This is a genomic window from Streptomyces sp. NPDC046977, assembly GCF_040644455.1.
Taxonomy (GTDB): Bacteria; Actinomycetota; Actinomycetes; order Streptomycetales; family Streptomycetaceae; genus Actinacidiphila.
This window is the reverse complement of sequence record NZ_JBEYWO010000020.1, coordinates 1-55261: the sequence shown is the minus strand read 5'-3', so window position 1 is coordinate 55261 and position 55261 is coordinate 1. Positions and strand designations below refer to the sequence as shown.

Sequence of the window (55261 nt, the reverse complement as noted above, 5' to 3'; positions counted from 1 at the left end):
GGGCCTGTTCGAGGGTCAGGCTCTCGGTGTAGGCACCGTCGAAGCACGTGAAGCGGACGGCGCCGGCCCCGTCCCGCACACCCGCGAGGTCGAGCAGATGGGACAGGCGTACCCCTTCGAAGGCGGTGTCGTCCACCCGCCACCCGGTGACGCACTGCACATCGCGCACCATGTGCGTCTGCGGCATCGCCCGCAGGTCGGCGAGGGTGTAACCGGCCTGGCGCTCGACGAGTCCTGAGACGGTGAGCCGGTAGTTCGTGGCGTCGCGCCGCGGGATCGAACTGGTCACGTTGTAGAAGCGGAATCCCCCGCCGCCCGGCAGCAGCCCCGTCAGACCGGTGGGGTCCTTGGTCGTCACCTGCGACAGCGCCGAGTCCAGGCCGTCCTGGACCCGGCTGCCCACCGCCACACCGAGCGCGCCCAGCCCGACCATGCCGAGCACCACGCGCCGGCCCACCGGCGTGCCCTTGCTTTCCATGTACCTCACCGTAACCCCGTGAACGCCGCCTACAGAGTGCCCGGCCACCCCGTAAGGAAGGCGTAACAGGTCGGTCAGCCGATCTCCAGACCCGCATAGTTCTCCGCCAGCTCCGCCGCCGCGTGCCGGGAGACCGCGATGCGGTCGAGCTGGCTGGTCTGGAGCCGGGCGTCGAAGTCGCCGCGCGTGGGGTCGGTGTGGAGGGTCGTCGTCATGAACCAGGAGAAGTGCTCGGCCCGCCACACCCGGCGCAGGCAGGTGTCGGACCAGGCGTCCAGCAGTGCCTCCGACCCGGTCTCCCGCAGGTGCGCGAACGCCCTGGCCAGCACGACCACATCGGCGGCGGCCAGATTGAGCCCCTTGGCGCCGGTGGGCGGCACGATGTGCGCGGCGTCCCCGGCGAGCAGCACCCGGCCCCAGCGCATGGGTTCGGTGACGGAACTGCGCATCGGCAGGACCGCTTTGGAGGTGATCGGCCCCCGGTCCAGCTTCCAGTCGCCGTCGATCGCGAAGCGGGCGTCCAGTTCGTCCCAGATCCGCTCGTCGGGCCAGTCGTCGGTGTCGGTGCCATTGGGCACTTGGAGGTAGAGCCGGCTGACCTGGGGCGAGCGCATGCTGTGCAGGGCGAAGCCGCGCGGCGAGTGCGCGTAGATCAACTCGTCGCCGGACGGCGGGACGTCGGCGAGGACGCCGAACCACGAGTACGGGTAGACCCGCTCGTACGTCCGGGTCGCCCCGTGCGGGACCGCCCGGCGGGTCACCCCGTGGAAGCCGTCGCAACCCACGACGTAGTCGCAGGTCAGGGTCTTGTCGCGGTCCTCGTGGGTGTAGTGGATCACCGGACGGTCGGTGTCGGCGCCCTCGACGGCCTGCACCGGGGCGCCGAACACCAGCGGGGCGCCGTCCTCGAGCTGCAGGGCGATCAGATCCTTGACGACCTCCGTCTGCGCGTACACCCACACCCGGCGGCCGCCGGTGAGCTCGGGGAAGTCCAGGCGGTGGGTGCGCCGGTTCCAGCGCAGTTCGATGCCGTCGTGGACCAGGGCCTCGCGGTCCAGGCGGTCCGCCGCGCCGCAGGAGCGCAGGACGTCGACCGTGGACTGCTCGAGGATCCCGGCCCGCTGGCGGTGCTCGACGTAGGCGCGTTCCCGGCTCTCCAGGACCACGCAGTCGACGCCCGAGCGGTGCAGGAGCCGGGCCAGCAGCAGGCCGGCGGGTCCGCCGCCGACGATGCCGACGGTGGTGTGGGTCTGCATGAGTGGTCTACTCCCCCTCTTCCGGTACTTCGCCCGGTTCTTCCGGTCTTTCTGGTCCTTCTGGTTCTTCTGGTTCTTCCTCTTCGAGGACGCGGTTCGCCACGGCGAACGCCGCGTTCGCGGCGGGCACGCCGCAGTAGACGGCCGACTGGAGCAGGACCTCCCCGATCTCCTCCCGCGTCAGGCCGTTGCGCCGGGCGGCCCTGACGTGCAGCGCCAGTTCGTCGAGGTGACCGTGCGCCACGAGCGCGGTGAGCGTGATGCAGCTGCGGGTCCTGAGGTCCAGGCCGGGCCGGGTCCAGATCTCGCCCCACGCGTAGCGGGTGATGAAGTCCTGGAAGGGCGCGGTGAAGGCCGTGCTCCGCGCGACCGCCCGGTCCACGTAGGTGCCGCCGAGCACGGCGCGGCGGACCGCCGTGCCGGCGGCGTGGCGGGAGCCGTCGTCGGTGGCGGGGCCAGGCGTCAAGTGCCCGAGCAGCGCGGCCAGTACGGGTGCCGGGCGCTCGACGTTGGCCAGGTGCGCGGCGTGCGCGACCTCGGTGAGGCTCGCGCCGGGGATGCCGTCCGCGAGTTCGCGGGCGTCGGCGACCGTTGCCACGGGGTCCTCGCGGCCGGCGACGACGAGCGTCGGCGCGGTGATCGCCGCCAGGCCGGCCCGCGCGTCGTGGGTGGCGAGCACCTCGCACAGCCGCGCGTACGCCTCCGGGTCGGCGGCCCGCAGGTCGTCCACGAGGGCCTCGCCCGCCGGACCCGGGACGGTGCCGGAGGTGAACCAGCGGGCCGCCGTGGTGTCGGCGACCGGCCCGGTGCCCTTCGCGCGCACCAGCGCGGCCCGGTCCCGCCAGCCCTCCGGGGTCCCGAAGCGGGCCGCGGCGCACAGAATCGCGAGCGAACTCACCCGCTCCGGGTGGTGGATCGCCAGCCATGTCCCGACCGCGCCGCCCAGCGAGATGCCCGCGTACCCGAACCGCTCGATGCCGAGGGCGTCGGCGAGTGCCAGCACCATCCGCCCCAGGTCCGCGGTCGTGGCGTCCGGCGGCAGCAGCGCGGCCGGTGTGCCGCCGTGCCCCGGCAGGTCCCAGCGGATCACAAGGTGGTCGCGGGCGAGCGCGGGCACTTGCGCGTCCCACACCGCCAGTGACGTGCCCAGGCTCGGGCCCAGCAGCAGCGCGGGGCGCCCGGCCGCCCCGTCGACGCGATGATGCAGCAGCCGTGCCCCCTCGGCACCGGCCGGTGTCCTGCCGCTCATGCGTCCTCCTCGGGTAAGGGCGTGCGGGCGTTTCGGGTCAGTCGGACCCGCCGGACGGCGGGGGGTCGGGGCGGCGCAGGGCCCGGTCGACGAGGGCCGCCGCGGAGCCGGTGTAGTGGGTGGGGTCGGTGAGGTCGCGCAGCCGGTCCTTGGGGAGGAGAGCCGCGAGGGCGGGGTCCTCGGCGAGGACGTCGTCGAGGTCGATGCCCTCCTCGACGGCCCTGCGGGAGGCCCGCGCGAGCGCCGCCCTGGCCTCGTCGCGGCCGATCAGGGCCGCGAGAGCCGCGGCCAGGCGCTCGCTGACGACCAGGCCGCCGGTCGCGTCGAGGTTGTCGCGCATACGGTGCGGGTGGACGCGCAGTCCCCCGGCCAGTTCGGCGGCGGCGGACGCCGCGCCGCCGGCGAGGCGCAGTGCCTCGCGCAGCGGCTGCCATTCGGCGTGCCAGGCGCCCGCGGGCCGTTCGTCCTCGGCGGCGAGGGAGTGGTACAGGACCGAGGCGAGCGCGGGCACTTGGCGGGCGGCGGCGGAGATGAGCACGGCGCGCACGGGGTTGGCCTTGTGGGGCATGGCGGAGGAGTCCCCGCCGGTGCCCTCGGTGACCTCGCCGATCTCGGTGCGGGTCAGGACGAGGACGTCGGCCGCGAACTTCCCCAGCGCGCCCGCCGTGAAGGCGAGCGCCCCGCCGAGGTCGGCGACCGGGGCACGCAGGGTGTGCCAGGGCAGCCCGGGTTCGGCGAGCCCGGTCTCGGCGGCGTACGCGGCCGTCAGCCGCTCCCCCAGATCGGGCGGAACCTCCCCCGCGGAGGCCGCCTCGGCGAAGGCGTGGAACGCCGCGAGGGTGCCGGCCGCGCCGCCCAGTTGGGCGGGCAGCGCGCCCCGGACGGCCGTCAGGCGGTCGTGGGCGTCCAGGACGAGGGCGCGCCACCCGGCCGCCTTCAGCCCGAAGGTGGTGGGGACGGCGTGCTGGGTGAGGGTGCGCCCGGCCATGGGTGTGTCGCGGTGTTCGCGGGCCAGCCGTCCGAGCACTCCGGCGGTGCGGGCGAGGTCGCCGAGCACGGGTTCCAGCGCGCGGGAGGCCACCAGCATGGCGGCGGTGTCGACGATGTCCTGGCTGGTGGCGCCGCGGTGCACGTAGGGTGCGGCGGCCGCGTCCCGCTCCGCCACCGCCGCCGTCAGGTCGGCCACCAGCGGGACGACGGGGTTGCCGCCGGAGCCGGCGCGCAGGGCGAGGTCGCGCGGGTCGTACCGGCCGGTGTCGGCCGCCGCGGCCGTCACCACGTCGGCCGCAGGAGCGGGCGCGAGACCCAGCGCGGCCTGCGCGCGGGTCAGCGCGGCCTCGGCGTCGAGCATGCCGCGGACGAACGCGGCATCGCCCGTCGCCTCCTCCACGGGTGTGCCGGCCCGGCCCGGGGAGAGCAGGCCGGTGTCGGCGAAGGCGTCAGTCGAAGGCAAGGAAGACCGTCTCCTCATGCACTCCGTCGTACTGCAGGCGGATGTCGAAACGGTGGACGCCGTCGCCGTCCGGAGTGGCGAGCAGCGTGGCGCGCCGCTCCGGCTCCAGCGAGCCGAGCAGCGGGTCGCCGTCCGCGTCCTCCAGATAGGCGCGGGTGTGCAGGTGGTACAGCAGGCCGCGGGCGAAGACGATCATCGACAGGTACGGGACGCCGCCGGGCGGCAGCGTACGGAAGGCGTAGTGCCCGTCGGCGTCGGTGGGCAAGCGGCCGAAGCCGGTGAAGGCCGACCCGTCGCGGCCGAGGACCGTGCCGTCCACGGGGTCGCGGCGCAGGGAGCCGGGGGCGCCGTGCCGGGAGCCGTCGGGGGCGGGCTGCCAGAGCTCGACCATGGCGTCGGGGACGGGCTGCCCCGCGCCGTCGTACACGTACCCGTGGACCGTGATCGCGCCGGGGTGTCCGGGGGGTGCCAGGTCCCCGCCCTTGGTGAAGGGCAGCGCGTAGCCGTAGAAGGGGCCGACGGTCTGCGAGGGCGTTGGGGCGTGGGGCGGGTTCACCGGGTTCATCGGCCCTCCTCGGCCCAGGTGGCGGCGGGTCCGTCCAGGACGATGTCCCAGCGGTAGCCGAGCGACCACTCCGGCGTGGACAGGTCGTGGTCGTAGGCGGCGACCAGGCGCTGCCGCGCGCGGTCGTCGGTGACCGACTGGAGGATGGGGTCGCCCGCGAAGAGCGGGTCGCCGGGGAAGTACATCTGCGTGACGAGGCGCTGGGTGAACGCCGTGCCGAAGAGCGAGAAGTGGATGTGGGCCGGGCGCCAGGCGTTGAGGTGGTTGCGCCAGGGGTAGGCGCCGGGCTTGATCGTGACGAACTCGTACGTTCCGTCCTCCCCGGTCAGCGTGCGCCCGAGCCCGGTGAAGCCGGGGTCGAGCGGGGCCGGGTGGTCGTCGCGCTGGTGGGCGTAGCGGCCGGAGGCGTTGGCCTGCCAGATCTCGACGAGCTGGCCGCGCACGGGCCGGCCCCGGCGGTCCAGGACGCGTCCGGTGACCCGGATCCGCTCGCCGAGCGGCTCGCTCCGGTGCTGCCGGGTGAGGTCGTGGTCCAGGTCGGTGACGTCGGTGACGCCGAAGACGGGTCCCGACAGCTCCACGGCCTCGGGGTCGCCGCCGGCCGGACCGGCGGCGACCAGGGGGCGCTTGGGATGCCGCAGCGCACTGCTGCGGTAGGGGGCGTAGCCACGCCGGGGGTGGTGCTCGACGGCCGCGCCGTCCGCGAGGCGCGCGGCGTACGCCTCGCGGGCCGCCGCGATCTCGCGGGAGATCTCGTCCTGCGTGAGCGGGGTGGCCATGCGCGCGCTCCTTACCTCTCCAGGACGAGGGCGAGGCCCTGCCCGACGCCGATGCACAGGGCCGCCAGGCCGGTACCGGAGCCCCGGGCGGCGAGCTGGTGGGCGACGGCACCGGCGATGCGGGCGCCGGACGCGCCGAGCGGATGGCCGACGGCGATGGCGCCGCCGCGCGGGTTGACCAGCGCCGGGTCCAGTTCGGGCCAGCCGGCCAGGCAGCCCAGCACCTGGGCGGCGAAGGCCTCGTTGAGCTCGACGGTGCTGAGGTCGCCGAAGCCCTTGCCGGACTTCGCCAGCGCCTTGCGCACGGCCTCCACGGGGGCGAGGCCGAAGTAGTCGGGCTCGATACCGGTGACCGCGGAGGCGCGGATGCGCGCGAGCGGTTCGCGGCCGGTGGCCCGCAGCCCCTCCTCGTCGACGACCAGCAGGGCGGCCGCGCCGTCGTTCAGCGGCGAGGAGTTGCCCGCGGTGACCGTCCCGCCCTCCTTGCGGAAGGCGGGCTTGAGGCGGGCGAGCGCCTCCATGGAGGTGGTGTCGCGGATGGTCTCGTCGCGGACGAGGTCCACACCGTCGAGCGGCACGACCTCGGCGTCGTACAGGCCGTCCTTCCACGCGCGGGCGGCCTTCTCGTGGCTGGCCACGGCCCAGGCGTCCTGCTGCTCGCGGGTGATGCCGTGCCGGTCGGCGATCAGCTCGGCGCTCTCGCCGAGCGGGATGGTCCACCGCGGGTCCATCCGCGGGTTGACCATGCGCCAGCCCAGGGTGGTGGAGTACATCTCCTGGTGGCCGGCGGGGAAGGCGCGTTCGGGCTTGGGCAGCACCCAGGGGGCGCGGCTCATGGACTCCACGCCGCCGGCTATGGCGACGGAGACGTCGCCGACGGCGACCGCGCGGGCGGCCTGGATGACCGCTTCGAGGCCGGAGCCGCAGAGCCGGTTGACGGTGGTGCCGGGGACGGTGACGGGCAGTCCGGCCAGCAGGACGGCCATGCGTGCGACGTCGCGGTTGTCCTCGCCCGCGCCATTGGCGTCGCCGAAGAACACGTCGTCGACACGGGCCGGGTCGAGGTCGGGGGTCCGGGCCATGAGCGAGCCGACGACGTGCGCGGCGAGGTCGTCCGGGCGGACGCCCGAGAGGGCGCCGCCGTACTTGCCGACCGGGGTGCGGACGGCGTCGACGATGTAGACCTCGCGCAGGTGCTGGCTCATGACGGGGCTCCTTGGCCGGTGGCGGCGACGGCGGTGTCGCCGGTGTCTCGGGTGGTGCGGACCGGGGCGGCGGTCCTCTCCAGGATCTCCTCCACGGCGACGCCGGGGGCCGTCTCAACGAGGACGAGTCCGTCGCCGGTGACGTCGAGCACGCCGAGGTCGGTGATGATCCGGTCGACGCACGCCTTCCCGGTGAGCGGCAGGGCGCACTCCTGGAGGATCTTGGGGCTGCCGTCCTTGGCGGTGTGGGTCATGGTGACGATGACGCGCCGGGCGCCGTGCACGAGGTCCATGGCACCGCCGATGCCGGTGACCAGCTTGCCGGGGATCGCCCAGTTGGCCAGGTCACCGCGGGCGGAGACCTGCATGGCGCCGAGCACGGCGGTGTCGATGTGGCCGCCGCGGATCATGCCGAAGGACAGCGCGGAGTCGAAGAACGCGGCGCCGGGCAGGACGGTGACGGTCTCCTTGCCGGCGTTGATCAGGTCGGGGTCGACCTCGTCCTCGTACGGGAAGGGGCCGGTGCCCAGGATGCCGTTCTCCGACTCCAGGACGACCTCGACGCCCGGGGGGAGGTGGTTGGGGATCAGCGTCGGCAGTCCGATGCCGAGGTTGACGTACTCGCCGTCGCGCAGTTCCCGCGCCGCGCGGGCGGCCATCTCGTCGCGTGTCCAGGCCATCAGGCCGACGCCTCCCTCGGGGTGACCGTGCGGAACTCGATCTTCTTGTCGGCGGCCTGTCCGGGGGTGAGGGCCACGACCCGCTGCACGAAGATGCCCGGCAGGTGGACCTGGTCGGGGTCGAGCTCGCCGGGGTCGACCAGTTCCTCGACCTCGGCGACGGTGACGCGGCCGGCCATGGCGGCGAGCGGGTTGAAGTTGCGGGAGGACTTCGCGAAGACCAGGTTGCCGTGCCGATCGCCCTTGGCGGCGCGGACCAGCGCGAAGTCGGTGGTGATGCCGCGCTCCAGGACGTACTCGACGCCGTCGAACTCGCGGACCTCCTTGGGCGGGGAGGCCACGACCACGCCGCCGTCGCCGTCGTACCGCCAGGGCAGGCCGCCGTCGGCGACCTGCGTGCCGACGCCGGCGGGCGTGTAGAAGGCGGGGATGCCGCAGCCCCCGGCGCGCAGGCGCTCGGCCAGCGTGCCCTGCGGGATGAGTTCGAGCTCCAGCTCGCCGGCCAGGTACTGGCGGGCGAACTCCTTGTTGGCGCCGATGTAGCTGCCGGTCACCCTGGCGATGCGGCCGGCGGCGAGCAGGACGGCGAGGCCGGAGTCCAGGGCGCCGCAGTTGTTGGAGACGACGGCGAGGCCGCCGGTCCCGGCGTCGTGGACGGCCTGGATGAGCGTGTTGGGCACGCCGCTCAGGCCGAACCCGCCGACGGCCAGCGACGCCCCGTCATGGACGTCCGCCACGGCCTCGGCGGCCGAGGCGACCACCTTGTCCATCCCGTGCCACCTCTTGTTCGCCTGGTGAACTTAAGTTCACAATTATCGATGGCCGAGTGTGATCCTCCGGCGCCCGCTCTGTCAACGTGCCGGAGCGGTACGGTTTCGACGACATATCTCCGTGCTGGAGCGCCCATGACATCCCCCGCACCCGCCACCGCCCTCCCGCCGCGGGAGGCCGTGGGCCCCCTCGTCCGGGGACTCGCCGTGCTGCGCGGACTCGCCGCGGCCGACGGACGGCGCTCGGTGGGCGACCTCGTACGGGACACCGGACTCGCCCGCTCCACCGTGGACCGGGTGGTCAGCACCCTGACCCGCACCGGCTACCTGCGCCTGGAAGGCCGGGACGCCGTCCTCGCCCCCCGGCTGATGGAACTGGGCAACGCCTACCTCGCCGCCAGCCGGCTGCCCGACCTCCTGGGACCCCTCGCCGACGCGCTGGCGGACGGCCTGGACGAGTCGGTGTCCATCGCGGTGCCCGACGGGGACGGCGTGCGCTTCGTGCACCAGGTCACCCGGCGCCGCGCCATGTCGCTGACCTTTCGGCTGGGCGATCTGCTCCCCGCCGAACGGGGCGCCCCCGGCGCGCTGTTCGCCTGCGGGTGGGGCGCGGCCGCGTGGGACCGCTGGCGGCGGCGCCGGGCGGCCGACCCCCGCGGTGAGGGCTTCCCCGCCCTGCCGGAGGGCCACGACGAGGGCGCCGCCTCCTTCGAGGAGCGCGTCCGGGCCGCCCGGGAGCACGGCTGGTCGGCGGACGACCAGCTCATCGAGCCCGGCCTGATCGCCGTCGCCGTACCGGTGCGCGACCCGGCCGGCACCACGATCTGCGCGGTGAGCGTGGTGAGCCACACCAGCAGGCACAGCGCCGCATCGCTGCGGGCGGCGGTCCTGCCCCGGCTGCGCGCAACGGTCGCCGCGATGGAGCGGGCGCTCGCCGCCCCCGCCGGACCGCCCGCCGCCGCGTCCGGCCCGGTCCCGGCGGCCTGGACGCGTGCCTCCAAGCAGGAGCTCGGGCCCGAGTTCGTGGAGTCCCTGGCCCGCGGGCTCGCCGTGCTCACCGCGTTCGGCGAGGGCCGCTCCGCGCTGCCGCTGACCGCCGTCGCCGAGGCCACCGGCCTGGCCCGGGCCACCGCGCGCCGCTCGCTGATCACCCTGGAACACCTGGGCTACGTCGCCGCGGACGACCGGCTGTTCCGGCTCACCCCGCACGTGATGGAGCTCGGCTGCGCCCACCTGTCCCGCCTGACCCTGTCCCAGATCGCGGCACCGCACCTGGTCGGGCTCGTGGAGCATGTGCACGACTCCGCCTCGATGGCCGTGCTGTCGGGCACGGACATCCAGTACGTGGCCAGGGTCCCCACCGTCCGCATCATGAGCGTCAACATCACCGTCGGCACCCGCTTCCCCGCGTACGCCACCGCCATGGGCCGTGTCCTCCTCGCGGGCCTGCCCGCCGGTGACCGCGCCGCCCTGCTCGCCCGCGCCGACCGCACCGCCCTCACCCCGCACACCGTCACCGGCCTGCGGGCCCTGAACGAGGTCCTCGACGTCGCCGCCGCGGACGGCCACGCGCTGGTCAGCGAGGAACTGGAGGAGGGCCTGCGGTCCATCGCGGTCCCCGTCCGCGACGGCACCGGCCGGGTCGTGGCCGCCGTCAACGTCTCGATGCACGCCAGCCGCCGCACCGTGGAGCAGTCCCGCGCCGACCTCCTCCCCCCGCTCCGCGCGGCCGCCGCCCGCATCGAGGAGGACCTTCGCGTCGTGGGCCGCTACGCCCGCGTCGCCGTCTCCTGACCCGCCGCGTCACAGGAGCGGGGCGGACGGGTCCACGTTCCACTCGCGGGGCAGGACGCTCCCACAGAAGACGCACACGAAGTCGTCCTCCCGCACGATGCCGCGCTCCCCGCACCCGGTGCAGCGCCGGAAGACCACCGCGTACGTGAAGCCGGCCGGACGGCCGATCCCGGCACGGTCCAGGGCGCGGGCCACCGACAGCCAGGACCCCGTGTCCGGGCAGTACCCGGTCGAGAGGTTGCTGACCTCCACCGCCGCCCACTCCCCGGATGTCGCCCGGAAGGCGATCTCCCCCGCCCCCAGCACCTCGCCGCCGCCGGCGCACGCCACGTGCTCACTGCGGCGCGGCGCCAGGCGCAGCACACCGGCGACGTCCACGACGTAGGTGAAGGGCTCCGCCAGGTCCGCGGCCGTCTGCTCGGCGGCCCACGCGGCGAAGTCCCCCGCGCGGCGGATCGGCCGTCCCGCGGTTCCCGGCCGCACGGCCGCCCGCAGGGCCGCCGGTCCGACATAGCGATAGCGCCGTCCGAGGTCGTCCACGGCACCGAACGTAGAACATCCGTCGCACCGGCGGGAACCGCCCGCCGCGGGGCGTGCGTGATCACAGGGCATGATCTCGAAGCACACGACGGGGCCGGCGCTCGTCCACCTCACCATGGTGTGGTTCATGGGCTCCGCGCTCACCGCGGTCGGTTTTTATGTGGTGGGCGTCGGGTTGTTCGCCGGCGGGGCCACGGCGGGAGCGGTCGCCGCCCTCTGCTGGGCGCCGGTCGCGGTGGTGCTGCTCGCGGCGCCGGGGTTCGCGGCGCGCCATCTGATACCGGTGACACAGCGGCGTGGCGGGGTCTGGGCGTGGGCCGCCGCCATGTTCGGGGCGGGCACGGCCGGGGCGCTGATCGCCGTGGCGGTGCGCCTGCACGTCGACGGCCTGCGGAACGGGCTCGTGCTGTACGTCTCCGGAGGGGTCTGTTACGCCCTCGCCGCCGCGCTCTTCCTTCCCGGCGCCAGGACGCGGATCGCCGCTGTCGTCGCGGCGGCCCTGTTCGCCACCGGCGGCGCCTGGACCGCCTGGGACGCCGGACGGCCGCCCACCCTCGACACGTGGCTCCGTGCCAACGGTGTGGACCGGGCGCTGCTGCGCGTGGGCGACGCGCCGCCGGGCTACGCACTGAGCGTGCGGGGCGCGAGCGAGGACGGCTTCGGCGCCGACTACGAACGCCCCGGCACCACGGCCCTGCACCTCGCCGTCGAACGCACCGGCGAGGACACCCGGCGCGTGGACACGCGCGGCTGCCCTGTCCCCTTCGGCGAGACGATCCTCTGCACGGACGACGGCGGGGGCCGTCTGCTCGTCACGTACGAGAGCGGCTACGAACAGCGCGAACTGCGGCTGCGCCGCGGCGGCCTGGTCTGCGCCGTGACCCTCCACGAGACCGGCCCCGGGCCGGGTCTCGCGGCCGCCCGCCGCATCCTGTCCACCCTCCGGCCCGCGACCGACGCCGAACTCGCCCCGCTGACACGGCTGCCCATGCGCGACTGACCCGCCGTGACCGTGATGCGCTCAGAGCACCCCGAGCCGGTGCAGCACGCGGATCTGGGCCGGGGACGGCCACAGCGGCCAGGAGAGGTAGCAGACGCCGCCGGTGCCGCCGCGGACCTGGCCGTCGGCGGCGTAGCGCTTCGTCCTCAGCCAGTTGGTCTCGAACTGCGCCCGCGGGTAGACCCGGCGCACGGCCTCGTCGTCGCGGCTCGCGGGGTCATTGACGATCACATCACCCTCGGGGGTGAATCCGATAACGCACATCAGATGACCGGACGTGCCGTAGCCGGCCCCGTCCAGCTCGGTGGCCAGGAAGGACTGGGACGTCATCACCGGGATGCCGGCCCGGATCAGCCGCTCCACGTCGTGCAGGCCGTTCAGGCGCGTCACGGTGGCGACGAGGCCGGGGTAGGTGGCGGTGTAGGCGGTGTTGAACGGCCAGTTGCCGCAGCCCTCGTACTGGTAGTCGTAGGTGAAGCGGGCGGCGTGGTCGACCTGCGGGTCCTCGTAGGAGGGGTCGACCCAGGCGAGGTCGCCCTCGTCCGGTCCCCGGCCCCAGTACTCGACGACCATCTGCGAGGAGGTGGGGCTGCACCAGGCCTCGCCGCCGTTGTCGTACTCCGGGTACTGGCCCTTGTGGATCTCCTGGGAGTAGCGCGGCACGGGCAGTTCGATGCCGCGTGCCACGCCGGGCTCGGAGGCGGGCACGGTGAAGCGGTCGGGGATGTCGGAGGCCATCGCGCCGACCCGCCAGACGGTGGGGGTCGCGTGGCTGCCGGGGCGGCGCAGGAGGGTCAGGCGCAGCCGGTACCAGGCCAGGCGCACACCGGACGCGGGGTCGGTGACGGCGAGGGTGTCGGTCGAGACGCTGCTCCTGGCGTCGGTCTGGCCGTCCACCGAGGTGCGCCGGATGTCGGCGTCGCCGGAGGCCCAGCGGCCCATGACGTACCAGGGGGTCGTGCCGCCGTCGGTGTAGGTGGCGCGCAGCTCCACCTGGATCCAGGTGTCCGCGGGGGTGCGGGCGTTCCAGGAGGCGACGATCTCGGTGGCGGGGTTGCGCGGGGTGTGGACCGGCGAGGTCCAGGTGGCGGTCTCCCACGTCTCGGTGATCCCGGTGTGCGGGTCGGCGTACTCCAGGACGCCGGAGGGCCTGCCGATGGAGATGCCGGGGCGGGGACCGGGTTCGACGCAGGTTCCGCTGCCGTCGCCGCTGTGCCAGTCGGACCAGCGGGTCCATGCGTGGTGGTCCACGGGGGCCTCGTCGTCATCGCCGTACGGATACGGGCCGGGCCTGCCGCCCGCCGGGCCGGGGGCACAGGGGCGGTTCCCGCCGCCGGCGGCAAAGGCCCTGGGTGCGGCCGCGCTGCCCGCCACCGCGAGGGCGGCGGCGAGCACGGCGCGGCGTGGGGCGATTCGTGTCATGGGCGGTCCCCCCTGTCCTGAGCTCGGACGACAGTGGGTCAACTGTCGTCCCGCGCGGGCCTTTCGGCCATTGGTCCCGGCACATTGGAGCATGTTCGTCGGCCGGTGCCCTCGAATGCAGCCAAGGGACACGCCAAAAATGTGTCAAGGATATCGGCATCGTTTCGCACGCATTACTCATATTGACTTACCAGAAAAAATGCGAACGGAGTGTCATCCACGCACCCCGCATGGCGGATGAGAATCTTGCGCTTCTGGCCACGTCGACGCCGCTCCGGAGGAAGCCTGATGACACTCGGTGCCGTCAGAAGCAAGCGCACACTGGCCGGTCTGGCCGTCCTTTTCACCGGGGCGGCAGGCTGGCAGGCGCCGGCCGGAGAGGCGGCCGTGGCACCCACCGCGCAATGCGCCACGTCCGTGCCGTTCCGCTCCGGCACCGGCGGTTACCACACCTTCCGTATCCCAGCCGTCCTCCGGATCGGCAAGAGCACCGTGCTCGCGTTCGCCGAGGGCCGCCGCAATTCGGCGGCCGACGAAGGCGACATCGACGTGGTGCTGCGCCGCTCACTGGACGGCGGCTGCACCTGGCAGGCCATGCGCGTCATCGCCCGCGGCGGCGGCCAGGCATTCGGCAACCCCACCCCGGTGGCCGACCCGAAGACCGGCCGTATCGTGCTGCTGATCTGCCGCACCGTCGGTAATCTGACGAAGGCTCAACTCGGCGGTGCCTCCCAGGCGGTCTACGACGCCCGGCAGGTCTGGGAACTGCACAGCGACTCCGGCGGGGGCAAGTGGTCCGCGCCCCGCCAGATCACCAAGAGCGTCAAACCCGACAACTGGCGCTGGTACGCCACCGGACCCGGACACGCCATCGCGCTGCGCAACGGCCCGCACGCCGGGCGACTGCTCGTCCCGGCCAACCACACCGCCGTCGTCGACGGCGAGGTGGTGCACGGCGCCCACTCCCTCTACAGCGACGACCACGGCAGGACCTGGCACATCGGCTTCGTCGAGGAGGTGCCCGGCGGGTGGATCAACCTCAACGAGACCAGCCTGGCCGAACTGCCGGACGGCCGGATCTACATCAACAGCCGCGACGACGGCGGCTTCTCCAACGCCTCACGGGCCAACGCCTACAGCACCGACGGCGGGGAGAGCGTGGAGGGCAGCTTCGAGCCCCAGGAGGCCCTGGAAGGGCCCGAGGTGCAGGGCAGCGTCCTGCAGTTGCCCGGCGGGCCGCTGGTGTACTCCGGACCGTCCGATCCGGGGACGCGCGCCGCCATGGCTCTCAGGACGAGCACCGACGGCGGCATCTACTGGGAGCAGGCCTGGCTGGCGAACAGTCACCCTGCCGCGTACTCCGACCTGGTGGACTTGGGGGGTGGCACGGTGGGGCTGCTCTACGAGACGGGAACCACTTCTCCGTACGAGACCCTGACCTTCAACCGGCTCACCTCGTGACCGGATCCGGCGGGCGCGCACATTCGGGTGCCGTCCATGCCGTCGGCCGGGGTCACCAACGAATCTCTAAGGAGAACGCCATGAAGCGCATCGCGAAGGCCGCGGCCGTGACCGCAGTCGCCGGTGTGACCGTGCTCGGGGGCGCCACCGGCGCCGTCGCCGGCGGCCACGGCGGCGGCTTCGGCGGCCACGGCGGCGGCGGTGCCCACGCGCGTGCCGCCGCCATCGGCTCGCCCGGCATCCTGAGCGGCAACGTCGTCCAGGTGCCCGTGAACATCCCGATCAACGTCTGCGGCAACGGCATCAACGCCGTCGCGCTGCTCAACCCGGTGGCCGGCAACGTCTGCGTCAACCGCTGACATCACGGAACGGCGCGAGGGGCGTACCGGAATCGTCCGGTACGCCCCTCGCCGTGTTCCGGGCGGCTTTCCCGCCGGGGAATTCACCCCCCGGGGAATCCGCTCAGGCGGATTGCGCGGCCATTTCCTCGGCCAGCGCGGCCGCGAAGGAGTCCACGTCCTCCTCGGTGGTGTCGAACGAGCACATCCAGCGCACCTCGCCGGTGGACTCGTCCCAGAAATAGAAGCGGTAGCGCTTCTGCAGCCGTTCGCTGACCTCCCGCGGCAGCAGCGCGAAGACCGCGTTCGCCTGGACGGGCCGGACGACCGTCACGCCGTCGACGTCCCGTACGGCCGCCTCCAGGCGGCGGGCCATCGCGTTGGCGTGACGGGCGCTGCGCAGCCACAGGTCGCCGGTGAGCAGCGCCTCGAACTGCACCGAGACGAAGCGCATCTTCGAGGCCAGCTGCATCGACAGCTTGCGCAGGTGCTTCATCGCCCGGACCCGCTCCGGGTTCAGCACGACCACGCACTCGCCCAGCAGCAGCCCGTTCTTGGTGCCGCCGAAGGAGAGCACGTCCACACCCGCGTCGGTGGTGAACTCCCGCAGCGGTACGCCGAGGCCGGCGGCCGCGTTGGCGATCCGCGAGCCGTCCAGGTGGACGGCGAGACCGCGCTCGTGCGCGTGCTCGCAGATCGCCCGGATCTCCTCGGGGGTGTAGCAGGTGCCCAGTTCGGTGGTCTGGGTGATCGAGACGACCTGCGGCTGGGCGCGGTGCTCGTCGTCGAAGCCCCAGGCCTCCCGATCGATCAGCTCGGGGGTGAGCTTGCCGTCCGGGGTGGGCACGGTGAGCAGCTTGAGGCCGCCCATGCGCTCGGGGGCGCCGCCCTCGTCCACGTTGATGTGGGCGGAGGCCGCGCAGATCACGGCGCCCCAGCGCTCGGTGAGCGCCTGGAGCGAGACCACGTTGGCGCCGGTGCCGTTGAAGACGGGGAACGCCTGCGCCCGCGGGCCGAAGTGGGCGCGGAAGACGTCCTGCAGGTGGAGGGTGTACTCGTCGTCCCCGTAGGCGACCTGGTGGCCGCCGTTGGCGAGGGCGAGTGCCGCCAGCACCTCGGGGTGGACGCCCGCGTAGTTGTCGCTCGCGAAACCGCGCGTGCTCGGGTCGTGGTGGCGGACGGCGTCCGTCGGGAGATCGGTCACGGGCGGGGTGTCAGCCACTGGCGGGTTCCGTTCACTTCCTCGGCGGGCCGGCTCCACACGTCGGCGATGGCGTCGGCCAGGTCGGTCACATCGGTGAAGCCCGCGAACTTGGCGTTCGGGCGCTCCTCGCGCATTGCATCATGCACGAGCGCCTTGACCACCAGCACCGTGGCGGCCGCGGTCGGCGGCTGCTCCCCCGCCGCCTTGCGGAAGGAGTCGCCGAGTGCCAGCGTCCACGCCTCGGCGGCGGCCTTGGCGGCGGAGTAGGCCGCGTTGCCGGCCGTCGGCTTGGTGGCGCCGGCCGCGCTGATCAGCACGTACCGCCCGGCGGGCGCCGCCAGCAGCGCGTCGTGGAAGGCCAGCGAGGTGTGCTGGACGGTGCGGATCAGCAGCTTCTCCAACAGGTCCCAGTCCGCGAGGTCGGTCTCGGGAAAGGACGCCGAGCCGCGCCAGCCGCCGACGAGGTGGACCAGCCCGTCGACACGGCCGTGCTCCTTCTCGATCCGGCCGGCCCACTCCTTCGTCGCGGCCGGGTCCAGCAGGTCGACGACGTCCCCGGTGATGACGGCGCCACCGGCGTCGGACCGCGCGAGGTCGACGGCCTCGGCGAGCCGCTCCGCGTTGGCGTCGGCGCCGACCACGCGGGCGCCCGCGCGGGCGAGCCGCTGGAGGGTGGCGCGTCCGGCGGGTCCGCCGGCCCCCGCCACCGCGATCACGGCCCCGGCCAGGGGTCCCCTGGCCGTCTCGCCGGCTTCCGTCATCTGCGCCGCCTCCTTCGCTGCATCGGTCACGCGGCCACCCGGCCCGTGCCGTGGGCGGTGATGCCCTTGGTCGAGGCGATCACATCACGGAGCTTCTTGGCCAGGGCCTCGTAGAACATGCTGAGCGGGAACTCGTCGGCCAGCACCTCGTCCACGAGCTTGCGCGGCGGCAGGCCGAGGTCGAGGGCGTCCGGGCCCTTGGCCCACACCGAGCCGGGGTGCGGGGAGAGGTAGCCGGAGACCAGCTCGTAGGCGGCGAACCAGTGGACGAGCTTGGGACGGTCGATGCCGTCCCGGTACAGCTGCTCGATCTCGCCGCAGAGCTGGTTGGTCACCTGCGGGGCGCGCTCCCAGTCGATGCGGAGCTTGTTGTCCGTCCAGCGCACGGCGTCGTGCTTGTGCAGGTACGCGAAGAGCAGCTGGCCGCCGAGCCCGTCGTAGTTGCGGACGCGGTCGCCGGTGACCGGGAAGCGGAAGAGCCGGTCGAAGAGGATCGCGTACTGGACGTAGCGGCCCATGCCGTGGCCCTCGGCCTCCAGCTTCACGGCCTCCTTGAAGGTCGTGAGGTCGCAGCGCAGCTCCTCCAGGCCGTACATCCAGAACGGCTGGCGCTGCTTGATCATGAAGGGGTCGAAGGGCAGGTCGCCGTGGCTGTGGGTGCGGTCGTGGATCATGTCCCACAGCACGAAGGTCTGCTGGCTGAGCTCCTGGTCGGCCAGCAGCTCCTCGGCGTCCTCGGGCAGCGCCACGCCCAGGGTGTCCACGGCGGCGCGGCTCACGGCGCGGAAGCGCGCGGCCTCGCGGTCGCAGAAGATGCCGCCCCAGGTGAAGCGCTCGGGGGCCTCGCGGACGGCGACGGTCTCGGGGAAGAGCACCGCGGAGTTCGTGTCGTACCCGGGCGTGAAGTCCTCGAAGGTGATCGGCACGAACAGCGGGTTGTCGTAGCGGGTGCGCTCCAGCTCGGACAGCCACTCCGGCCACACCACGCGCAGCGCGACGGCCTCCAGATTGCGGTCCGGGTTGCCGTTCTGGGTGTACATCGGGAACACCACGAGGTGCTCCAGGCCGTCGGTGCGCTCGGCGGCGGGGTGGAAGGCGAGCAGGGAGTCCAGGAAGTCGGGGACCGCGTAGCCGCCGTCCGACCAGCGCCGCAGATCCTTGACCAGGGCCTGGTGGTAGGCCGTGTCGTGCGGGAGCAGCGGGGAGAGGTCCTCCACGGCGCGGACCACGCGGTCCAGCGCGCTGTCGACGACCGCGCGCTGCGGTGCGTCCTGCGCGGAGAAGTCGATGGAGCCGTCCTTCAGCTGCCAGGGGCGGATCTCCTCCACCGCCTGCTTCAGGACCGCCCAGGCCGGGTGCCGGACAACACCGCCGCCGGACGCACCGGTCCCGCTGGTGCCCGTGCTGTCGTTCGACGCCGTCGCCGGCGACAGGATTTCCGTCATGACCCCTCCTTCACAGAAGAACCTCTTGTATGGCCACCGTATATAGGCCTGCTTCTTCCATTCAAGGGGAGCCGGAGGAAAATCTTCCGCACAAGGCCAACATCACCGCGATTCTTCCTGCGGGCGGGCGCGCCGTTCACCCGGCGTTCGGCCCGCCGCCGCAAGGGCCCGCTAGGCTGCCCGGAGTACGTAGGCCCTGCGCAAGCACCAGCACCGGAAGCGATCCGTCTTGAGCTTCTTCACCGTCGGTCACCGCGGTGTCATGGGCGTCGAGCCCGAGAACACCCTCCGCTCCTTCGTCCGCGCCGAGCGCGAAGGACTGGACCAGATCGAGCTCGACCTGCACCTGAGCAAGGACGGCGCCCTGATCGTCATGCACGACGAGAAGGTCGACCGCACCACCGACGGCTCCGGTTTCGTCTGCGACCTCACCCTGGCCGAGCTGCGCGGCCTCGACGCCGGCCGCGGTGAGCGCGTGCCGGTCTTCGAGGAGGTCGTCGACGCGGTCTCCAAGCCCATCCAGGCCGAGATCAAGGACGTCGCCGCCGCGCGCGTCCTCGCGGACCTCCTGCGCGAGCGCGACCTGGTCGAGCGGGTCGACGTGCTGTCCTTTCACGACGCGGCCCTCGCCGAGATCCACGAGCGCCTGCCGGAAGCCCGCACCGTCCTGGTCGCCGAGGGCCCGATGGGCTCCGAGATCATCCCCCGCGCCCAGGCCGTCGGCGCCCGCCTCGTCAGCCTCAGCCTGCGGCGGATCAGCCTCGCCCTGGTGCAGGAGTGCCACCGCGCCGGCATCTCCGTGATCGCCTGGACCGTCAACACCCCGCGCGAACTCGCCCTCGCCCACGCCCTCGGCCTGGACGGCGCCGTCACCGACGTCCCCGAGGTCAAGCGCGCGGTCGACACCGGCCTCACGGACTGGTAGCCGGCAACACGCCGGACACAATCGTCCGGCATACGGGATCGCCGCGTTTTGGCGTGGACAGTGCCCGCCCGGCGGTGCCAAGGTCCCGCCATGCCTCACGCTCCCGCGTCCTCGCGCCTCGCCGCCGCGGCGGCCGTCTCCGTCCTCGTCCTCACCGCGGCGGCGTGCGCGCCGCAGGAGGGCTCCGCCCCGGACGGCAACAGGGCGGCCACGTCCACGTCCCCGGGATCCGCGCCGGCCGCCGCCTCGTGCTCGCCGTCGTCACTGCGCACCCGGACCACGGGCAGACTGACGATCGGCACCGACAATCCGGCCTACGCCCCCTGGTTCGAGGACAACAAACCGGCCAACGGCAAGGGGTACGAGTCGGCGGTCGCCTACGCGGTGGCCCGGCAGCTCGGCTACGACCGGGCGGCCGTCACCTGGCAGCCGGTCGCCTTCAACAACGCCTTCGCGCCCGGCGCCAAGACCTTCGACTTCGACCTCAACCAGATCTCGATCACCGACGAGCGCCGCAAGGCCGTCGACTTCTCCTCCGGCTACTACGACGTCCGGCAGGCCGTCATCGCCCTCAAGGGCTCCCCGGCCGCGTCCGCCACGACCGTCGCGGCACTGAAGAAGGTGAAGCTGGGCGCCCAGATCGGCACCACGAGCCTCGACGTGATCAACGACCGGATCAGGCCGACTGCCGCCGCGGCCGTCTACCAGAAGAACGACCTCGCGGTCAGCGCGCTCAAGAACGGCCAGGTGGACGCCATCGTCCTCGACCTGCCCACTGCCTTCTACATCACGTCCGCCGAGCTGGAGGACGCCCGGATCGTCGGCCAGTTCGACACCACCGGGAGCGCCCCGGAGCAGTTCGGTCTCGTGCTGGACAAGGGCAGCCCGCTCACCCCCTGTGTCACCCGCGCGGTCGACGCCCTGCGGTCCGACGGCACGCTGGCGAAGCTCGAACAGCAGTGGCTGTCCGACGCGGTCGACGCCCCGGTGCTCACGTGACCCTGGGCGAGGGCGTCCACAAGGACGCGCACCCGTACACGCCGTCGCAGCGGCGGATCGCGCGCGAACGCCACAAACGCCTCCGGACCCGCCGATCCGCGGGCATCGCCACCGCCAGCACCCTCGTCACGGCCGTGCTGCTGTGGCTCGCCGTCACCCGCTCCCCCGGCTGGCCCCGGGTACGGGAGACCTTCCTGAGCGGCCACTACGCGGGCGAGGCGCTGCCCAAGGTGCTCGACGGGCTGCTGCTCAACCTGCGGCTGCTCGTCGTGTGCGGCGCGATCGTGCTCGTCGTGGGACTGCTGCTGGCCGTCGCCCGCACCCTGCGCGGACCCGTGCTCTTCCCGCTGCGCGCGCTGGCCGTGGCCTACGTCGACTTCTTCCGGGGACTGCCGCTGATCATCTGCCTGCTGACGGTGATCTACGGCGTCCCGGCCCTCCGCCTCCAAGGGGTGCCCACCGATCCGGTGGTGCTCGGCGGAGCCGGCCTGGTGCTCACCTACTCCGCCTACGTGGCCGAGGTCTTCCGGGCCGGCATCGAGAGCGTCCACCCCAGCCAGCGGGCGGCCGCGCGCTCCCTCGGGCTGAGCGGCGCGCAGACCCTCCGGTACGTCGTGCTCCCGCAGGCCGTACGGCGTGTCGTACCCGCGCTCCTCAACGACCTGGTGTCCCTGCAGAAGGACACGGGCCTGGTCTCCATCGCCGGGGTCGTCGACGCCGTCTACGCGGCGCAGATCATCGCCGGCCGGAGCTTCAACTACACCCCGTACATCGTCGCGGGGCTCGTGTTCGTCGCGCTCACCATCCCGATGACCCGCTTCACCGACTGGGTCACCGCGCGGATGAACCGCCGCGAGTCGCAAGGAGGAACCGTATGACCGGCGCACCCGTGCTGCGGCTGGAGTCCGTGCGCAAGACCTTCGGTGGGACTCCCGTGCTGCGCGACGTCGGCCTGGAGGTGGCCCCGCACACCGTCACCGTCCTCATCGGCGCGTCCGGCTCCGGCAAGTCCACACTGCTGCGCTGCGCCAACCTCCTGGAGGAGATCGACGACGGCGCGATCTTCCTGGACGGCGAGGAGATCACCCACCCCGGCGTGGACCCGGACACCGTGCGGCGGCGCATCGGCGTGGTCTTCCAGGCCTACAACCTCTTCCCGCACATGACCGTGCTGGACAACATCACCCTCGCGCCGCGCCGGGTGCACCGCGTGGCCCGCGCGGAGGCGGAGGCGCGGGCCCACGAGCTGCTGGCCCGGCTCGGACTGGACGGCAAAGCCCGCGAGTACCCGGACCGGCTCAGCGGCGGGCAGCAGCAGCGCGTGGCGATCGCCCGGGCCCTGGCGGGCAGGCCCCGGCTGCTGCTGCTCGACGAGATCACCGCCGCGCTCGACCCCGAACTCGTCGGGGAGGTGCTCGGCGTCGTGCGCGACCTCAAGGACGAGGGGATGACGATGCTGATCGCCACGCACGAGATGGGCTTCGCCCGCGACGTCGCCGACCAGGTGTGCTTCCTGGACGGCGGCATCGTCCTGGAACACGGCACGCCCGAGCGGGTCTTCGGCGCCCCCGAGCAGGAGCGGACCCGGCGCTTCCTGTCGCGGATCGTCGAGGCGGGGCGGCTCTGAGCCGCCGCCGGGCGTGCTCAGCCCAGCTTCTTCACCAGCAGCTCGAAGGCCAGGTCGTCACGGGTGGGCAGGCCGAAACGGGCGTCGCCGTACGGGAAGGGGCTGATGGAGCCGGTGCGCTCGTAACCGCGCCGCACGTACCAGGCGATCAGTTCCTCGCGCTGGGTGATCACGGTCATATGCATCGCGTCGGCGCCCCACTCCTCACGCGCGAAGCGCTCCGCCTCGGCCAGCACGGTCCTGCCGAGACCGCCGCCCTGCAGGCCCGGGCGGACGGCGAACATGCCGAAGTAGGCGTGCCCGTCCCGGTTCTCCAGCTGGCAGCAGGCCACGACCGCGCCGTCCGACTCGGCCACCAGCATCCGGCTGCGCTCGCCGCCGACGACCGCCGAAACCCCCTCCGGGTCGGTCCGCTGGCCTTCCAGGAGGTCCGCTTCCGTCGTCCAGCCGGCCCGGCTCGCGTCGCCGCGGTACGCCGACTCGACAAGCGCGACCAGTACCGGCACGTCGGCGGGGGTGGCGCTGCGGAACACGGGGCTGACGACGGGCGGTGCGCTCTCCATGGCGGGGTCCTCTCGGGTGCGGCGGGTCGACCCGAGGCTAGCCGGTCTCGTCGGGCGGCGGCACGAAACCCCGGGCCCGCGCGTACTCGGTGAACTCCGCGGGCGGCGCGCAGCCGTGCACCCGCACCCAGTGCTCCCAGGCCAGGTCCCAGGTCCAGGTGCCGTCGGTCGCCAGCCCGGGCCGGACGGTGTCGTACGGATCGCTCGCGAGGGGATCCCACGCGAAGCCCACGGCGATGACGACGACGCTGCCCCCGGCCAGAAAGCGCGCCAAGGGATCGCGCAGTTCCTCCGCGAGGCTGCCCGGTACCAGTTCGACCTGGGGCAGGTCCGGCCCCTCCGCCGCCTCGAGCAGGGCGACCGCCTCGGCCTCCCCGGCCCGGAAGGGAGCGCGGGTGATGACGGGCCGGCCCTGGGCGGCCGCGTTGGCGGGCCAGCGGGCGTAACCGTCGGCGGCGGGGTTCGGCGGGAGGCGGTCGCTGCGCGCGGGTGGTTCCGGGACCCGGAGGGACACGCTGAATCCGGCGTCCTCCAGGCGGGCGGCGAGCAGCCTCGACTCCACCTCGGTGCCCTTCACGCCGCCCTCCTCGAGGGCGCGCAGGCGGGAGCGGACCTCCGGGAGCGGTACGCCGAACAGCTCGCGGACGGTCTTGAGCGCGGCCGCCCGGGAGCCGCCGGGCCGCGGCTCGGCGCGCAGCACCGCCTCGCCGTGGGCGGCGATCAGTGCCTCCCGCACGTGCCCCGGGACCTCTCCGCGTCCGCACTCCGTGGCCATGTCCCCGCAGGCCGCGCATCCGCCGTCGACGCTCCAGTGGACGACGCCGTCGATGACGATCGCGCCCGCCTCGTAGCGGGCCTCGGCACCGCACCGCGGGCACGTCCGGTACAGCGGGGCGATCCACGCGGGACGGTGCGTCATGCGGGGCAGCGTGCCGGACGGCGGTCCGACGTGTCACGCGGATTTCCCCGGTGCTCGTGGGTACGTTCGCGCCCATGGTCAACGTACTGAGCAGCCGGATCCTGCTGCGGCCCACCGATCTGGAGCGTTCGCGCGCCTTCTACCGGGACGACCTCGGGCTGGCGGTCTACCGGGAGTTCGGGCCCCACGAGACCCGCGGCACGGTGTTCTTCCTCGGCGGCGGGTTCCTGGAGGTCTCGGGGCACGCCGACCGGCCGCCCGCGCCGGGGCTGCAGCTCTGGCTCCAGGTACCGGACGTGGCACGGACCCACGCCGAGCTGGCCGGGCGCGGCGTCCCGGTGGTGCGGGAGCCACGGCAGGAGCCGTGGGGCCTGGTCGAGATGTGGGTCGAGGATCCGGACGGCGTGCGCATCTGCGTGGTGGAGGTGCCGGAGGACCATCCGATCAGGTACCGGCCCTAGCCTGCCCCCACGGGGGCCGGGGCGGGCGGGTGCGGGAGGTTGATCTCGGCCCAGATGGTCTTTCCGTCGGGGCGCTGCCTGGTGCCCCAGCGTTCGGCGAGCTGCGACACGATGAACAGCCCTCGCCCGCCCTCGTCGAACATCCGGGCCCGGCGGAGGTGGGGGGCGGTGTTGCTGCCGTCGGACACCTCGCAGATCAGGTTGTCCTGCCGGATGAGGCGCAGGTGCACGGGACCCGTGCCGTAGCGGATGGCATTGGTGACCAGTTCGCTGACGACCATCTCCGCGGTGAAGGCGACGTCCTCGAGGTCCCAGCCGGCCAGCCGGGACGCGGCGAGGTCCCGGGCGTGCCCGACGTCCGCGAGGTCCCCCGTCAGCTCCCAGGAGGCGGCGTGCGTCGCGTCGAACTCCCGGGTGCGGGCGATGACGAGGGCGACGTCGTCCCGGCAGCAGGCGTCGATCTGCGTGTTCAGGACGTGGTCGCACATGTCCTCCAGGGAGGGCATCGGCTCCGACAGGGCTTTCTGGAGGCGTTCGAGTCCCTCGTCGAGGCTGCGCCCCGGGGACTCGATGAGGCCGTCGGTGTAGAGGGCGAGGAGGGTGCCCTCGGGCAGGCGCAGTTCGGCGGTCTCGAAGGGGAGTCCGCCCACGCCCAGCGGCGGGCCGGCGGGGACGTCGAGGTACTGGGCGTCCGATCCCCGGCCGATCACGGCAGGGGGCGGGTGGCCGGCGCGTGCGGCCACGCACTGGCGGGAGACCGGGTCGTAGACCATGTACAGGCAGGTCGCCACGATCCCTCCGGCGTCCGCCCGCGGATCGCAGGCCCCGTCCTGGGTCCGGCCCATCTCCTCCCGGAAACGGGTGACGACGTCGTCGAGGTGGGTGAGCAGTTCGTCGGGCGGCAGGTCGACGTCCGCGAGTGTGCGCACGGCGGCACGCAGCCGCCCCATCGTCGCCGAGGCCTGCACTCCGTGGCCGACCACGTCGCCGACCACCAGGGCGACCCGGGCCCCCGAGAGCGGGATGACGTCGTACCAGTCGCCGCCCACTCCGGCGCGCAGTCCCGCGGGCACATAGCGTGTGGCGGCCTCCACGGCCGACTGGCGTGCCACCACCCGCGGCAGGAGGCTGCGCTGGAGCGCCAGGGACGTGTTGCGCTCGCGCGTGTAGCGGCGGGCGTTGTCCACGCACACGGCGGCCCGCGCGCCGATCTCCTGGGCCAGCAGCAGGTCGTCGGCGTCGAAGGGCTCGCGGTTGCGGGAGCGTGTGAACAGCGCGGCACCGAGGGTCACGCCGCGGGCGCGGAGGGGGACCACCAGCGCCGAGTGCGGCGCGTTCGTGTCGGCGCCCCCCGGACCGGCGGCGGCCGCGCGGGCGCCGGCGGTGCCGCTGATCTCCGTCATCACGGGGTTGGCCGTCATCAGGTCGAGGACGGGCTCCGTTCCCTCCCGGCGGACGACGACGTCGCCCGTCCGTACGCATCCCGGGGGTGCGGCCGAACCGGACTGGGCGGTGCGGCGGAGGACGACGTCGTCCTTCTCCGTTCCGGCACCGGGTTCCTCGCCCTGGAGCACGCAGTCGAAGAGGTCCACGCTGGCGTGGTCCGCGAAACCGCCGCACACCGCGACCTCGGCCAGTTCCTCCGCGGTTCTCGGCGCCTCCAGGGTGCTGCCGACGCGGGCGCTGGCCTCACTGAGCAGTTCGAGGCGCTCGCGGGCGATCACCAGGCGCCGGAACCGCCGCTCCCCCGCGACCCGGATCCGGCAGACGACCAGGCTGATGCCCAACGAGGCGGCCAGCGCCGTGAGCGTCGTGATCCGGCTGGTGGGGCCCATGTCCTGGAGGAGGACTCCGTAGACGGCGACGCCGGCGGCCAGGTTGAACAGGCCCACGATCAACGTCCGTCGCACCGACAGCAGCGCGCCCGCCACGACGGGGATCAGCACCGCGAACTCCGCGATCCCCATGACCTGCGTTCCGGCCATGGCCAGCCCCACTCTCAGGCCGGTGATCAGCACGACACACAGCAGGAGAATGGCGAAGCTCTTGTTGTCCCGGACTGCTTGCACGCGGGACACCTCCCATGGCCGAGGGCGGGACCTTGCGGCAGTCCCTCGCACCGAAGCCGTTTGCACGAGGAGGGCCGCCGGGGCGACCCCTCCGCGGGGAGCGGCGCTCGCGCTCGTGAGCTGCGCGCACGCCGAATCGTTCGTACACCTTGTCCCTGCCCCGCACCGGACGCCCCCACCCCCGCTCGCCCCGTCCCGGTTCCCGTGGATGCGGCGACACCCCTGCGGGTTAACGTAAAAGGGTGGAAATATTCCATTTGCGGTACTTCGTGGCCGTGGCGGAGGAGCTGAACTTCTCGGCGGCGGCACGTCGACTGCACATGGCCACGTCACCGCTGAGCCAGCGGATCAAGGACCTCGAGCACGAGGTGGACCACCGGCTGTTCGAACGTGACACGCACAGCGTCACCCTCACGCCCGCCGGAGAGGCGCTGCTGCCGATCGCCCGGGACGTGCTGGAGCAGATCAATTCCGTTCCGTGGCGGCTGCGTGAGGCCACCGCGCCGGGGCGCAGCACCATGTTCGTCGGCATCCCCCTCGGGGTGCACCCCCGGGTGCGGGACCTTGCCGACACGCTCTGCGAGCGGGTCCGTGAGGCGTACGAGCTGAGGTGCTGGCCCGGCTCCTCCAGGGCCCTGATCGGCGGCGTCGGGGAAGGCAGGCTGGCGCTCGCGCTGGTGCGGCTGCCGGTGACCGACCCGGCCCTCGACCTGCTGCCCGTGATGTCGGAGACGCTGGGAGCGGTGGTGCCCGCGGACCGGTTCACCGGCCGGGACTCCGTCGCCCTGACCGAACTCGCGGACCTCAGCTTCATCGTCGCGCCCAAGGAGGGCCGGCCCGCGTACTTCGACGAGCTCGACCGGGAGATGTTCGAGCGGGGGGTCAGGAAACGCATCGACCTCACCGACACCGACTACTCGGGCATCGCCGAAATCGTCTCCAGTGGGATGGCTTTCTATTTCTCGCTGCTCAATGCGGAAAGTCCGCTGCACGGGTACGCGAGGAAGAACACACGGGTCCTGCCGTTCACGGACTTCGAGCGCCGTCTGGAGACCGTCCTGGTCTGGCGCCGCGACCGGGCGTCCGGCGGCGACCTGGACGAACTCGTCGACGCGGCCCGGGAGATCTTCGCCGAACCCCTCCATGTCTGAACCGGGCGGGGCGGCGGCCGCGCGCTGATCCGAACACGACCGGAGGAGCAACGATGACCACCAGCGAAGTCCTCGTCCAGCAGGCCGGTTCGGCCCTGCTGATCACCATTGACCGCCCGCAGGCGCGCAACTCGGTGGACGCGGCGGTGGCCGCCGGGCTGGCCGCCGCTCTGGACGAACTGGAGGCCGGCACCGAGCTGCGGGTCGGTGTACTGACCGGGGCGGGGGGCACCTTCAGTTCCGGAATGGACCTGAAGGCCGCCTTGAAGGGCGAGTCGCCCACCGTCCCGGGCCGCGGTTTCGGCGGCCTGACGGAGGCCGCGCTCACCAAGCCGCTCATCGCCGCGGTGGAGGGCTACGCCCTGGGCGGCGGCTTCGAACTCGCCCTCGCCTGCGACCTCGTCGTCGCCGCCGAGGACGCGAAGTTCGGCCTGCCCGAGGTCACGCGCGGCCTCATCGCGGCGGGCGGCGGTGTGATCCGGCTGCCCCAGCGCGTCCCGTACCACCTGGCCATGGAAATGCTGCTCACCGGCGAACCCATCAGCGGCGACCGCGCGGGCGAACTCGGCCTGGCCAACCGGGTCACCCCGCCCGGCAAGGCGGTCACGGTCGCCCTCGAACTCGCCGAACGCATCGCCCGGAACGCCCCGCTCGCCCTGGCCGCGGTGAAGGCCCTCACCCGCGCCGCCATCGGCGCACCGGAGGCGGAGGCGTTCGCCGTGCAGCGCGAGCACATGGCCACCCTGATGGCCTCCGCCGACGTACGCGAGGGCATGACGGCCTTCGCGGAACGCCGGCCGCCGCGGTGGACGGGGAAGTGACAGCGGGCGTGGCGGTCGTCCCGCCTCACCCGCGGATGGCGCGCAGTCGCTCGTGCTGCTTGCGCGCGAGGGCTTCGGGGACGGAGGCCGGTTCGCCGTTGCCTTGGGGGAGCAGGAACGCGGACAAGGTGCTGCCCGTGCGGACGACGGATTCGACGTTGCCCTTGCCGTCCGGGGCGATGGTGTTGGTGGTCAGGTACGACACCGCGTCGTCGCCCACCGCGGGTGCGGGGACCTGCTGAATGTCGAACCCGTAGGTCCAGCCCGCGGCCGACGTGGCGCTGAAGTGGCCGCACTTGGGCAGCGCCTTCTTCAGGTCCGCCACCACGGCGCGGGCGTCGTCCTCGGCGTGGCTGCTCAGTACGACACCTCCCGAGGTCGTTCCGGCGGCACCTCGGACGCCGTCCAGCGATTCCCACACCTGCGCCCGGCGGGCGTGGCGGGGACGGACGCTCATCGTGTCGGCGATCGGCTGGCACGCTGTGGGCGACGCCGTCACGATGTCGTCCGGGTCGAACAGCGGCAGCCCCGGCCCGATGTCGACCGTCAGTCCCGGCACGTCCGCGTTCCGCAGCAGCGCCTTGGTCAACTCGGCCTTGGTCAGGGGCTTCTCGTCCACGGCCGCCCCGGCCTTCGGGCTGCCGCCGCACGCGGCGGACACCCCCACCGTCGCCGCCAAAGCCACGGAGACTGCCAGTTGACGTACCAGATCCCGCACCGCGGGTTCCCCCTCGTGACCTCACCGGGGGCACCGCCCCCGTTCCCACGTTCCGGGCGGTCACGGTAGCAGTCGCCATGATCGCTCAGCGGGCCTGCCCGTGGCGGCGACCGAACACGACCGTGCCCGCCGAGGAGTGGACCGCCGTCGTCGTCGACGTCCCCGACGCTGCCCAGGGAAGCCACCCCTGACGGGACCGCGGACCTTCCTCGCCCGGTTGACGGGTCCCGGTGTCCTCGGGCGTGCCGCGGGCACCGGGTGCGCTCATCGCGTCGGCTGCGTCTGCACCGTCTCGGGGATCGCCCCCCGCTCCCGCAGCGCCGTGATCTCCGCGGGATCGAATCCGAGCTGGGTGAGGATCTCCTCGTTGTGCTCGCCCAGGTCGGGCGCCCGCTTCGCCGTCACCTTCGGTACCCCTCGAAGGTTGACGGGGCTGCTGACGGTGTAGTCGAGCCCGCTGACCCCTTCCAGCGGGACGACGATGTCGTTCGCCCGCAACTGCGGGTCCCGCGCGGCCTCTTCCGGTGTCTGGACGAGGCTGTAGTTGATGCGTTCCCGGGCCAGGGCGTCCTTCCAGTGGTCGAACGGCCGCGAGCGGAACTCGGCGTCGAGCAGTTCGCTGAGGGCGGCGGCGTTCTTGGCGAAGCCCTCGCGGTCGGAGAAGCGCGGGTCCTCCACCAGTTCGGGGCGCCCGAGGGCCCGCGACAGTGCGGGCCAGTGCACGGAGGAGGTCGCCAGCATGATCCAGCGGTCGTCCGCCGTCCGATAGGGGTTGGACAGCGCGTTCGCCGGCACGGTGCGGTCGTGCAGCTCGAACGGTGTGCCGTCGGCGAGGGCGCCGGCCACGAGCGTTCCGGTGGCCCAGACACCCGTGGCGAGCAGTGACGTCCCGACGTCGGCCCCCAGCCCGGTCCGCTCGCGGCGGTACAGGGCGGTCGCGATCGCCGCGTAGACGGCGATCGCCGACGAGTAGTCGCCGCTGCCCCACACCGGCACCGTCGGCGGGCTGCCCGCGTCCCGGGTGGAGGCCAGCAGTCCGCTGCGCGACCAGAAGGCGGTCAGGTCGAAGCCCGGCTGCCGGGCGTCGGGGCCGGTGTCCCCGAAGCCGGTGAGGTCGGCGTAGACGACCCTCGGGTTCCAGCCCGAGACCTCCTCGTACCCGAGGTGCAGCTTCTCCCGGGTGCCGTGCGGGAAGTTGGTGATGACCACGTCGGCCCACTGGACGAGGCGCTTGAGCACCTCGAGGGTCGCGGGGGACTTCAGGTCGAGCACCATGCCGCGCTTGTTGCGGTTGGCGAGGTGCCAGCTGTAGTTGGCCTGCGCCATGGGGCTGGGCGGGACGGAGCTCAGGAGCCGCTGCGGGTCGCCCTTCCCCGGGGGTTCGATCTTGATGACGTCCGCTCCGAAGTCGGAGAGCACGGCGGCCGCGGCCGGTCCCGCGATGTAGGTCGCCGCGTCGAGGACCTTCAGGCCGGTGAAGACGGATTCCTCGGTCATCGCCGTCACCCCACGAAGGCGCTGTGGCCGGTGATGGACTTGCCGACGATGAGGGTCTGCATCTGGTGGGTGCCCTCGTAGGAGTACAGGGCCTCGGCGTCGGCGAAGAACCGGGCGATGTCGTAGTCGAGGAGAATGCCGTTGCCGCCGAAGAGTTCACGGCACCAGGAGACGACCTCGCGCATACGGGCCGCGACATACTCCTTGGCGAGCGCGGACTGCTCGTCGCGGTACACGCCCGCGTCCTGGAGTCGGGCGAGCTGCACCAGCATGCCCCAGCAGGCGGTGATGTTGCCCAGGCTCTTGACCAGGAGGTCCTGCATCAGCTGGAACCCGGCGATCGGGCGGCCGAAGGCGACACGCTGCTTGGCGTACTCGAGCGCGAGCTCGTAGGCGCCGATCATGACACCCAGCGACTGCCAGGCCACGCCGCCGCGGGTGCGGCGCAGGATCTCGCCGACGTCCCGGAAGCCCCTCATGTTCTGCAGCCGGTTCGCCTCCGGCACCCGGCAGTCGGTCAGGGTGATCTCGGCGTTCTGCACGATCCGCAGCGCGATCTTGCCCTCGATCTTCGCCGGCGAGAAGCCGGGGGTGCCCTTCTCGACGACGAAGGCCTTGACCTTGTTGTCCTCGACGTCACGGGCGAAGACCACGGTGTAGTCGGCGAAGGTGGCGTTGCCGATCCACTTCTTGGCGCCGTTGATGACCCAGGTGTCGCCCTCGCGCCTGGCGGTGGTGCGCATGCCGCCGGAGACGTCGGAGCCGCCGAGCGGCTCGGTCAGCGCGAACGCGCCGATCTTCTCCATCGTGGCCATGGCGGGCAGGAACCTGTCGCGTTGCTCCTGGTCGCCGCCGTAGTAGATGGAGTAGAAGCCGAGGCCGTTGTGGACGCCGAAGAAGGTGGCGGTCGAGGCGTCGACGCGGCCGAGTTCCACGGCGACCATCCCGCTGAGCAGATGGCTGACGGCCTGCTTGTGCTCGCCGTAGCCCTCGTAGGGCAGCGCGGCCAGTCCGCTGCTCCTGAACTTCTCGATGTACTCGACGGGGAATTCGGCCTTGGCCCAGTACTCGTTGACCAGCGGCTTGATCTCCTTGCTCAGGAACGCGCGGGCCCCGAGCAGGATCTCGAGCTCCTCGCCGGACAGCAGCGACTGGTACATGTAGAAGTCGGCCTCCAACTGGTCGTCCACCTGGGTGAGGGGCGTGGCGTTGGTGGTCATGTCAGTTCTCCTTGTCGTGCTGTGTACGGCGGACGTCGTCCAGGGCGGCCAGGACGGCGAGTTGCTTGCGGTCGCGGGCCTCGGCGAGCTCGGTGTAGGGCGTGCCGGCGTAGGCCTTCTCCACCGCCTCGATGACGCGCTCCCGGTCCTGCGGGTCCTGCGAGGGCTGTCCGAGGTCCAGTTGCTGCATGGACTGGCCGATGTGCTCGCTCATGTGGCGGTAGCCGCCGGGGCCGCCGCCCAGGTGGGACCCGAGGAACGGCCCGACCGTGGCCCAGCGCAGGCCGAGCGAGTGGGTGACGACGGTGTCCAGGTCCTCCGGGGACACCACGCCCTGCTGGACGAGGTAGACGGCCTCGCGGCTGAGCGCGCTCTGCAGCCGGTTGCCCACAAAGCCGGGTATCTCGCGGCGTTCGACCACGGGGGCGCGGCCGACGGAGGTGTAGAACGCGACAGCCGTCCGCACGGCCTCCTCCGTGGTGCGTTCACCGGGTACGACCTCGACGAGCGGCACCAGGTGGGGCGGGTTGAAGGGGTGTCCGACGAGGATGCGTCCGGCGTCGTCGAGCTCCGTGGTGAAGGCGGTCGCCGGGATCGCCGACGACGAGCTCAGGAGCAGTGCGTGCCCGGGGGTCTCCCGGATCAGCCGGGCGAACAGGTCCTTCTTGAATTCGAGGCGCTCGGGCCCGTTCTCCTGCACGATGTCGGCGTCCCGGACGGCTTCGGTGATGTCGGCCGCGAGGTGCACGCGGTCGGCGAGACCGTCGGTCTCCAGGCCTTGGGCCGCCAGGTGCGGGGCGAATTCGGAAAGCGCCTCGTCGGTGGCCTCCCGCAGGTCGGGGCGGGGATCGCTGACGTGAACGGTGAGGCCGTGCGCGGCGAACAGTGCTGTCCAGGACAGTCCGATGGTGCCCGCGCCGATCACGGCGGCGGTACGGAAGGGGCGTGTCATCACCCGTCCTCCTTCAGGTGGTCGAAGACCGGATCCGCAGGCGAACGTGAGGTCGGCCGGATTCCGGCACCGTCTCCCGGTTGCGCTCTGCGCGTTTTCTCGTCTCGTCCGCAACGCTAGGGAGAACGGCCGCGCAACGGAATTATCGAACCGGAAAAGGCGACATGACCGCAGCGGTCACACCACTGCGGAATTTACCCGGCGACACTTTCCTTGAATCAACGCACGAGAAAGGGAATTTCCCCCGGGAATTCCACCGCACCGCTCGAATTTCCGCACAACCGGCGTTCCGCCCGGTGCCGCACGGGCCACCGGCCGCCGATTGGCTCTCGACCGGGGCCGGCGTGCCGCGTGAGGCTGGACGCCTGCCGTACTGAAGGAGTTGTGATGCAGGTAGCCGTGGTCACCTTCGACGGGTTCAACGAACTCGACAGTTTCATCGCCTCCGCGTTGATCAACCGGTGCCGCAGGGACGGCCTGGAGGCCTTCATCACGACACCGACGCCCGTCGTCACCTCGATGAACGGCGTCGAGGTGAGCGGTCAGCGCTCCCTGGACTTCGTGGCCGATGCCGATGTCGTCCTGATCGGCAGCGGGGTGAAGGCGCGCGAAGTGGCCGCCGACGACCGGCTTCTCTCCATGCTCCCACTGGACCCCTCCCGTCAGCTCGTCGGTTCGCAGTGCTCGGGCGCGCTGGTGCTCGCGCAGCTCGGCCTGCTGGGCGGCATGCCGGTGTGCACGGACACGAAGACCCGGCCGTTCGCGGAGGCCATGGGCGTCACCGTGCTGGACGTGCCCTTCCACGCCGAGGGGAACATCGCGACGGCCGGCGGTTGCCTGGCGTCGCAGTACCTCGCCACCTGGGTGATCGGCCGGGCGCTCGGGGAGAGCGCCGTCCGGGACGTCATCGGCTACGTGGCTCCGGTCGGCGAGAGTGAGGAGACCGTCGAGCGCGCCCTGCGGACCGTGCGGGCGGGTGAGGCGGCCCTTCGCTGACCGACGTCGCGGGTCGGGCCGGGGCGCGCTCAGCCGGCGGCCGTGACACCGGCCTCCGCGCACGCGGCGGCGAAGCGGCGCACACCGTCGGCGATCTCGTCGGTGCCGGTGGTGTCGGCGAAGCTGAGGCGGACGTACGGGCCCGGTGCCTCGGCGGCGAAGTAGGGACGGCCGGGGGCGACGGCCGTGCCCGCGCGCAGCGAGGCGGCGGCGAGGGCGGTCTCGTCGGTGCCGTCGGGCAGCCGCAGCCAGAACTGGTAGCCACCCGTGGGCGGCCGGACGGCGGCGGCGAGGGCGGGCAGGTGCCGGTGGAGGGCGGCGAGCATCGCGTCACGGCGCTCGCGCAGTCCCGCGGAGACCGCGCGCAGGTGGCGCGGCCAGGCGGGGGCACCGACGAGTTCGAGGGTGGCCTCCTGGAGCGGCCGGGGCACGAAGAAGCTGTCGACGACCTGGATCGCGCGCAGCCGCTCCATGACCGGCCCCCGGGCGACGAGGGCGCCGACCCGCAGGCTGGGCGCGGTCGGTTTGGTCAGCGAGGTGACGTGGACGACCGCGCCGTACGGGTCGTCGGCGACGAGCGGCGGCGGGAGCGGCCCGCCGTGGCCGAGGCGGCGCGCGAAGTCGTCCTCGACGACGAACGCGCCGGCGGCGTGCGCGATCTCGGTGACGTGGCGGCGCCGGGCAGCGGCGAGCACGGTGCCGGTCGGGTTCTGGAACAGCGGCTGGCAGAAGAAGACCCGGGCGCCGGTCGCGGCGAAGGCCTCGGCCAGCAGGTCGGGCCGTACCCCGTCGTCGTCCATGGGCACCGGTACGGGCCGCAGTCCCGCGGCGCGGGCGACCGCCAGGGCGCCCGGGTAGGTGGGCGACTCCATGAGCACCGGGGCGCCGGGCGGCGCGAGGGCCCGCAGCGCGGTGGTGAGCGCCGCCTGGCCGCCCGCCGTGACGAGGACGTGGGCGGGGCCGAAGTCCCCGCCGGGGCCGCCGGTCTCGCGGGCGAACCAGGTGCGCAGCGCGGTCAGCCCCTCCAGCGGGGGCCGTTCCCATGCGCCGGGGCGGCGGGCGGCGCGGGCGAGGGCGGCACCGAGGGCCTGCTCGGGCTGGAGGGAGGGGTGCAGGTAGCCGCCGTTGAAGGCGATGACGCCGGGCGGTGGCACCGCGAGGCTCGTGGTGACCCCGGAGGCGTCGACGACCCGCGGCGCGGGCTCGCCGTGCTGCTCCTCGGCGGTGAGGGCCACCTGCTGCCAGGAGGTGTCGACGGACCGGGCGTCCCCGGCCCCTTGCTGCGCGCGATAGGCGCCGGCGCCGGGCCGGGTGACCACGAGCCCTTCCGCGGCGAGGGCGGCGAGGGCCCGCGAGACGGTGACCGGGGAGACCCCGAAGCGTTCGACCAGGGCACGGCTGGACGGCAGCTTCTCGCCGGGAGAGTAGCGGTGCAGCTGATGCCGCAGGGATTCTGCGAGATTCCGCGAACTGCTACCGTTGTCCATGACAGCACAGAATAGCGCTACTGCCCGCACGCGGATAGCGGTCACCGGTCACAAAACGACGCCGGGCGGATCCCGCGGCGGCACGGCTCTCGGCGGCACGGCCCTGGCGGGCCTCGGCGTCGCCGCCTTCTCCCTCACCTTCCCCGCGACGCACTGGGCGCTGACCGGCTTCGGCCCCTGGACGGCGGCAACGGTCAGGGGCGTCCTGGCGGCCGCCGTCGCCGGTGTGTGCCTGGCGGTGGCGCGCGTGCCGGTGCCGCAGCGGCGGCACTGGGCGGGGCTCGCGGTCGTCACGGCCGGGGTCGTGCTGGGTTTTCCGCTGCTGACGACGCTGGCGCTGCGCACCACCGGCACCTCGCACGCCGCCGTCGTGGTCGGCGCGCTCCCGCTGGTCACCGCCGCGTTCGCCGCCGTACGCACCGGGGCGCGGCCGTCGCCGCTGTTCTGGACCGCGGCCGTCGCGGGCGGCGCGGTCGTGGTGGGGTTCGCGCTGTGGCAGGGCGGGGGCGCGCCGACCTCCGGCGACCTCTTCCTCTTCGCGTCGCTGGTGGTGTGCGCGGCGGGCTACGTGGAGGGCGGCCGGCTGGCCTCCGTGATGCCCGGCTGGCAGGTGATCGGCTGGGCGCTCGTGGCGGCGCTGCCGCTGACGGTGCCCGCGGCGCTGGTCTCCCTGACCGCGGAGCCCGTGCACGCGGACGTCCGGGCGGTCGCCGGGCTGGTGTGGGTGTCGCTGGTGTCGCAGTTCCTCGGGCTGATGGTCTGGTATCGCGGGATGGCCGCGATCGGCGTCGCCCGCGCGAGCCAACTGCAGTTGGCGCAGCCGCTGCTGACGCTCGTGTGGGCGGCCGCGCTGCTGGGCGAGGACCTGGGGGCGCTGACCGCGCCGGCGGCGGTGGCCGTGCTCGTGTGCGTCGCGGTGACGCAGCGTGCCCGCAGCTGAGCCGGTGCCGCGCCCCCCTATGCCCCCATGCGCGGGGGTTCGCGCCGCCGGGCGGGGGCATCCTCGGTTCAGGAGCCGAAGGGGGTCGGGTCATGCACGGACCACCGCTGGTGGCCTGGCTGCTCGTGGCGCTGGGTGCGGCGACGGCCGCCTACTGCCTGGTGCGCACACGGCCCGGGTGCCCGGGTACGACACGCGAGGAACGCGAGCAGCGGAGCGCGGCGCGGGCCGAGGCGCTGATGGGCGCCGGCATGGCGGTGATGGCGGTGCCGGTGTCGGTCCTGGACCAGCCGCCCTGGGCGTCCGCGGTCCTCGCGGTGGTCTTCGGTGTCGCGGCGGTGCGGTCGCTGGTGCTGGTCCGGCGGAACGCGCATCATCTGCACCACGCGGTGGGCGCGGTCGCGATGGTCTACATGGCCGCCGCCATGGAGGGCGCCGGCGGCTCGGCGCACGCGGGGCACGGCGCGATGGGCGCGCCCCTGCTGACCGGACTGCTGCTGGTGTACTTCGCGGTCTACGTGCTCGCGGCGGGCGTGCGCCTGGTGTCGGTCCCGGTCGCGCCGGCGACGGGCGCGGCAGGCGCGGTCGCGGTGCGGCACGCGCCCGAGCTCGCCTCGGCCTGCCGGGTGTCGATGGGGATCGGCATGTTCGCGATGCTGCTGACACTGTGACGGGACGCCGCGCCGCCGTGACGCCCGTGAGGCGTACGTCACTTTAGGGCGCGGCAGCGTACCGGGGGGCCGGGCCGCCCTCATAGTGTGGCGCCATGACGGTCCCGCTGGTGCTGCTGCTGCTCGGTGCGACGGCAGCGGCCACGGCCCCGCGCCTGCTGACCCGGGCCGGATGGCCGGAACGCGAACCCGTCCTGGCCCTGTGGGTGTGGCAGTGCGTGGTCGGCGCGGTGCTGCTGTGCTGCTTCCTGGCGATGGCGCTGAGCGCGTGCGCCGCGTGGGAGTGGCTGCGCGGCGGGCTGTTCGCCTTCGCGCCGAACGGGGTGGTGGAGGCGTACGGGCTCTCCGGCCACGGCTCGTGGGCGGGGTATCTGGCCGTGCTGCTGGCCTGCGGCGGCGCCTGGACGGGTGCCATGCTCGCCCGCGAGATCCGTACGGCGCGCACCCGGCAGCGCAGGCGGCGCGCCGAACTGCGCGTGCGGTCGCCGCGGCTGCCCGGCGAGGCGGCGGGGTTCGGCGAGCGGCTGGTCGTCCTGGAGGACGCGCGGCCGGAGGCCTGGTGGCTGGCCGGGCAACGGCCCCAACTGGTCATCACCACCGGCGCCCTGCGTCGCCTGAAGGGCCGTCAGCTCGATGCCGTCCTCGCGCACGAGCAGGGACACGCCCGGGCCCGGCACGACGTGCTCCTGCACTGCGCGGGGGCACTGGCGGCCGGCTTCCCGCAGATCCCGGTCTTCGCGGGCTTCCGCCACCAGGTGCACCACCTGATCGAACTGGCCGCCGACGACATCGCCTCGCGCCGCTTCGGCGGGCTCACGACAGCCCTCGCCCTGGTCGAACTCAACGAGGACCGCGGGGTGTTCGGCCCCGGCCCGGCGCTGTCCGGCCATCTGCCCGGCCGGGTCAGCCGGCTGCTGGACCCGGCGCCGCGGCTGACCCGGCTCGGCCGCGCCCAGGCCTCCGCCTGCGCCCTGCTCATCCCGTTCGTCCCCCTGCTCGTCGCGTTCGGCCCCGGGATCGGCGCCCTGACGTAGTCTCGGGCGCATGCACGCCCCACCCGCCCCCGCCGTCATCCGGGGCGGTGGCCCGCGCGCCGTGTGCCTGCGGTACTGCGCCGCGACGACCGCCGTCTTCCTGCTGCTCCTGGCGCTCGTGGCGGACCGATGGGCCCCGCTGACGGACACCGACCGCCGCATCGCCGTCGCGTTCCACGCCTTCGGGGTCCGCCACCCCGGCTGGACCCGGGTCAACCGGGTGCTGTCGGACCATGTCTGGGACCCCTCGACCATGCGCGCCCTGCTGGCGGTCTGCCTGCTCGTGCTGCTGTGGCGGCGGGCCGGGCGGCAGGCGCTGTGGCTCGCCCTGTGCGGCGTCCTCGGCTGGGTCCTCCAGCAGGCCGTCAAGGCCGCGGTGGGACGCCCCCGCCCCCACTGGCCGGACCCGCTCGCCACAGCGCCCTACGCGGCGTTCCCGTCGGGGCACGCCATGACGGCCGCCATCGGCTGCGGCGCCCTGGTGTGGGTGTTCCATCTGCGCTGCCCGGGGGCCGGGGTCCTGCTGCGCGCCGCCGTGTGGTCCCTGGCCGCGGTCTCGGTCGCCGGTGTCGGCCTCACCCGGGTCTACCTGGGCGTCCACTGGCCCAGCGACGTCGTCGGCGGCTGGCTGCTGGGGGCCGCGGTGCTCACCGGGACCGCGGCACTCTGCCAACCCTGGCGCACACCGGCACCACCGCCCGGCGGCCGGGACGCCTGACGCGGCGCGCGGCGCCCTTCGCGCCTACCGTGGGAAGTGGAAGGGGCGGGCACACGGCCCTTCGTTCGTGGGTGCCCGCGGTCCCGACGTCAGGGAGCACCACATGTCGCGAGAATCCAACCTCTCCATCCTGGAGCACTTCGGCTCGGCGGTGAACGACGGCCGGCTCGGCGAGATCGACTCCTATGTGGCACCCGGTTCCGTCGACCACGACCCGGCGCCGGGCCAGGTTCCGGGCCCCGAGGGGTACGAGGAGATGTTCGCGGGGATGCGGACGGCCTTCCCCGATCTGCACATCGACGTCGAGCACGTCCTGGCCACCGACGACGAGATCGCCTTCGCGTACACCGTCACCGGTACCCATCTCGGCGAGCTGATGGGGCACCCGCCGACCGGCCGGACGGTGAGCTACCGGGGCATGCAGATCAGCCGCGTCAAGGACGGCAAGCTCGTCGAGCGCTGGGGCAGCAGCGACGAGCTGGGGATGCTGCGGCAGCTCGGCCTGGCCGACTGACCCCGCCGGGCGCAACCGGCCGGACGCAACCGGCCGGACAGCCGCGGTTCGGCCTGACGTGACCGCCCCGTGACGTCCCCGCGGGGCGGGTCGGGGAGGATGCCGGACATGACCATCAAGGGATTCATGTTCGACTTCTCCGGGACACTGCTGCGCGTGGAGCCCACGGAGAGCTGGCTGCGTGCGGTCGTCGCGGAGCTCGGCATCCCACTGGGGGAAGCGGAGTTGGCGGCCTGGGCGGAGCGCCTGGAGCACGTCGGCGCGCTGCCGGGCGGTGTCGGGCCGCGACGCGTTCCCGCGCATCTGGCCCAGGTGTGGGGCGAACGGGACCTGTCGGCCGCTCACCACAGGGCCGCCTACACCGGTCTGGCGCGCGAGGCGGAGCTGCCGTGGGACGACGCCGACGTCATCTACGACGCGCTGTACGAGCGGCACATGCGGCCGGAGGCGTGGACGCCGTACCCGGACACCGCCGAGGTGCTCGGCGAGCTGCGCCGGCGCGGGGTGCCGGTGGCCGTGGTGAGCAACATCGGGTGGGACCTGCGGCCGGTCTTCCGCGCGCACGGCTTGGACGGCCTCGTGGACGCCTTCGTGCTGAGTTACGAGCACGAGGTGCAGAAGCCGGACCCGCGGCTGTTCGCGATCGCCTGCGAGGCGCTGGGCCTGCCGCCGGAGCGCGTCGCCATGGTGGGCGACGACCGGCGGGCGGACGGCGGCGCGGCGGCGCTGGGATGCACGGTGCGCCTGGTGGACCATCTGCCCGCGGAGCAGCGCCCGGCGGGGCTGCTGCCGGTGCTGGAGCTGACCGGCTGACGAGGACAGGGGCTCAAGGGCTCGAGCGTGACCCGGCGGTCCCCCGCGCCGCCGGGTCACGGCCCTGATATCCCCGCGTTCGCGCCCGCGCACAGGGCTCGCGCGAGCCCGACCCCGAGTACATTGGCCCGGAGCCAGTCAACGCAGGAGTAAAGCATGTCCCCTCGGCGACCGTCGGTCAACGAAGAGATGCGGCGCCGTTCGCGGGAACGGCTGTTGCGGGCGACCGTCGAGCTGGTCGAGGAACGCGGCTACGAGGCCACGACCCTCGGCGACATCGCCGACCGGGCGGGCACGGCGCGCGGACTGGTCTCGTACTACTTCCCGGGCAAACGCCAGTTACTTCAGTCGGCGGCCCACCGGCTGATGCACACCGAGCTGTCCGCGGCGCTGGAGCGGCGACCGGTCCCCGCCGACGGACGTGAACTGCTGGCCCGCGCGATCGACAGCGTGCTGGGACTGCCGGGGCGGTTCCCCGTCCTGATGCGCGCGCACATGGCGGGCATCCTGCAGACGGCCGGCTTCAGCGAGTGCGCCGAGCGCCAGCGCCTGGCGGAGCTGCTGCGCGGTGCCGTGGAGGCGTGGGGCTCCCCCGACCCCGAGCCCGACTACCGCATGCTGCGCGCGCAGTTGATGGGCGGGGTCTTCGCCCAGCTGATCCCGGGCGCGCCGATGCCACTGCCCCATCTGCGGAACGACCTGTTCGGGCGCTACGGACTGGACTGGGAGCTCGGCGTGCCGCCGGGCGGCCCCGAAGGGCTGCCACCCGGCGGCACACCACGGCCGGACCCCGCTCAGCGGTAGTCGGGCTGGGTCTGCACGTTGAGCTCGGCGAGCCGGACACCGCGGGCGCTGTCGGTGCGCCGGTCGGAGATCCGCAGGACGTCGAAGCCCTTGGCGATGTCGTTCGAGTAGATGTAGCCGTTGTAGTAGTAGGCGCTCCACGAGCCACCGAGCACGAGCGAGTCGGTGGACAGCGGACCGCGCTCGAAGAAGCCGATCTCACGGGGACGCGAGGAGTCGGTGAAGTCCCAGACGGACAGGCCGCCCTGGTACCAGGCCTGGACCATGATGTCGCGGCCCTTGGCCGGGATGAGCGAGCCGTTGTGGGCGACGCAGTTCTCGGTGTCCGCCTGCATGCGCGGGATCTTGTAGTAGCTGCGGAAGACGAGCTTCGGGTGGCCGTGCTTGCGGACGATGTCGTAGATGCCGTCCGCGCCGCGCTGCGGACCGATCAGCGCGTTGCACTCGGCGCCGCCGCCACCGCCGAGTTCGTCGGTGAAGACGACCTTGGTGCCGCGCTCGTTGAAGGTCGCCGAGTGCCAGAACGAGAAGTTGACGTTGTCCTGGACCCGGTCGATCACCTTCGGGCGCACGGGGTCGGAGATGTCCATCAGGATGCCGTCACCCATGCAGGCGCCCGCGGCGAGCCGCAGCTTGGGGAAGACCGTGATGTCGTGGCAGCCGGTCGTCGCGCTCACCTGCGCCTGGGTGTCGGTGCGCGGGACGCCCGGGTTGCCGCCGTCGGGGAAGAGGACGGGGAAGCCGGCGAGGGCGGCCTTCTCGGGGTGCGAGCGGGGGATCTTCACGACGGAGATGCCGTCGTGCGGGGGCTGGCAGTCCGGGAAGGACGCGCTGGGCGCGTACGAGGAGACGTACACGAACAGGTCGCGCTTGCTCGGCACCAGGGTGTGGGTGTGGGAGCCGCAGTTGGTCTCGACGGCGGCGACGTAGCGCGGGTTGGCCTTGTCGCTGATGTCGAAGACCTTGATGCCCTCCCAGGAGGACTTCTCACTGGCGGACTGGCTGGTGCTCGCGCACGAGTTGTCCGAGCGGGAGGAGTCGGTGGAGAGCACCAGCAGGTCGCCGGAGACCGAGACGTCGTTCTGCGAGCCGGGGCACAGCACCTGGCTGACGACCTTGGGGCTGGAGGGGCGGCTGATGTCGTAGACGACGAAGCCGTCGTAGTTGCCGGCGAAGGCGTACTTGCCCTGGAAGGCGAGGTCGGTGTTGAAGTTGGTCAGGGACTGCTTGGGGATGTTCACCAGATGCTCGACGTTGGCGCTGGTCACGACCTCGTCGACGCCGGGTATCGCGCCGTCGGCGGTCGCCGGCGCCGCGGCCCCGAGGCCGAGCAGCAGGAGCGCCGCGGCCACGAGGGCCGCGAGGCGTCTGGGGCGGGTGGGAGAAGTTCCTAAACGCGTCACCGCGTCCTCCAAGGTGTGCGGTCAACATGAAACGATGAAACGACCAAGCCGAAGTATGCTCTTTTCATGCTCGTGTCAAAAGATGCACAATGAGGCAGTGCTCGCGACTCGCTGTGCAGTATTAGTGCTGCTTCCGTTGTCCCTGGCCGCCTCGATGCTCACGCTGAGCGGGTGCGACGGGGGTGGTGACGACGCCAAGGCCGCCGCTCCCTCGGTCATCGCCCCTGGCCGGCCCGGCGAGGACGCGGCCACCTTGTCCGCCGACGAGGCCGCCAAGGCCAGGCCCGACGACACCCCCAACGCCGCCGATCTGTCCTACACGACGAACATGATCGCCCACCATGAGCAGGCGCTGGTCATGGCCGCATACGCGGACACCCGCGCGTCCGGCACCAAGGTGCGCGCCCTGGCCGCGCGCATCGAGGCCGCCCAGGGCCCGGAGATCAAGACGATGGCCGCCTGGCTCAAGGAGAACGGCGGCGCCTCACCGGGCACCGGGCACAACCACGGCCAGGGCCACGACCACGCGTCGATGCCGGGCATGGCGTCCCCCGCGCAGCTGGCCGCACTGCGCGACGCCCGGGGCACGGCCTTCGACCGGCTCTTCCTCCAGCTGATGATCGCCCACCACGAAGGCGCGATCACCATGGCGACGGAGGTGCTGACCGAGGGACGCAACGTCCAGGTCGGCGAGTGGGCGAGCGAGGTGATCGCGCAGCAGACCGCCGAGATCGGCCGAATGCGCGCCTTGACCTGACATCGCGCGCCGCGACACGCCTGCGCCGCCCTGCCCCGGCAGGTGCCCGGTGCGATGCTGGGAAGTGCCCGGCCGCTCCGGCCGTCGCCTCGACCAGGAGGAGGCGCCTGTGCTTCGCATCGCCGTCGTCGGATCAGGTCCCAGCGGGGTGTACACGGCGGAGGCCCTGGCCCGCCAGGACGCGGTCCCCCAGGTCTCGGTGGACGTGCTGGACCGGCTCCCCTGCCCGTACGGCCTGGTCAGGTACGGTGTCGCGCCCGACCACGAGAAGATCAAGTCCCTGCAGGGCAATCTGCGGCGCGTCCTGGAGGACCCGCGGATCCGCTTCCTGGGCAACGTGACGGCCGGCGCGCCCGGGCTGCCCCCCGAGCGCCTGCTGGAGCTGTACCACGCGGTGGTCTACTGCGTGGGCGCCGCCACCGACCGCCGGCTCGGGGTCCCCGGCGAGGACCTGCCGGGCAGCTTCTCCGCGACGCGCTTCGTCTCCTGGTACAGCGCGCACCCGGACGAGGCGCCGGACGAGTTCCTGCTCAGCGCGCGGTCCGCGGTCGTCGTCGGCGTCGGCAATGTCGCCGTGGACGTCGCCCGCATCCTGGCACGCGGCGCCGACGAGCTGCGCCGCACCGACGTCCCCGAAGCGGCCCTGCGCGCCCTGGGGAACAGCCGGGTTCGGGACGTCCACATGGTCGGCAGGCGAGGGCCCTCGCAGGCGAAGTTCACCACCAAGGAGCTGCGCGAACTGGGCGCCCTCGCGGACGCGGACGTGCTGGTCCGGGAGGACGAGCTCGCGCTCGATCCCGCGTACGCCGATCCGGGCGACCTGCCGGCGGTGGCCCGGCGCAATGTCGAGGTGCTGCGCGGCTGGGCCGCGCGCCCGCCCGCCGGGCACCGGCGCCGTATCCATCTGCGCTTCTTCCTGCGCCCGGCCGCGCTGCTGGGCGAGGACAGGGTGGCGGGCGTGCGCTTCGAGCGGACGGTGCCGGACGGGCAGGGCGGGGTGCGCGGCAGCGGCGGGTTCGAGGACATCGACGCGCAGCTCGTGCTGCGTTCGGTCGGCTACCGCGGTGTGGCCATGGAGGGCCTGCCCTTCGACGAGGCGCTGGGCATCGTCCCCAACGAGGAGGGCCGGGTGCTGCGGGACGGCACGCGGTCGCCGGGCGAGTACGTCGCCGGATGGATCAAGCGCGGGCCGACCGGTGTCATCGGCACCAACCGGCCGTGCGCCAAGGAGACCGCCTCGGCGCTGCTCGCGGACGCCGGCGCGCTGCTGGCACGAGGCGAGCGGCCGGCAGACCCGCTGGAGGGCCTGCGTGCGGCGGGGCAGCATCCCGTCGAGTGGACGGGATGGGAGGCCATCGAGGCCGCCGAGGCCGAACTCGGCCGGTCCCTGAACCGGGCGACCGTCAAGATCCCCGACTGGTCGGGGCTGTTGGCGGCCGCGGCCGGCAGCCCGGGGTGACGGTGTGTCAGTACACCAGTCGTCCGGGCACTGCTGACAGTCCCCAGGGGCTCGGGCAGCCGGCACAGCCGCTCATTCGCGCCGCGTTCGAGGAGTCCCCCCATGGCGACGACGTCCCGCCCGCCGGTCCATCCCGTCGACGAAGTCCTGCCGCCCGCCCGGCTCGCCGCGTTCGGCCTGCAGCACGTACTGGCGATGTACGCGGGCGCGGTCGCGGTGCCGCTGATCGTGGGCGGCGCGCTCAAGCTGTCGCCGGCCGACCTGGCGTACCTCATCACGGCGGACCTGCTGGTGTGCGGCATCGCCACCCTGCTGCAGTGCGTCGGCTGGTGGCGCTTCGGCGTACGGCTGCCGATCATGCAGGGCTGCACCTTTGCCGCGGTCTCCCCCATGGTGCTGATCGGCCAGGACGGCGGACTGCCCGCGATCTACGGCTCGGTGATCGTCGCGGGCCTGGCGATGATCCTGCTGGCCCCGGTCTTCGGACGCCTGCTGCACTACTTCCCGCCCGTGGTGACGGGGACCGTGATCCTGGTCATCGGGCTGAGCCTGCTGCCGGTGGCGGGCAACTGGGTCGCGGGCGGGGCCGGTTCCGCCGACTTCGGGGCGCCGCGCAACATCGCGCTGGCGGCCGCCGTGCTGCTCGCGATCGTGCTCATCCAGCGCTTCGCGCCGGGCGTCGTCGCCCGGGTCGCGGTGCTCGCCGGCATCGTCGTCGGGACGGCGGTGGCCGTGCCGCTCGGGTTCACCGACTTCAGCGCGGTCGGCGACGCGCAATGGCTCGGCATCAGCACGCCCTTCCACTTCGGCACCCCCGCCTTCCAGGGCGCCGCAGTGGTCTCCATGCTCGTCGTGGCGCTGGTGACGATGACCGAGACGACCGGCGACATCATCGCCGTCGGCGAACTGACCGGCCGCAAGACGGAGCCCGGCCGGCTCGCGGACGGGCTGCGGGCCGACGGCGTGTCGACCGTGCTGGGCGGGATCTTCAACACCTTCCCGTACACCGCCTACGCGCAGAACGTGGGCCTGGTGGGACTGACCCGGGTGCGCAGCCGGTGGGTGGTGGCCACCGCGGGCGGCATCCTCGTCCTGCTCGGGCTGCTGCCCAAGCTGGGCGCGGTGGTCGCCGCGATCCCGGCGCCGGTGCTGGGCGGCGCGGGGCTGGTGATGTTCGGCACGGTCGCGGCGAGCGGACTGCGCACACTGGCCACCGTGGACTTCCACCGCACCGCCGATCTGATGGTCGTCGCGGTGTCCCTGGCGGTGGGGCTGCTGCCGGTGGGCGTGCCCACGGTGTACGAGAGGTTCCCCGACTGGTTCCGGACGATCATGGACAGCGGTATCAGCGCGGGCTGCGTCACCGCCGTCGCGCTCAATCTGCTCTTCAACCACCTGCCGGGCGGCCGGGCTTCGGCGGACGACGGGATGCCCGACACCGGCGCCCTGCCCGCCGGGGGTGGTGAGCAGGGCACGTAGGCCGCCGGACGGGGCCGGCCCTAGGGAAGCTTCCAGTCGACGGGCTGGGCACCCTGCTGGAGCAGGAGGTCGTTGGCCCGGCTGAAGGGGCGCGACCCGAAGAAACCGCGGTCCGCGGACATCGGGGAGGGATGCGCCGACTCGATCGCCGGCAGGCTCCCGAGCAGGGGGCGGGCGTTGCGGGCGTCGCGGCCCCAGAGGATCGACACCAACGGCTTGCCGCGCGCCGCCAGGGCGCGAATGGCCTGCTCGGTCACTTCCTCCCAGCCCTTGCCGCGATGCGCTCCGGGGTTGCGGGGAGCCGTGGTCAGCGCCCTGTTGAGCAGCAGCACGCCCTGCCGGGTCCAGGGCGTCAGGTCGCCGTTCGACGGCCGGGGCAGGCCGAGGTCCGACTGGAGCTCCCGGTAGATGTTCTCCAGGCTCCCGGGCAGTTGGCGCACCTCCGCGGCGACGGCGAAGCTGTGCCCGATGGCCATGCCCGGCGTCGGGTAGGGGTCCTGCCCGACGATCAGCACCCTCACCTCGTCAAAAGGCTGCTGGAACGCCCGCAGGACATGCTGCCCGGCCGGCAGGTAGGTCCGGCCCGCCGCGATCTCCGCCCGCAGGAAGTCACCCATCCCCGCGATGCGTTCGGCGACGGGCGCGAGGGCCTCGGCCCAGCGGGGTTCGACAAGTTCACTCAATGGTCGTGCTGCCACGGGCGTCACCCTACCGGCCCACACCGACACACTCTGACCGGCGGCGAGGCCCCGGGCACCGCACCCGTGAAGCACCGAGGGCGAGCACGTGGTGTGTGCTCGCCCTCGGTCACGCGGTTGCGCGGGTGATGCGGGTGTGGGTCAGCCCTGCGGCAGGACCTGGATGGTCTTGGAGGTGGTGATCGGCGCCAGCGACGCGTCGTCGGTGTAGGGACGCATGGAGTCGTTCGTGACGGTGACGGTCACCGTGCCGGGGTTGAGCGCGGTGAGGACGCGGGTCTGCGGGTCGAGGATGGCGGTCTTGCCCTTGCGGCGGGCGTCGTTGACCGCGTCCTGGCCGGTACCGATGGCCAGGTTCGACGAACCGGTCCAGTTCACCGACATCGGGTAGCGCAGCGGCACGACACGCGAGCCCGTCGCCACACCCTGCGGCTGCACGATGCTGCCGGAGATCTGCGCGGTCTCGCCGGCCTTGACGGTCTCGGGGGTGTTGAGGGTGATGGACTGGGCGAAGGCGCGCACGTCGGCCTGGATCCACTGCTGGCGCGCGTTGCGGTGCGAGTCGACGGACCAGTCGACCCAGCCGGTGAAGCCACCGCGGTCCGGGGTGCCGTAGGGGTCCTTGCCCGAGGAGGGCAGGACCATGTAGGGGACGCCCTCGACGTGGTGGACGTTGGCGATCTGCGCGTGCGAGCCGACCATGACGGCGCCCTTGCCGGAGTCGTCACGGAAGTCGGTCAGCAGGCTCTCCACGAGCGCGACCTCGTCGCGGTCACCGAGCTGGCTGGACTTGGTCTCCGCCGGGTCGTCCACCGGGTGGTGGGCGAACACCGCGACATTGTCGATCGACTTGTCGTCCTTGGCGTCGGCCAGGGCCTGCTGGAGCATCGGGAGCTGGTCCCAGGCGGTGCTGCGCAGCGAGCCCAGCGAGCTGGCGAGCAGGATGAAGCGGGTGCCCTTGTGGTCGAAGGTGCGGTAGGGCTTGCCGAACTCGGCGGTGAAGTTCGTCAGGTCCGACTGCACGTTGTTCAGGCCGTAGGACTCGTGGTTGCCCGGCACGTAGTAGCAGGGGATGGACCCGGCAGCCGGGTCCGGGGTGCTGTCCGCGGCGGGCTCCTGGCCGACCGGGATCAGGTCGCAGCCGGCGTCGGTGAGGACCTGGTGGGCCAGCTTGAGGTCCTGCGGCAGACCGCGGTCGGTGATGTCGCCGTTGAGGACGAGCAGGTCCGGGTGGGTCGTGCGGATCTTGTGGATCGCGGCGGTGGCCACCTGGGTGAGCGCCGGGCTGTCGGCGGTGAACTGCACATCGGACAGGGTCGCGAACTGCCAGGTGCTGCTGCCCTTGAGGAGCGACCCGTCATCGGAGACCAGCGGGTCCGGCCTCAGGTCCGGCTGCGCCGGCAGGTCCATCGACGTCGGGACGTCCGCCTCGATCCGGTCCAGGACGAACGAGCCCGCCTTCTGCTGCGCCACGCTGGTGTTGATGCCCTGGAAGCTCGAGATCGAGATCGGGAACTTCGTACCGGCCGGAACATCGAAGTTCGCGTACTGCCAGTTGTCACTCGCGGACAGACCCGTGCCGTACACACCGACACTCTTGCCGGACGAGTCCGTGTACGCGACGTAGGTCAGACCGCTCGGCACGCTGATGCTGGACTTGATCCGCACCCGCAGACGCAGCGGCTGACCCGGCACCGCGACGCGCGTGCCGGTGCTGATGCCCACGTTGCGCATGGCGTTGAAGTCGATCCGCAGGCCCTCGGGGGCCTTCGAGAACGTCGTGGCCGCGGTGCTGTTGTTGCGCCAGCGGGCCAGCACGTCGTCGTCGAAGTCGTAGACCGTCTTCGTCTGCACACCGATCGTGATCGGCAGCTGGGCGGTCTGACCGGCGACCGAGATCTTCAGGATCGTGCTCGCGTTGGCCAGAGGGGTGATCCGCAGCTTGCCGTCCACGGCCTTGATGTCGACCACGTCGTGGTCGTAGTCGAGCGAGAGGTCCTGCGGGTCGATCGGGGCCGTGTAGCCCTCCACGTCACGACCCGTCACGGAGACCGTCGTCGCGTCGGCAGGCGTCGCGGAGGCGATCGACAGCAGCTGCGAGGAGGGCTCCACGCTCGCCAGCGGGCCGAGGACGGAGACCGTGCCGTGCCCCTGCACACTGCCGGACTTCGCGTCGACGGTGACCGGGCCGTGCGCCTGGGGCGCGGTGAGGGTGGCGCCGTCGACGGACGCCTCGCGGGCCGACCACTGCACGGACGACGGGTCGACCGTCACCGGCGTCTGGTGGCTGTCGACACCCTCCGCGGAGAGCGTGCGGTGCAGGCCGGGGAAGACCTTCACCTCACCGTCGGCGGACGCCGCACCGGCCGCGGGCTTGACGAGCAGCTGGCGCAGCTTGCCGTCGCCCTTCGTCACGAACACGCCGACACCGTTGGGGTCGTTGCGCTCGTGGCCGTCGGACGGGACGTTCCGGACGGTCGCGGAGTCGTCGCCGAGACCGCGGGCGACCATGGTGGACGAGCCGCCGCCGTCGAGGTTGACCGCGGTCTCCACGCCCATCGCGGCGAGGTCGCGCGCTTCCTTGTCGATCCCGACGCCGCCCTTGCCGGTGCCGCCCGGGCCGTCCCAGGTGGCGAGGACGAGGGTCTTGCCGCCGTCCTTGAAACCGAGCGCGGTGCGCGGGGCGATCGAGGTGTCGAGGCCCTTGACGACCTGGCCGCCGGCGACGATGGTGCCGCCGTGGCCGATCGCGAACTGCATGGTCTTGGCGGCGTTGTCGGCGAGCGCGTAGCTGAGGGTCGCCGGGTCGCCGGGCTGCAGCGCGCGGATCGCGGTCGCCGCGGCGCCGCGGCCGACGAGCACGAAGCTGCCGTCCGGAATCGCGCCGGAACCGGCCGGACCGCTCGGGGTGACCGACACGACCGAGCCGTTGGTGACCAGGGCCTCGGCGATCTGGTCGTTCGCCACGCCCGTCAGGCCGTTGTTGCGGCTGTAGGTGCCCCATGCGGGCGTGAACGCGACCATGCCGTCGGCGGGGATGCCGCCGCCGTTCGCGGCGTTGATCGACAGGACCTTGTGGTCCGCGTCCGCGAACTTCGCCGTCGTGTTGACCGTGAGGTCCACGAGCTGGGCGATGCCGTCCTTGCTGACGCCGACGTGCTTGCGGCCGCCGGAGATGTCGGCGGTCTTGACGAGCTGCCCGTTCTGGACCTCGCCGCCGAGCGCCGCGTTGGAGTTGCCGATGTCGAAGAAGTCGCCGTTCACGCCCGCGACGGCGCCGGCCTTGTTGACGGCGTCGCTGAGCGGCCCGCCGGACGCGACCGGTCCGGAGCTCAGCAGGTCCGTGCCGACCGCGCTGTTGGACAGGTCGACGGTGAGGAACTGCGCGTCGTACCAGCCCTTCTGGTCGACGGCCTTGACGTGCTGGAGGCCGATGCCCGGGCCGATCTTCTCTGAGGTGTTGACCAGGGGGATGCCGCCGGTGACGGGCGCGGGCCGGCTGCTGTCCGCGTACGCCACGGCAGGTGCGGCCGCCAGCGCGGTCGCCGTGGCGAGCACCACGAGCAGTGGCCTTGCACGCCGATGGTTCACGACCATCAATTTCATGGGAACCTCGGATCGGAAGGGACACGGAGGCATGCCTCCGCCGCACCCGTTTCGATCATGGGTGCGGATCCGATTAGAGAGATCCTGTGAAGAGCGCACATGACGTCTTCACCATCAAGCAATGAACCCTGGCTGTGGCCTTGTGTGTACGGCCCACGGGTTTCGTACCGTCAGCATCCCCGTCATCTTGCGTCGCTCGGCACCTCTCAGCCCTCGGAGGGATCGGAGAGAAACGCCTCCAAGGCCTCCAGCCAGGCGCGGGGTTGGTCGATGTGGGCCATGTGGCCCGCTTCCTCGACGACCGAGGCCCGTGCGCCCGGGATCAGTTCGAGCGTGGGCTCCACAAGGCCGACGGGGAAGGTCATGTCCTGCCGCCCGTGCAGCAGGAGGAGGGGGATGCCGGAGTCCGCGAGGCGCCGGGGCGCGTCCGGAAGGCGGGGGCCGGGCAGTGTGCCGGCCTGCCAGGGCCGCATCCACTCCCCGGAGAACCGGACGCCGGCGAGGACGTCGAGGTAGCCGGGCAGGGCGTCCGGGCGCCAAACGTTCGCCGGTGCGGCGGCCAGTGCCGCGGCGCGGGTGAGTCCGGCGCCCGACAGCGACGGGTCGGCCCACACACCGGCCTCGGCGGCCATGCGCTCGGTGCGTTCGTGCCAGCCGTCGAACGCGTCCTCGGGCACGGGCAGGACGCTGCTGGACGCGACCACCAACCGGCGGACGCGCTCCGGCGCCGCCAGTGCGAGCCGCTGGGCGATCAGCCCTCCGTACGAGAAGCCGAGGACGTCCGCCCGCTCGATCCCCAGCGCGTCCAGCAGCCGCACGAGGTCGGTGGTCGCCGCCCCGGGGGTGTACGCGCCGTCGGCCAGTCCGCGGGTGGAACGCCCGCAGCCGCGCAGGTCCGGCAGGACGATCCGGCGGTGACCGGCGAGCCGGGCGAGGGGTTCCCGCAGATAACTGTGGTCCCAGTCGGGGCCTCCGTGGATCACCAGCAACGGCCGCTCGGCGCAGTAACCGCTCTGCGCCACGAACAGTTCCACGACCGGGTCGTCCGACACCGGCACCAGCGATTCGGCGAACATCCGCCCAGTGTGCCCGCGCCACCGGTCCCTGGTGCGGCGCACCGGCAACGGCGGTGTCGGTGGCAGCCGTTACCCTGCCCGGGTGACGACGCAATCGAACACCCCGGCGGGCTGGTACGCGGACCCGCACGGCACCCAGAATCTGCTGCGCTACTGGGACGGGTCCCAGTGGACGGAGCACACCCACGCGGGCCAGCAGCCCCCGGCACCGACCAAGGAGAATCCCTGGGAGCTGGGCGTGGACGGCGGCCACGACGCCTCGCGCATCCAGCGGCAGGTGCAGCAGCAGGCGGGCCTCACCCCGGCGGCGCCGGGCGGCGGCACGCTGTTCAGCGAGCCGGTCCTCGTGGTCAACCAGAAGGCCAAGCTCATCGAGCTGAACAACGAGTACAGCGTGTTCGACCAGAACGGCGCCCAGCTCGGCTCGGTGATCCAGGTCGGCCAGAGCACCGCCCGCAAGGTGCTGCGCTTCGTCTCCAGCGTCGACCAGTTCCTGTCGGTCCGCCTGGAGGTCCGCGACGCGCACGGGCAGCCGCAGTTGCTGCTCACCCGTCCCGCGAAGTTCATCAAGTCGAAGGTCGTCGTTCAGCGCCCGGACGGCACGACGCTCGGTGAGATCGTCCAGCAGAACGCGATCGGCAAGATCAACTTCGCGTTCGAGGTGAACGGCCAGAAAATCGGCGCCATCAAGGCGGAGAACTGGCGGGCCTGGAACTTCGCGATCGTCGACCACGCCGGTACCGAGGTGGCCCGCATCACCAAGACGTGGGAGGGCCTGGCGAAGACGATGTTCACCACGGCCGACAACTACGTGCTGCAGATCCACCGCCCGCTGACGGATCCGCTGCTCAGCATGGTCGTCGCCTCGGCGCTCACCGTCGACACGGCACTGAAGCAGGACTCCCGCGGACTGGGCTGACCGGCCCCCGCGATACGGTGCCGGGCCCTTCCGGGCCCGGCACCGTATCGGGACAGAACCGGACAGGTAACCCCTGGGAAGGACCCGCCCGAACATCAGCGCGCGCAAAGGCACTAGCATGCCTCGCCATGAGCACTGCCGAAGGCCCCGCACCCGGCCTGCCCGTTCGAATGCCGCGCCCCCGCCAGCCCGGGCGGCACCGGCGACCGGAAACGCTGAAGACGCCCGAGGGCGCCCCCGCGCTGGTCCTTGCCGTGCCCGGTACGCCTTCCCCCGCGATACGCAGCCTGGCGGAGGAGATCGTCAGCATCGCCCGTATCGAGCTGGCCGGTCTCGACCCGCGCGTCGGCTACGTCGACGGTGACGGCGACGAGTACCCCTCGCTGGAGTCCGTGCTGACCCAGGCGGCCGCCGAGCGCGGTGAGGAGTCCCCCGCGGCGATCGTGGTGCCGCTGCTGGCCGGCCCCGAGGCGTCGGTCATGCGCCGGCTGCGGCAGGCCGTGATGGACAGCCGCTCCGCGGCCGAGGTCACCGATGTGCTGGGTCCGCACCCGCTGCTCGCCGAGGCGCTGCACGTGCGGCTGTCGGAGGCCGGTCTCGCGCGTGCCGACCGCGCCCGGCTGTTCACGGTCGCCACGGCGGCCGACGGCATCATCCTGGCCACCGTGGGCGGCGAGGAGGCGGTCCAGGCCGCCGGCGTGACCGGCCTGCTGCTGGCCGCGCGGCTCGCCGTGCCGGTGCTGCCCGCCGCGCTGGACATCGAGGGCTCCATCGCCGAGGCCGCCGACCAGCTGCGTTCCTCCGGTTCGCTGACGCTGGCCCTGGCCCCGTACGTGGTCGGCCCGGAGGTCGCCCCCGAGGTGCTGCACGACGCGGGCAAGGAGGCCGGCTGCTCGACCGCCGACGCCCTCGGCCCCTACCCGGCGATCGGCAAGCTCGTGGTGGCCAAGTACACGACGGCCCTGGGCATCCCCCAGTCGCCGGAGGGCGCGCCCATGCCCTGACGGGCCACCCGCCCGTACGACGACGGCGTGGTGGTGCCGCCCCGGAGGCCCCGGGGCGGCACCACCACGCCGTTGTTCGTGGTGCGGTGGGCGGGAGGTCAGCCGAACACGACGCAGGAGGCGGCCGGAACGGACAGCGAGCCGGCGAGCTCGGGCATGCCGGTGGCCGGGTCCACGTCGAACCAGCTGACGTCGCCCGAGCGCTCGTTGGCGGCGTACAGCCTGGTGCCCGACGGGTCGAGGGTCAGGTGGCGGGGCCAGTCGCCGCCGCAGTCCACGGTCCCCAGCAGTTCGAGCGTGTCGCCGTCGGCGTCGACGGAGAGCACGGCGATGCTGTTGTGGCCCCGGTTGGCGGCCCAGGCGAACCGCCCGTCCGGCGAGACGACCAGCTCGGACGGGTAGTTGGGGCCCGTGGCGTCCTCGGGCAGCACGGAGACCTCGGCGACCGGCTTCAGCCGTCCCACTTCGGCGTCCCAGTGACAGACCGTCACGACCGAGGCCAGCTCGTTCATGATGTACGCGCGGTCGCCGCGCGGGTGGAACGTCAGGTGGCGCGGGCCGCTGCCGGAGCGCAGGCCCATCTCCCGCTCGATCTCCAGCTCGCCCGTGGCGGCGTCGAGTTCGCACACGCGCACCGAGTCGGTGCCGAGGTCCACGGTGAGCACCCAGCGGCCCGCCGGGTCCGGCAGCACCATGTGGGCGTGCGGGCCGGTCTGCCGGTCCGGGTCGGGGCCGTCGCCCTCGTGCTCCATCACGTGCCGGGTGGCGCCCGGCTTCCCCTCGCCGTCGACGGGCAGCACGCTGATGGTGCCGGTGCCGTAGTTGGCGGTCAGCAGGTGTCCCTGGTGCAGGCACAGGTGGGTCGGGGAGCCGCCGCCCACCGGCACGACCGCGCCGAGGAGTTCGGGGCGCGCGGGGTCGCTCAGCGAGAACGCGGCGGCGCCGCCGTTCTCCTGCTGCTCGGACACCGCGTACAGGCGCGTGCGGTCCTCCGAGAGGACGAGGAAGGACGGGTCGTCCACCGCGGCGTCGGCGTGCAGCGCCGTCAGCGCCCCCGAGTCGGGGTCGACGGCCGCGGTGGTCAGCCCTTTGCCGCCCGCCGAGGTGAACGACCCGATGTAAACGTGCCCGGCCACTGCCGTACCTCTTCCACTGGTTGTACGTACGGCGGCTGAGAGTAACGCAGTGGCCGGAATCCGCTCCGGTTGCCCCCGTCACACCGTCGTCTCGCCGCGGGCGAGGGCGAGCGCCTGCGGATGGTGCACGTACGCCGGGGTCCGCTCCCCGGTCTCGTAGTAGCGGTGGAACACCCCGGTCGCGGAGCCCGACATGGGCGGCACGATCCACGACCAGTCGGCGGGCACGGTACGGCCCCTGCGCTCCTCGCGGTCGATATGGGCGAGGAAGCGGCGGGACTCGGTGTGGTGGTCGGTGACGGTGGCGCCCACCTGGTCGAAGGAGTGCAGCACGGCCCGGTTGAGCTCGACCAGGGCGCGGTCGCGCCAGAGCGTGCGGTCCTTGGCCGTGTCCAGGCCGAGCGCCTCGGCGACGCGCGGAAGCAGGTCGTAGCGGTCGGTGTCGGCGAAGTTTCGGGCGCCGATCTCGGTGCCCATGTACCAGCCGTTGAAGGGGGCGGCGGGGTAGCAGACCCCGCCGATCTCCAGGCACATGCAGGAGATCGCCGGAACGGCGTGCCAGCGCAGGCCCCACTCCGCGAGCCAGTCGAACTCCGGGTGCACGATCGGGACCTCGAGCACGGCCTCGTCGGGCAACCGGAAGCAGCGCGGCTGCCCGCCGCCCGCCCCCTGGACGATGAGCGGCAGTACGTCGAAGGGCGTACCGGCACCGCCCGACCAGCCGAGGCGCACGGCCGCCTCGGTGATACCGGTGTTGACCGGGTCGCCCACCACGGTGCCGTCCGGCGCGCGGTGGCCCGCGTAGCGGATCAGCTGCTCGTTCCATATCCGCGGTCCCTGCCGCTGCGGGGTGTCCGGGGCGAAGACGGTGATGACCGGGCGGATGCGGCCCTCGTTGGTGGCGGCCCGCAGATGGGCCACGGACTCCAGGGCGACGCCCTCGGCGGTCGTGATGTGCCGGCGGTCGCGGACCTGAAGGGAGTTCCAGTACAGCCGGCCGATGCAGCGGGTGTTGTTCCGCCAGGCGACGCGGGCTCCAAAAACCAGCTCCTCGCGCGTGTGCCGGTACGTGCCCGTCGCCTCGATCTCGGCGAGGACCGCGGCCAGTCTGCGCCCCGGGTCCCCCGCGGCGGGGAACTCCGTGTGGAACTGCCGCACGAAGTCCGCGGCCAGCGCCCGTATGCCGGGTTCCCGGTCCGCGTCGCCGGCCTGGTCGCGGCCGTCCGCCGGCCGCTCCCCCGCCGTGGGCTCCTCCTGCGGCGCGGGGTGCCCGGCCGGGCACCCCGTCACCGGTTCCGGATCCTCCATCCGTATGTGCTGGACGTGGGCGGGGGCGCGGCCCGCCCCCCCCCCCCCCCCCCGGATCGGAGCACCACCCCGCCCCCCACACCCCCACACCCCCCCAACCCCCCACACCCGAGCCCC

At 72.8% G+C, this 55261-nt stretch carries 52 protein-coding genes (1 of these 52 cut by a window edge); 24 read left to right on the top strand and 28 right to left on the bottom strand.

Features of this window, described 5'->3' with window-relative positions:
- The 9 genes from ABZ883_RS27100 to ABZ883_RS27060 all read right to left on the bottom strand — a co-directional run.
- Nucleotides 1-478, bottom strand: the 5' portion of a protein-coding gene (locus ABZ883_RS27100; protein ID WP_360910476.1) for a molybdopterin-dependent oxidoreductase. Its footprint begins 233 nt before the window's first position; 478 of the gene's 711 nt are visible here — the first part of the coding sequence; it begins with the start codon at nucleotides 476-478; the stop codon falls past the left edge of the window.
- 74 nt (nucleotides 479-552) lie between these two features.
- Nucleotides 553-1734 carry a 4-hydroxybenzoate 3-monooxygenase gene (locus ABZ883_RS27095; RefSeq protein ID WP_360910474.1) on the bottom strand — a complete coding sequence of 394 codons (1182 nt, stop codon included), beginning with the start codon at nucleotides 1732-1734 and terminating at the stop codon, nucleotides 553-555.
- A gap of 7 nt (nucleotides 1735-1741) precedes the next feature.
- Nucleotides 1742-2983, bottom strand: coding sequence for a 4-carboxymuconolactone decarboxylase (pcaC, locus tag ABZ883_RS27090; RefSeq protein ID WP_360910472.1), 1242 nt, complete (start codon nucleotides 2981-2983; stop codon nucleotides 1742-1744).
- A gap of 37 nt (nucleotides 2984-3020) precedes the next feature.
- On the bottom strand, nucleotides 3021-4454 hold the full coding sequence (gene pcaB, locus ABZ883_RS27085) for a 3-carboxy-cis,cis-muconate cycloisomerase (RefSeq protein WP_360910471.1): 1434 nt from the start codon (nucleotides 4452-4454) through the stop codon (nucleotides 3021-3023).
- The gene (gene pcaG, locus ABZ883_RS27080) at nucleotides 4423-5001 is read right to left on the bottom strand and encodes a protocatechuate 3,4-dioxygenase subunit alpha (RefSeq protein WP_360910469.1); all 579 of its coding nucleotides are present in this window, start codon (nucleotides 4999-5001) and stop codon (nucleotides 4423-4425) included. The genes pcaB and pcaG overlap by 32 nt, the downstream gene beginning before the upstream one ends.
- The gene (gene pcaH, locus ABZ883_RS27075; RefSeq protein WP_360910467.1) at nucleotides 4998-5780 is read right to left on the bottom strand and encodes a protocatechuate 3,4-dioxygenase subunit beta; all 783 of its coding nucleotides are present in this window, start codon (nucleotides 5778-5780) and stop codon (nucleotides 4998-5000) included. Before pcaH ends, pcaG begins: the two co-directional genes overlap by 4 nt.
- 11 nt (nucleotides 5781-5791) lie before the next feature.
- Nucleotides 5792-6985: a thiolase family protein gene (locus ABZ883_RS27070; RefSeq protein WP_360910465.1), complete on the bottom strand. Its 1194-nt coding sequence runs from the start codon at nucleotides 6983-6985 to the stop codon at nucleotides 5792-5794.
- Nucleotides 6982-7665: a CoA transferase subunit B gene (locus tag ABZ883_RS27065; protein ID WP_360910463.1), complete on the bottom strand. Its 684-nt coding sequence runs from the start codon at nucleotides 7663-7665 to the stop codon at nucleotides 6982-6984. Before ABZ883_RS27065 ends, ABZ883_RS27070 begins: the two co-directional genes overlap by 4 nt.
- Entirely contained in the window at nucleotides 7665-8435 is a 771-nt protein-coding gene (locus ABZ883_RS27060) for a CoA transferase subunit A (protein WP_360910462.1), read from the bottom strand. Before ABZ883_RS27060 ends, ABZ883_RS27065 begins: the two co-directional genes overlap by 1 nt.
- A 135-nt stretch (nucleotides 8436-8570) precedes the next feature.
- Between ABZ883_RS27060 and ABZ883_RS27055 the strand changes: the two genes are divergently transcribed.
- Nucleotides 8571-10229: an IclR family transcriptional regulator C-terminal domain-containing protein gene (locus ABZ883_RS27055; protein WP_360910460.1), complete on the top strand. Its 1659-nt coding sequence runs from the start codon at nucleotides 8571-8573 to the stop codon at nucleotides 10227-10229.
- Nucleotides 10230-10238: 9 nt separating this feature from the next.
- Here ABZ883_RS27055 and ABZ883_RS27050 read toward each other — a convergent pair whose 3' ends face one another.
- A complete protein-coding gene (locus tag ABZ883_RS27050; RefSeq protein ID WP_360910458.1) occupies nucleotides 10239-10769 on the bottom strand; it encodes a hypothetical protein in 531 nt (176 codons plus the stop codon).
- Nucleotides 10770-10839: 70 nt separating this feature from the next.
- Here ABZ883_RS27050 and ABZ883_RS27045 point away from each other — a divergent pair, with 70 nt between their 5' ends.
- Complete coding sequence (locus ABZ883_RS27045) at nucleotides 10840-11769, top strand: hypothetical protein (RefSeq protein WP_360910456.1); 930 nt, start codon at nucleotides 10840-10842, stop codon at nucleotides 11767-11769.
- 21 nt (nucleotides 11770-11790) lie between these two features.
- Here the strand turns inward: ABZ883_RS27045 and ABZ883_RS27040 are convergent, their stop codons facing one another.
- Nucleotides 11791-13191, bottom strand: coding sequence for a peptidase C39 family protein (locus ABZ883_RS27040; protein ID WP_360910454.1), 1401 nt, complete (start codon nucleotides 13189-13191; stop codon nucleotides 11791-11793).
- 288 nt (nucleotides 13192-13479) lie between these two features.
- On the opposite strand from ABZ883_RS27040, the gene ABZ883_RS27035 reads away from it, so the two are divergent.
- Nucleotides 13480-14652: a sialidase family protein gene (locus ABZ883_RS27035; protein WP_360910452.1), complete on the top strand. Its 1173-nt coding sequence runs from the start codon at nucleotides 13480-13482 to the stop codon at nucleotides 14650-14652.
- Nucleotides 14653-14732: 80 nt separating this feature from the next.
- Nucleotides 14733-15011 (top strand): chaplin, encoded by a 279-nt coding sequence (locus ABZ883_RS27030; protein WP_360910450.1) that lies wholly within the window; start codon nucleotides 14733-14735, stop codon nucleotides 15009-15011.
- A gap of 103 nt (nucleotides 15012-15114) precedes the next feature.
- Here the strand turns inward: ABZ883_RS27030 and ABZ883_RS27025 are convergent, their stop codons facing one another.
- Genes ABZ883_RS27025 through ABZ883_RS27015 form a run of 3 tightly spaced genes read right to left on the bottom strand, consistent with a single transcriptional unit; the run spans nucleotide 15115 to nucleotide 18400 of the window.
- On the bottom strand, nucleotides 15115-16212 hold the full coding sequence (locus ABZ883_RS27025) for a low specificity L-threonine aldolase (RefSeq protein ID WP_360910448.1): 1098 nt from the start codon (nucleotides 16210-16212) through the stop codon (nucleotides 15115-15117).
- Nucleotides 16191-16955, bottom strand: a complete 765-nt coding sequence (locus ABZ883_RS27020; protein ID WP_360910726.1) for an SDR family oxidoreductase — start codon at nucleotides 16953-16955, stop codon at nucleotides 16191-16193. Before ABZ883_RS27020 ends, ABZ883_RS27025 begins: the two co-directional genes overlap by 22 nt.
- Nucleotides 16956-16981: 26 nt before the next feature.
- Complete coding sequence (locus ABZ883_RS27015; RefSeq protein WP_360910446.1) at nucleotides 16982-18400, bottom strand: DUF6421 family protein; 1419 nt, start codon at nucleotides 18398-18400, stop codon at nucleotides 16982-16984.
- Between the two features lie 229 nt (nucleotides 18401-18629).
- Between ABZ883_RS27015 and ABZ883_RS27010 the strand changes: the two genes are divergently transcribed.
- From ABZ883_RS27010 to ABZ883_RS26995, 4 genes are all read left to right on the top strand, one after another.
- Entirely contained in the window at nucleotides 18630-19325 is a 696-nt protein-coding gene (locus ABZ883_RS27010) for a glycerophosphodiester phosphodiesterase family protein (protein ID WP_360910444.1), read from the top strand.
- Between the two features lie 90 nt (nucleotides 19326-19415).
- Nucleotides 19416-20324 carry an ABC transporter substrate-binding protein gene (locus tag ABZ883_RS27005; RefSeq protein WP_360910442.1) on the top strand — a complete coding sequence of 303 codons (909 nt, stop codon included), beginning with the start codon at nucleotides 19416-19418 and terminating at the stop codon, nucleotides 20322-20324.
- Nucleotides 20321-21202: an amino acid ABC transporter permease gene (locus tag ABZ883_RS27000; RefSeq protein WP_360910440.1), complete on the top strand. Its 882-nt coding sequence runs from the start codon at nucleotides 20321-20323 to the stop codon at nucleotides 21200-21202. Before ABZ883_RS27005 ends, ABZ883_RS27000 begins: the two co-directional genes overlap by 4 nt.
- On the top strand, nucleotides 21199-21951 hold the full coding sequence (locus ABZ883_RS26995) for an amino acid ABC transporter ATP-binding protein (RefSeq protein ID WP_360910438.1): 753 nt from the start codon (nucleotides 21199-21201) through the stop codon (nucleotides 21949-21951). The genes ABZ883_RS27000 and ABZ883_RS26995 overlap by 4 nt, the downstream gene beginning before the upstream one ends.
- A gap of 17 nt (nucleotides 21952-21968) precedes the next feature.
- On the opposite strand, the gene ABZ883_RS26990 is transcribed toward ABZ883_RS26995, so the two are convergent.
- Nucleotides 21969-22514, bottom strand: coding sequence for a GNAT family N-acetyltransferase (locus tag ABZ883_RS26990; protein WP_360910436.1), 546 nt, complete (start codon nucleotides 22512-22514; stop codon nucleotides 21969-21971).
- Nucleotides 22515-22551: 37 nt separating this feature from the next.
- The gene (locus tag ABZ883_RS26985) at nucleotides 22552-23433 is read right to left on the bottom strand and encodes a hypothetical protein (RefSeq protein WP_360910434.1); all 882 of its coding nucleotides are present in this window, start codon (nucleotides 23431-23433) and stop codon (nucleotides 22552-22554) included.
- A 74-nt stretch (nucleotides 23434-23507) separates the two neighbouring features.
- Between ABZ883_RS26985 and ABZ883_RS26980 the strand changes: the two genes are divergently transcribed.
- Entirely contained in the window at nucleotides 23508-23894 is a 387-nt protein-coding gene (locus ABZ883_RS26980) for a VOC family protein (RefSeq protein WP_360910432.1), read from the top strand.
- Here ABZ883_RS26980 and ABZ883_RS26975 read toward each other — a convergent pair.
- A complete protein-coding gene (locus ABZ883_RS26975; RefSeq protein WP_360910430.1) occupies nucleotides 23891-25963 on the bottom strand; it encodes a SpoIIE family protein phosphatase in 2073 nt (690 codons plus the stop codon). The two genes, ABZ883_RS26980 and ABZ883_RS26975, sit on opposite strands and share 4 nt — an antisense overlap.
- 242 nt (nucleotides 25964-26205) lie before the next feature.
- Between ABZ883_RS26975 and ABZ883_RS26970 the strand changes: the two genes are divergently transcribed.
- Together ABZ883_RS26970 and ABZ883_RS26965 are read left to right on the top strand one after the other, a co-directional pair.
- Entirely contained in the window at nucleotides 26206-27114 is a 909-nt protein-coding gene (locus ABZ883_RS26970) for a LysR family transcriptional regulator (RefSeq protein ID WP_360910428.1), read from the top strand.
- A 53-nt stretch (nucleotides 27115-27167) separates the two neighbouring features.
- A complete protein-coding gene (locus tag ABZ883_RS26965) occupies nucleotides 27168-27935 on the top strand; it encodes a crotonase/enoyl-CoA hydratase family protein (protein ID WP_360910426.1) in 768 nt (255 codons plus the stop codon).
- 25 nt (nucleotides 27936-27960) lie between these two features.
- Here the strand turns inward: ABZ883_RS26965 and ABZ883_RS26960 are convergent, their stop codons facing one another.
- The 4 genes from ABZ883_RS26960 to ABZ883_RS26945 form a co-directional block, all read right to left on the bottom strand.
- A complete protein-coding gene (locus ABZ883_RS26960; protein ID WP_360910423.1) occupies nucleotides 27961-28653 on the bottom strand; it encodes a hypothetical protein in 693 nt (230 codons plus the stop codon).
- A 264-nt stretch (nucleotides 28654-28917) separates the two neighbouring features.
- On the bottom strand, nucleotides 28918-30150 hold the full coding sequence (locus ABZ883_RS26955) for a CoA transferase (RefSeq protein ID WP_360910422.1): 1233 nt from the start codon (nucleotides 30148-30150) through the stop codon (nucleotides 28918-28920).
- A gap of 5 nt (nucleotides 30151-30155) precedes the next feature.
- Nucleotides 30156-31370 carry an acyl-CoA dehydrogenase family protein gene (locus ABZ883_RS26950; protein WP_360910420.1) on the bottom strand — a complete coding sequence of 405 codons (1215 nt, stop codon included), beginning with the start codon at nucleotides 31368-31370 and terminating at the stop codon, nucleotides 30156-30158.
- A 1-nt stretch (nucleotide 31371) separates the two neighbouring features.
- Nucleotides 31372-32322 (bottom strand): 3-hydroxyacyl-CoA dehydrogenase NAD-binding domain-containing protein, encoded by a 951-nt coding sequence (locus ABZ883_RS26945; protein WP_360910418.1) that lies wholly within the window; start codon nucleotides 32320-32322, stop codon nucleotides 31372-31374.
- Between the two features lie 387 nt (nucleotides 32323-32709).
- Between ABZ883_RS26945 and ABZ883_RS26940 the strand changes: the two genes are divergently transcribed.
- Complete coding sequence (locus tag ABZ883_RS26940; RefSeq protein WP_360910416.1) at nucleotides 32710-33318, top strand: DJ-1/PfpI family protein; 609 nt, start codon at nucleotides 32710-32712, stop codon at nucleotides 33316-33318.
- Nucleotides 33319-33347: 29 nt separating this feature from the next.
- On the opposite strand, the gene ABZ883_RS26935 is transcribed toward ABZ883_RS26940, so the two are convergent.
- On the bottom strand, nucleotides 33348-34805 hold the full coding sequence (locus ABZ883_RS26935; RefSeq protein WP_360910414.1) for a PLP-dependent aminotransferase family protein: 1458 nt from the start codon (nucleotides 34803-34805) through the stop codon (nucleotides 33348-33350).
- Here ABZ883_RS26935 and ABZ883_RS26930 point away from each other — a divergent pair.
- From ABZ883_RS26930 to ABZ883_RS26900, 7 genes are all read left to right on the top strand, one after another.
- Nucleotides 34804-35745 carry a DMT family transporter gene (locus ABZ883_RS26930; protein ID WP_360910412.1) on the top strand — a complete coding sequence of 314 codons (942 nt, stop codon included), beginning with the start codon at nucleotides 34804-34806 and terminating at the stop codon, nucleotides 35743-35745. The genes ABZ883_RS26935 and ABZ883_RS26930 overlap by 2 nt on opposite strands.
- 92 nt (nucleotides 35746-35837) lie before the next feature.
- A complete protein-coding gene (locus tag ABZ883_RS26925) occupies nucleotides 35838-36416 on the top strand; it encodes a DUF5134 domain-containing protein (protein ID WP_360910410.1) in 579 nt (192 codons plus the stop codon).
- Nucleotides 36417-36511: 95 nt separating this feature from the next.
- Nucleotides 36512-37450 (top strand): M56 family metallopeptidase, encoded by a 939-nt coding sequence (locus ABZ883_RS26920; RefSeq protein ID WP_360910408.1) that lies wholly within the window; start codon nucleotides 36512-36514, stop codon nucleotides 37448-37450.
- Nucleotides 37451-37460: 10 nt separating this feature from the next.
- Nucleotides 37461-38168 carry a phosphatase PAP2 family protein gene (locus ABZ883_RS26915; protein WP_360910406.1) on the top strand — a complete coding sequence of 236 codons (708 nt, stop codon included), beginning with the start codon at nucleotides 37461-37463 and terminating at the stop codon, nucleotides 38166-38168.
- 103 nt (nucleotides 38169-38271) lie between these two features.
- Entirely contained in the window at nucleotides 38272-38682 is a 411-nt protein-coding gene (locus ABZ883_RS26910) for an ester cyclase (protein WP_360910404.1), read from the top strand.
- Nucleotides 38683-38790: 108 nt separating this feature from the next.
- Nucleotides 38791-39495 carry an HAD-IA family hydrolase gene (locus tag ABZ883_RS26905; protein ID WP_360910402.1) on the top strand — a complete coding sequence of 235 codons (705 nt, stop codon included), beginning with the start codon at nucleotides 38791-38793 and terminating at the stop codon, nucleotides 39493-39495.
- A gap of 156 nt (nucleotides 39496-39651) precedes the next feature.
- Entirely contained in the window at nucleotides 39652-40299 is a 648-nt protein-coding gene (locus tag ABZ883_RS26900; protein ID WP_360910400.1) for a helix-turn-helix domain-containing protein, read from the top strand.
- Here ABZ883_RS26900 and ABZ883_RS26895 read toward each other — a convergent pair.
- On the bottom strand, nucleotides 40290-41633 hold the full coding sequence (locus ABZ883_RS26895; protein ID WP_360910723.1) for a hypothetical protein: 1344 nt from the start codon (nucleotides 41631-41633) through the stop codon (nucleotides 40290-40292). The genes ABZ883_RS26900 and ABZ883_RS26895 overlap by 10 nt on opposite strands.
- A 223-nt stretch (nucleotides 41634-41856) precedes the next feature.
- Between ABZ883_RS26895 and ABZ883_RS26890 the strand changes: the two genes are divergently transcribed.
- The 3 genes from ABZ883_RS26890 to ABZ883_RS26880 all read left to right on the top strand — a co-directional run bounded on the left by ABZ883_RS26890 (nucleotide 41857) and on the right by ABZ883_RS26880 (nucleotide 45397).
- Nucleotides 41857-42459, top strand: coding sequence for a DUF305 domain-containing protein (locus ABZ883_RS26890; protein ID WP_360910721.1), 603 nt, complete (start codon nucleotides 41857-41859; stop codon nucleotides 42457-42459).
- Between the two features lie 109 nt (nucleotides 42460-42568).
- Nucleotides 42569-43918 (top strand): FAD-dependent oxidoreductase, encoded by a 1350-nt coding sequence (locus ABZ883_RS26885; protein WP_360910398.1) that lies wholly within the window; start codon nucleotides 42569-42571, stop codon nucleotides 43916-43918.
- 102 nt (nucleotides 43919-44020) lie between these two features.
- Nucleotides 44021-45397, top strand: a complete 1377-nt coding sequence (locus ABZ883_RS26880) for a nucleobase:cation symporter-2 family protein (RefSeq protein ID WP_360910396.1) — start codon at nucleotides 44021-44023, stop codon at nucleotides 45395-45397.
- A 20-nt stretch (nucleotides 45398-45417) separates the two neighbouring features.
- Here ABZ883_RS26880 and ABZ883_RS26875 read toward each other — a convergent pair whose 3' ends face one another.
- The 3 genes from ABZ883_RS26875 to ABZ883_RS26865 form a co-directional block, all read right to left on the bottom strand.
- The gene (locus ABZ883_RS26875; protein WP_360910394.1) at nucleotides 45418-46095 is read right to left on the bottom strand and encodes a uracil-DNA glycosylase; all 678 of its coding nucleotides are present in this window, start codon (nucleotides 46093-46095) and stop codon (nucleotides 45418-45420) included.
- Nucleotides 46096-46236: 141 nt separating this feature from the next.
- Nucleotides 46237-49686 (bottom strand): phosphodiester glycosidase family protein, encoded by a 3450-nt coding sequence (locus tag ABZ883_RS26870; RefSeq protein WP_360910392.1) that lies wholly within the window; start codon nucleotides 49684-49686, stop codon nucleotides 46237-46239.
- A 221-nt stretch (nucleotides 49687-49907) separates the two neighbouring features.
- Entirely contained in the window at nucleotides 49908-50777 is an 870-nt protein-coding gene (locus tag ABZ883_RS26865; RefSeq protein WP_360910390.1) for an alpha/beta hydrolase, read from the bottom strand.
- 82 nt (nucleotides 50778-50859) lie between these two features.
- Here ABZ883_RS26865 and ABZ883_RS26860 point away from each other — a divergent pair, with 82 nt between their 5' ends.
- Nucleotides 50860-51696 carry a phospholipid scramblase-related protein gene (locus tag ABZ883_RS26860; protein ID WP_360910388.1) on the top strand — a complete coding sequence of 279 codons (837 nt, stop codon included), beginning with the start codon at nucleotides 50860-50862 and terminating at the stop codon, nucleotides 51694-51696.
- A gap of 128 nt (nucleotides 51697-51824) precedes the next feature.
- Complete coding sequence (locus ABZ883_RS26855) at nucleotides 51825-52700, top strand: hypothetical protein (RefSeq protein WP_360910386.1); 876 nt, start codon at nucleotides 51825-51827, stop codon at nucleotides 52698-52700.
- Nucleotides 52701-52798: 98 nt separating this feature from the next.
- On the opposite strand, the gene ABZ883_RS26850 is transcribed toward ABZ883_RS26855, so the two are convergent.
- On the bottom strand, nucleotides 52799-53836 hold the full coding sequence (locus tag ABZ883_RS26850) for a lactonase family protein (RefSeq protein WP_360910384.1): 1038 nt from the start codon (nucleotides 53834-53836) through the stop codon (nucleotides 52799-52801).
- A 78-nt stretch (nucleotides 53837-53914) separates the two neighbouring features.
- Nucleotides 53915-55144, bottom strand: a complete 1230-nt coding sequence (locus tag ABZ883_RS26845) for a nitric oxide synthase oxygenase (protein ID WP_360910382.1) — start codon at nucleotides 55142-55144, stop codon at nucleotides 53915-53917.
- Nucleotides 55145-55261: the final 117 nt, after the last annotated feature.

Coding starts and splice junctions, on each gene's coding strand:
- ABZ883_RS27015 (WP_360910446.1), bottom strand. CDS start 18,400: ATGACGGAAATCCTGTCGCCGGCGACGGCGTCGAACGACAGCACGGGC.
- ABZ883_RS26965 (WP_360910426.1), top strand. CDS start 27,168: ATGACCACCAGCGAAGTCCTCGTCCAGCAGGCCGGTTCGGCCCTGCTG.
- ABZ883_RS26915 (WP_360910406.1), top strand. CDS start 37,461: ATGCACGCCCCACCCGCCCCCGCCGTCATCCGGGGCGGTGGCCCGCGC.
- pcaC (WP_360910472.1), bottom strand. CDS start 2,983: ATGAGCGGCAGGACACCGGCCGGTGCCGAGGGGGCACGGCTGCTGCAT.
- ABZ883_RS27030 (WP_360910450.1), top strand. CDS start 14,733: ATGAAGCGCATCGCGAAGGCCGCGGCCGTGACCGCAGTCGCCGGTGTG.
- ABZ883_RS26900 (WP_360910400.1), top strand. CDS start 39,652: ATGTCCCCTCGGCGACCGTCGGTCAACGAAGAGATGCGGCGCCGTTCG.
- ABZ883_RS26980 (WP_360910432.1), top strand. CDS start 23,508: ATGGTCAACGTACTGAGCAGCCGGATCCTGCTGCGGCCCACCGATCTG.
- ABZ883_RS26880 (WP_360910396.1), top strand. CDS start 44,021: ATGGCGACGACGTCCCGCCCGCCGGTCCATCCCGTCGACGAAGTCCTG.
- ABZ883_RS27070 (WP_360910465.1), bottom strand. CDS start 6,985: ATGAGCCAGCACCTGCGCGAGGTCTACATCGTCGACGCCGTCCGCACC.
- ABZ883_RS26935 (WP_360910414.1), bottom strand. CDS start 34,805: ATGGACAACGGTAGCAGTTCGCGGAATCTCGCAGAATCCCTGCGGCAT.
- ABZ883_RS26985 (WP_360910434.1), bottom strand. CDS start 23,433: ATGACGCACCGTCCCGCGTGGATCGCCCCGCTGTACCGGACGTGCCCG.
- ABZ883_RS26950 (WP_360910420.1), bottom strand. CDS start 31,370: ATGACCACCAACGCCACGCCCCTCACCCAGGTGGACGACCAGTTGGAG.
- ABZ883_RS26855 (WP_360910386.1), top strand. CDS start 51,825: ATGAGCACTGCCGAAGGCCCCGCACCCGGCCTGCCCGTTCGAATGCCG.
- ABZ883_RS26990 (WP_360910436.1), bottom strand. CDS start 22,514: ATGGAGAGCGCACCGCCCGTCGTCAGCCCCGTGTTCCGCAGCGCCACC.
- ABZ883_RS26925 (WP_360910410.1), top strand. CDS start 35,838: ATGCACGGACCACCGCTGGTGGCCTGGCTGCTCGTGGCGCTGGGTGCG.
- ABZ883_RS27055 (WP_360910460.1), top strand. CDS start 8,571: ATGACATCCCCCGCACCCGCCACCGCCCTCCCGCCGCGGGAGGCCGTG.
- ABZ883_RS27005 (WP_360910442.1), top strand. CDS start 19,416: ATGCCTCACGCTCCCGCGTCCTCGCGCCTCGCCGCCGCGGCGGCCGTC.
- ABZ883_RS27065 (WP_360910463.1), bottom strand. CDS start 7,665: ATGGCCTGGACACGCGACGAGATGGCCGCCCGCGCGGCGCGGGAACTG.
- ABZ883_RS26920 (WP_360910408.1), top strand. CDS start 36,512: ATGACGGTCCCGCTGGTGCTGCTGCTGCTCGGTGCGACGGCAGCGGCC.
- ABZ883_RS26890 (WP_360910721.1), top strand. CDS start 41,857: ATGCTCACGCTGAGCGGGTGCGACGGGGGTGGTGACGACGCCAAGGCC.
- pcaG (WP_360910469.1), bottom strand. CDS start 5,001: ATGAACCCGGTGAACCCGCCCCACGCCCCAACGCCCTCGCAGACCGTC.
- ABZ883_RS26845 (WP_360910382.1), bottom strand. CDS start 55,144: ATGGAGGATCCGGAACCGGTGACGGGGTGCCCGGCCGGGCACCCCGCG.
- ABZ883_RS27035 (WP_360910452.1), top strand. CDS start 13,480: ATGACACTCGGTGCCGTCAGAAGCAAGCGCACACTGGCCGGTCTGGCC.
- ABZ883_RS26910 (WP_360910404.1), top strand. CDS start 38,272: ATGTCGCGAGAATCCAACCTCTCCATCCTGGAGCACTTCGGCTCGGCG.
- ABZ883_RS26940 (WP_360910416.1), top strand. CDS start 32,710: ATGCAGGTAGCCGTGGTCACCTTCGACGGGTTCAACGAACTCGACAGT.
- ABZ883_RS27060 (WP_360910462.1), bottom strand. CDS start 8,435: ATGGACAAGGTGGTCGCCTCGGCCGCCGAGGCCGTGGCGGACGTCCAT.
- ABZ883_RS26945 (WP_360910418.1), bottom strand. CDS start 32,322: ATGACACGCCCCTTCCGTACCGCCGCCGTGATCGGCGCGGGCACCATC.
- ABZ883_RS27020 (WP_360910726.1), bottom strand. CDS start 16,955: ATGACGGAAGCCGGCGAGACGGCCAGGGGACCCCTGGCCGGGGCCGTG.
- pcaH (WP_360910467.1), bottom strand. CDS start 5,780: ATGGCCACCCCGCTCACGCAGGACGAGATCTCCCGCGAGATCGCGGCG.
- ABZ883_RS27045 (WP_360910456.1), top strand. CDS start 10,840: ATGATCTCGAAGCACACGACGGGGCCGGCGCTCGTCCACCTCACCATG.
- ABZ883_RS27095 (WP_360910474.1), bottom strand. CDS start 1,734: ATGCAGACCCACACCACCGTCGGCATCGTCGGCGGCGGACCCGCCGGC.
- pcaB (WP_360910471.1), bottom strand. CDS start 4,454: ATGAGGAGACGGTCTTCCTTGCCTTCGACTGACGCCTTCGCCGACACC.
- ABZ883_RS26955 (WP_360910422.1), bottom strand. CDS start 30,150: ATGACCGAGGAATCCGTCTTCACCGGCCTGAAGGTCCTCGACGCGGCG.
- ABZ883_RS27040 (WP_360910454.1), bottom strand. CDS start 13,191: ATGACACGAATCGCCCCACGCCGCGCCGTGCTCGCCGCCGCCCTCGCG.
- ABZ883_RS26995 (WP_360910438.1), top strand. CDS start 21,199: ATGACCGGCGCACCCGTGCTGCGGCTGGAGTCCGTGCGCAAGACCTTC.
- ABZ883_RS26865 (WP_360910390.1), bottom strand. CDS start 50,777: ATGTTCGCCGAATCGCTGGTGCCGGTGTCGGACGACCCGGTCGTGGAA.
- ABZ883_RS26930 (WP_360910412.1), top strand. CDS start 34,804: ATGACAGCACAGAATAGCGCTACTGCCCGCACGCGGATAGCGGTCACC.
- ABZ883_RS26905 (WP_360910402.1), top strand. CDS start 38,791: ATGACCATCAAGGGATTCATGTTCGACTTCTCCGGGACACTGCTGCGC.